Here is a 56,746-nt window from a genome sequence, read left to right as displayed (position 1 = left end):
AGCGAACTCCACGGCACGGACGAACTCGTCCACCGTGAAGCCGATCTCCTGCGGCAGGACCGGAAGGCCGTGGCGGCGCAGCACCTGGGCCATGTAGGCCGACTCCTCGTGCGCTCCGCGCAGGAACATCGCGAAGGTCGCGCCGAGTCCGCACTGCTCGCCGTGGGCGGCCGCCCGCTTGGGGAAGAGCAGGTCGAAGGCGTGGTTGATCTCGTGGCAGGCGCCGGAGGACGGGCGGGAGTCGCCCGACACCGACATCGCGACGCCGCTGAGCACCAGCGCCTCGGCCAGTACCTGGAGGAAGCCGGTGTCCCCGATGCCGCCCGGGTGGCGCAGCACCGCCTCGCCCGCCTGGCGGGCGATCGCGGCGGCCAGGCCGTCGATCTTCTCGCCCTTGATCCGGTTGGCGAGCTCCCAGTCCGCGATGGCGGAGATGTTGGAGACGGCGTCACCGATGCCGGCCCGCACATAGCGGACCGGGGCCTCGCGGATGACGTCCAGGTCGATCACGACGGCGATCGGGTTCGGCACACCGTAGGAGCCGCGCCCCGCGTCGTTGTCGAGGGTGGCGACCGGCGAGCACAGACCGTCGTGCGCGAGGTTCGTCGGCACGGCGACCAGCGGGAGGCCCACGCGGGCGGCGGCGAACTTGGCACAGTCGATGATCTTGCCGCCGCCCAGGCCGACGACCGCGTCGAAGTGGCCGGCCTTTATGTCGGTGGCCAGCTGGACGGCGTCGTCGAGGGTTCCGCCGCCGACCTCGTACCAGGTGGCGCCGGGCAGGGCGGGGGTGAGGCGCTCGCGCAGCCGGGCGCCCGAGCCGCCGCTGACGGCGATCGCGAGCTTGCCCGAGTGCGAGATGCGCTCGTCGGCGAGAACCCCGACCAGGTCGTCGAGGGCACCCGGGCGGATGTCCACGACGACCGGTGAGGGGATCAGCCGGGTCAGTACTGGCACGCGATCTCCCGTCCACGGGCGAGATCGTCGTGGTTGTCGATCTCGACCCACGCGACATCGCCGATCGGGGCCACGTCGATGCGGAAGCCGCCGTCGACGAGCTCCTGGTAGCCGTGCTCGTAGAACTGCTGCGGGTCGCTCTCCCACACGGTCTTGAGCGCCTCGGCCAGGGCGGGGGCCGCGTCGCCCTCGATGAGGGTGACGCCGATGTACTCGCCGGTGGCGTCGGCCGGGTCCATCAGCTTGGTGATCCGCTGAACGCCCAGGTCGGGGTCGACGACGACCTTCATCTCCTCGTCGGCGAGGGACTTCACCGTGTCGAGCGCGAGGATGATCTGCCTGCCCTCGCCGCGGGCGGCGAGCAGCGTGTGCTCGACGGACACCGGGTGGACGGTGTCGCCGTTGGCGAGGATGACGCCGTCCTTGAGGGCGTCACGGCCGCACCACAGGGAGTAGGCGTTGTTCCACTCCTCGGCCTTGTCGTTGTCGATGAGGGTGAGCTTGAGGCCGTACTTCGCCTCCAGCGCCGCCTTGCGCTCGTACACGGCCTCCTTGCGGTAGCCGACGATGACCGCGACCTCGGTCAGACCGATCTCGGCGAAGTTGCCGAGCGTCAGGTCCAGGACCGTGGGCTCGCCCTCTATGCCCGCGGGCCCCACCGGCACCAGCGCCTTGGGCAGGCTGTCGGTGTAGGGGCGCAGACGCCGTCCGGCGCCGGCCGCCAGCACGAGGCCGATCATGCGGGTTCTCCTTCATCGTGTACGGACGGGGCGCCTGCCCGGTGGGCGGCGACCCAGAAGCGGATGCTCTCGAGGAGCACCACGAGGGCGACGACCACGGCGAGGGCCGTGAGCGCGACCGTGAACTGCGAGGCCGTGAGCAGCACGGCCAGCACGACGACGAGCAGCGTGCGCCCGTCCTGCCCCCCGATGGCGCGCACCAGCCAGGCCGGCGGCGCTCCGGCGTTGCCGCGGATGCGGTACACCGTGTCGTAGTGATGGTAGGCGACGGCGGCGACCAGCCCGAAAGCCGCGGGAAGCGCTCCGTCCACGTCGGCCTTGGCCGCGAGGACGAGGACGGTGCAGTACTCCCCGGCCCGGAAGAGCGGCGGGACCAGCCAGTCGAGGGCGCCCTTGAGGGGGCGCACGAGGGCGTCGGCGGAGAGCAGGACGTACAGGACGGCGGCCAGGAGGACCGAGAAGCCCGGCCCGTCGAGCGAGGCGGCGAGGACCAGCAGGAGGACGCCGGCGGCCGCGCTGAGCGGGGCCGGGATGCGGATGCCCACGGGGAGCGTGCGGGTCAGCAGTCCGGTGAGCGGGCCGCTGTCGGCGAGGTCCGCCAGTGCCTGCGCCGCCCGGTCGGTCCGCCGGGCCTTGCGGGTCAGCGAGCGCAGGACCCGGCCCGCCGTGGTGTAGGTGGCCGCGAACGCGCAGCCGACGAGCAGCGCGTAGAAGGTGATGCGGGGGGTGGTGGCAGCGGTGAGAACGGCGATCATGGCCCATCGTTCACCGATGGGCAGGACTATCATCCGCCGCACCCAGACCGTCCAGCCGACGCTGTCGAGCTTGTCGGAGAGGGCGGCGGTGGGGCTGGTGTTCGCGGTGGCGTCGTGGTTGGCCTCGTTGAAGGAGAAGTCCACGACGTGCCGGCAGGTCTGCAGGACCATCGCGCCCAGCGCCAGGGCCCACACGTCGTCGCCGCCGCGGGCCGCGCCGAGCGCGAGACCCGCGTAGTAGGCGTACTCCTTGGCGCGGTCGAAGGTGGCGTCGAGCCAGGCGCCGAGCGTGGAGTACTGCAGGGAGTAGCGGGCGAGCTGGCCGTCGGTGCAGTCCAGCACGAAGGACGCGATCAGCAGCACGCCGGCCGCGACGAACCCGCCCCGGGTGCCGGTGGCCGCGCAGGCCGCCGCGATCAGCGCGGTGATCAGCGAGGCGGTGGTGACCTGGTTGGGGGTGAGGCCGCGGCGGGCGCACCAGCGGGCGACATAGCGCGAGTACGGGCTGATGCAGTAGGTGGTGAAGAAGCCGTCGCGCGCCTTGACGGCCGACTTCAGGCGGATCGCCTCGTCGTCGACGGCGGCGACGGCCTGCCGGGCCTCGTTGCGGGCCTGCGGGTCGGCCGGGACCTCCGCGACCAGGCTGCCCAGTTCGGGGCGGTGCACGTCGACGCCGTCGGCGTCGAGGGCGGCGACGACCCGGTCGGCGAGGCTGTCGACGCTGTCGACGTGTCCCACGCTCGACTTCGGCAGCGCGGGAGCACCCCCGGGGGCGGTGCCGGCGTTCGCCGAGTTCTCCCTGGCCATCGCGCGGGTCAGGGCCTGCCGGCCGGCCGGCTGCGCGGTCACCGCCCCCGGGATCGCGCCGAGCGGGAAACGGGGGTCGGTGAGGCCGAGACGCAGCGCGTGCTCGTGACCCACGAAGCGGGCGTCCACGACGGCGACGCGCTGGTCGCCGGGGACGGCGGCGAGGAGGGCCTCGGCGTCACCGGCGTCGGAGGCGGTCCGGACGTCGAAGCCGAGGGACCGCAGATCGCCCTCGATCGACGATCCGGGGACCGGCGAGCCGGTGAGGATGGCGGTCGACAACCGAACTCACTCCCTGGGTCCGGCGCGTTGACGCCGGTCATGTACACGATGGAGGCGCCCCTGGGCCGCACCGGCGGCTTCACCGGTGGCCGCACCAGGCGGGCGGCATGTCGGCAGAGGCTATCGGATGCCGGGAACGCCGTGTTCACCGCCCGTTCAGGCACGATCGCCGTGGTCCGGCGGCACGGCTTGAACTCGGCTTGAACCGGCCTTTGCCGAGATCATCATCGGTGATCGGCGGCCCGGGCGACAAACCGTGCCCCCGAGAGCCGACATCCAGGACATTGTCCACCGGCCCGGTGTGCCCGTACCGGTCGGGACGGGAACTTCCGGCATGACATGCCTCATCACCGCCGGAACGGATATCCCGGTGACTTCCGGGCACCAGGGGTACGGAACGCGTCCCCCACGGGTGCCGCGACCGGGGTCGCGACAAGGCCGCGGAGCGCTTCGCGGCCCCGGGCGGCCTCCCGCCGTGCCGGGGCCGACGGCCGCATCCACGGCGAGCAGCAGGCGGGGACGCGCTGACCTGCGATTCGTTTTCGCAGGTCAGGGCACATGACAACGGTGTTCAGTGCCGCGTTGCCGGATACCCCCCACCCGTAGTTCACTGTGATCGCGGGGCAGAACGCGACGGCCCACGACGGACCACAGAAGGGCTGCTTCCATGGGGGCTGGGCACGACCACGGCCATACGCACACCCACGTGCCGGCCACCGCGACGGCCGCGGCGGCGTACCGGGGCAGACTGCGCGTCGCCCTGTCGATCACGCTCGCCGTCATGGTCGTCGAGATCGTCGGCGGGGTGCTCGCGGACTCCCTCGCGCTGATCGCGGACGCCGCGCACATGGCGACGGACGCGCTGGGGCTGGGCATGGCGCTGCTGGCCATCCAGTTCGCCAACCGGCCGCCGAGCGCCAACCGCACCTTCGGACTGGCCCGCGCCGAGATCCTGGCCGCCCTCGCCAACTGTCTGCTGCTGCTCGGGGTGGGCGGCTACGTCCTGTTCGAGGCCGTCCAGCGGTTCTTCACCCCCGCCACCACCGAGGGCGGGCTGATGATCTGGTTCGGCGCGTTCGGTCTGGTCGCGAACGTGATCTCGATGTCGCTGCTGATGCGCGGCCAGGCCGAGAGCCTGAACGTGCGCGGGGCGTTCCTGGAGGTGGCGGCGGACGCCCTGGGGTCGGTGGCGGTGCTGATCTCGGCGGTGGTGATCCTGACCACCGGCTGGCAGACCGCCGACCCGATCGCCTCGCTCGTCATCGGCCTGATGATCGTGCCGCGCACCGTGAAGCTGCTGCGCGAGACGCTCGACGTGCTGCTGGAGTCGGCCCCCAAGGACGTCGACATGGCGGAGGTGCGCTCCCACATACTCGCCCTGGACGGGGTGGAGGACGTCCACGATCTGCACGCGTGGACCATCACCTCCGGGATGCCGGTGCTGTCGGCGCACGTGGTGGTGCGCTCGGACGCGCTGAACGCGATCGGCCACGAGAAGATGCTGCACGAGCTCCAGGGCTGCCTGGGCCACCACTTCGACGTGGAGCACTGCACCTTCCAGCTGGAGCCGAGCGGGCACGCGGAACACGAGGCCCGGCTCTGCCACTGAGCGCGCGCCGACGCCCGCGCCGCATGATCCGCACACACGTTCCGGACGGTTCTCCGATCCCGGCGCCGGGCAAGATCACCTACCGGGCCCCTTGCCGTGCGGGACATGCGCGCTTTCGCGCGAAGTGCCGGGAGTGCCGGACGCGTACGGCAGACTGGGGACGCGAGGACCGATGCTAAGGATGGGTATGCCGATCACACCTGCCACCGCGACACAGACGTCGCCGAACGGCACCGCGGACGCGATCTTGCTGGAGCTGGTCGACGAGAACGGCGTCACGATCGGCACCGCGGAGAAGCTGGCCGCCCATCAGCCGCCGGGGCAGCTGCACCGCGCCTTCTCCGTGTTCCTCTTCGACGAGCGGGGCCGGCTGCTGCTCCAGCAGCGGGCGCTCGGCAAGTACCACTCCCCCGGGGTGTGGTCCAACACCTGCTGCGGTCACCCCTACCCCGGTGAGGCACCGTTCGCGGCGGCCGCGCGGCGCACCTTCGAGGAGCTCGGGGTCTCCCCGTCGCTGCTCGCCGAGGCGGGCACGGTCCGCTACAACCACCCGGACCCGGAGTCGGGTCTGGTCGAGCAGGAGTACAACCACCTGTTCGTGGGGCTGGTGCAGTCCCCGCTGCGGCCGGACGCGGAGGAGGTCGGCGACACGGCCTTCGTGACGCCCGCCGAGCTGGCGGAGCGGCATGCCGCGGACGTGTTCTCGTCCTGGTTCATGACCGTCCTGGACGCCGCCCGCCCGGCGGTCAGAGAGCTGACGGGGCCGTCGGCCGGCTGGTGACCCTCAGGGCACCCGCACGGGCTTCAGCGGCAGGGCGGCCCAGATCACCTTGCCGCCGCCCGACGTGTGCTCGACGTCGCAGACCCCGCCCGCCTCCAGGGTGATCTCCCGCACCAGCAGCAGTCCCCGGCCGCCCGTGCGACCGTGGTCGGCCTCCAGGGCGGTCGGACGGTAGGGATGGTTGTCCTCCACCGACACCCGCACCCACTCGGCCCCGACCGCCACTTCCACGGCGAGCACCGGCGACAGCACCGCCGCGTGCCGGACGGCGTTGGTCACCAGCTCGGAGACGATCAGCAGGAGCCCCTGGGCCAGATCCTCGGAGACCGGCACCCCCTGGCGGTACAGCAGGTCCCGCACGGCGTGTCGCGCCTGCGGGACCGAGGCGTCCACGGCCGGCGCGGTGAACCGCCAGACGCCTTCGTAGGGCAGCGGCCGGGGCCCGGCCTCCGTGGAGGAAGCGGAGGGTTCGGAGGGTTCGCCCGGGGCGCCCTCTGGGCGTGGGTCGGGCCCGCGCCCTTGATCGTCCATCGTCCGGTCGCCACCCTCGCGCTCGATTGTCACCACACGTGCAGTGTTGGTACCGAGGCGCTCCCCTCCGGATGACTGAACAGAAGTCAGCAGTTATCGAACGTTTCCGACCGGCCCCGGATGACGGAGTCGACCGCGGGACCGTTTTCTGTCCTCTCCGCGCCGACTTCGCGCACTCTTCGGGTTGTACGGGTTCGGCGGCGCCGCTCCTCCCCTTTGGCCGTCATTGGTTCCCTTTGATCGGCTCTGGTTCCCTTTGCCGCCGGTGTCGCGCCTCTCACATCGGCCGCACCGATCATGCGGAGGAGCCGGTGGCTAGCATCCGGAGCATGGAGCCCGATCTGCTGCACGGCGTCACCGACGCGGTCGCCACCGTCGTCCTGCACCACCCGGCGAAGCGCAACGCCATGACAGCCGCGATGTGGGCGGCGCTGCCCCCGTTGCTCGACACGCTGGCCGCCGACCCCGCGGTGCGGGCGCTGGTGCTGACCGGCGCGGGCGGCACCTTCTGCGCGGGGGCCGACATCTCCACGCTCCGGGAGTCGCCGGAGGAGGCGCAGGAGCTGGCGGTGCGGGCCGAGGAGGCCCTGGCGGCGTTCCCGAAGCCGACCCTGGCGGCGGTCCGGGGGCACTGCGTCGGCGGCGGCGCCCAGCTCGCCGCGGCCTGCGACCTGCGGTTCGCCGAGGAGGGCGCCCGGTTCGGGGTGACACCGGCGAAGCTCGGCATCGTCTACCCGTCCACCGCCACCCGGCGCCTGGTGTCCCTGGTCGGCCCGGCCACCGCCAAGTACCTGCTGTTCTCCGGTGAGTTGATAGACACCGAGCGGGCGTTGCGCACCGGTCTGGTCGACGAGGTGCTGCCCGTCGACGGACTCGAGGAGCGGGTCGCGGAGTTCACCCGGGTACTGGTGTCCCGCTCGCAGCTGACGCAGGCCGCCGCCAAGGAGTTCGCGAACGGCCGCGGGGACCGGGACGGCCACTGGAGCGCGCAGGCGCGCGGCAGCGGCGACACCGCGGAGGGCGTCGCCGCGTTCCTGGAGCGCAGGGAGCCGCGCTTCACCTGGACTACGTCAGGATGAAGCGGCTGCGGGCGCGCAGCTGCTCGACGAGGTGGGCGGGCGCCTTGTGCGGGGCGCCCGCGTCGTAGGGCGGCTGCGGGTCGTACTCCGTGGCCAGTTGCACGGCCCGGGCGTGGTCGTCGCCCGCGATCCGGCCGAGCAGGGCGAGTCCCATGTCGATGCCGGACGAGACGCCGGCCGCGGTGACGTACTTGCCGTCGAAGACGACGCGCTCGCCGGTCGGCTCGGCGCCGAAGGCCTCCAGCTGCTCCAGGGCCAGCCAGTGGGAGGCGGCCCGGCGGCCTTCGAGGAGCCCCGCGGCGGCGAGCAGCAGGGAGCCGGAGCACACGGACGTCGTCCAGGTGCTGGTGGCGTCGGCGGCGCGGAGCCAGTCGAGCAGGGGCTCGTGGTCCATCAGCGCGCTCTGGCCGGGCCCCCCGGAGACGATCACGATGTCGGGGGCGGAGACCTCGGACAGCGCCCGGTCGGCGGTGACGGCCAGGAAGCCGGTCTCCGTGCGGACGGGCCCTCTCTCCTCGGCCATGAAGACGATCTCCGCGCCCGGGGCGCGGGAGAGCATCTCGTACGGGCCCACGGCGTCGAGAGCGGTGAAGCGGTCGTAGACGACGACGGCGATCTGCATGGGTTCCTCTCGGACGGGCTCTTGGGGCTTCAGTGGACGGGTGCGGGGCGGAACCGGCGGCGGTACTCCGCCGGGGGCGTCCCGAGCGCCTTGACGAAGGCGCGCCGCATGGCCTCGGGTGTCCCGTAGCCGCTGGCGCGGGAGATCTCCTCGACGCCGTCGGCCGTGTCCTCCAGCAGGCGGCGGGCGTGCTCCAGGCGGACCCGGTCGACATAGCGGCCGGGCGTCATGCCGGTCTCGTCGCGGAAGGCGCGGGCGAAGTGGCGCGGGGAGAGCAGGGCGCGGGCGGCGAGCGACTCGACGCTCAGGTCGGCGGCGGGATGCTCGGTGATCCAGTGCTGGACCTCCCGCAGGGGTGCGCGCTCGGCCGTCTGGGCGGCCAGCTGCGCGCTGAACTGCGCCTGGTTACCGGGTCGGCGGAGAAAGACGACCAGGTGGCGGGCGATCGTCAGCGCCGCGTCGCGGCCGAGGTCCTCCTCGACCAGGGCGAGGGCCAGGTCGATGCCGGAGGTGACCCCGGCCGAGGTGTGGACGTGCCCGTCCCGGACGTAGATCGGGTCCGGGTCGACCCGCACGGCCGGGTGGTCGCGGGCGAGCCGGTCGCAGTACGCCCAGTGGGTCGTCGCCCGCCGGCCGTCCAGCAGGCCCGCGGCGGCGAGCAGCGTCGCGCCGGTGCAGACGGAGACGAGGCGCTCCGCGCGCGGGGCGTGCACCCGCAGCCAGTCCGTCAGCGGCGTGATCTGCGGGCGGCGGGTGCCCCGGCCGCCGGGGACGAGCAGCGTGTGCGGGTCGCCCGCGCCCGTGAGTGCCTCGTCCGGTACGAGGGTCAGCCCGCTGGAGGTGCGCACGGGAGTGCCGTCCAGGGAGGCCGTACGGATCCGGTAGGTGCCCGGGGTGTGCCGCTCGGCGCCCGCGAAGACCTCCAGGGGCCCCGTCACGTCGAGGCTCTGGACTCCGTCGAAGAGCACGATGAGAACGGTGGGAACGGTTCGCTGCGGCATGGGGACGATTCTTCTCGGGCGGGGCGAACGGCGGCAATGACGGGTTCCCCACCTTTCCTGCCATGACCGGCCGGCATGGCCCGGCGATCTCGAGGTACCCGGTCCTTGCCGGCCGGAGCGGCCGGCGACCGAGAACGTGGAAGAACGCAAAGGGGAAGCTCGTGTTCCGTGCGATCGCAGACGTCCTGCGCCAGATCGGTGGCGCCGTCGCCACCGTGGTGACGCTGCCTTTCCGGGCGCTTGCCCGGCTCTTCGGCGGGGCCTCGGGCTCCACCAGGAGCCGCAGGGCCTGATGACCGCGCCCTGATCCCCGAGTGTCGGTGTCACCTGCCACAATTGCCGCGCAACCTCAGTGGAGAAGGCGGTACGGGATCGTGACGACACCCGGGTCCATCGAAGTAGGGTCCATCGAAGGCAGGATCGCCGAGGAACTCGGCGTACGGCAGCGGCAGGTGAAGGCCGCCGTGGAGCTGCTCGACGGCGGCTCGACGGTGCCCTTCATCGCCCGCTACCGCAAGGAAGCGACCGAGATGCTCGACGACGCGCAGCTGCGCACGATCGAGGAGCGGCTGCGCTACCTGCGGGAGCTGGAGGAGCGGCGGACGGCGATCCTGGAGTCGGTGGGCGAGCAGGGCAAGCTCACCGACGCGCTCCGGGCGCAGATCCTCGGCGCCGAGACCAAGGCGCGGCTGGAGGACATCTACCTGCCGTTCAAGCCCAAGCGGCGCACCAAGGCGCAGATCGCGCGCGAGGCGGGCCTCGAACCGCTCGCCGAGGGGCTGCTCGGCGACCCGTCGGTCGATCCGCTCGCGGCGGCCGCCGCGTTCGTCGACGCCGACAAGGGCGTCGCCGATCCGCAGGCCGCGCTGGACGGCGCGCGGGCGATCCTCACCGAGCGGTTCTCGGAGGACGCCGACCTGATCGGCGAGCTGCGCGAGCGCATGTGGAAGCGCGGGCGGCTGGCCGCCAAGGTGCGCGACGGCAAGGAGGAGGCGGGCGCGAAGTTCGCCGACTACTTCGACTTCGCCGAGCCGTTCACCGCGCTGCCCTCGCATCGCGTCCTGGCGATGCTGCGCGGCGAGAAGGAGGAGGTCCTCGACCTCGTCCTGGAGCCGGAGGAGCCCTCCGAGCAGCCCGGTCCCTCCTCGTACGAGGGGATCGTGGCGAGCCGCTTCGGCATCGCCGACCGCGGCCGGCCGGGCGACAAGTGGCTGACGGACACCGTCCGCTGGGCGTGGCGCACCCGCCTCCTCGTCCATCTCGGCATCGACCTGCGGCTGCGGCTGCGGACGGCCGCCGAGGACGAGGCCGTCGACGTCTTCGCCGCCAACCTCCGCGACCTGCTGCTCGCCGCGCCGGCCGGCACGCGCGCGACGCTGGGCCTGGACCCGGGCTTCCGTACGGGCGTGAAGGTCGCCGTGGTGGACGCGACCGGCAAGGTCGTCGCCACGGACGTGATCTACCCGCACGTCCCGGCGAACAAGTGGGACGAGGCGATCGCCAAGCTCGCGCGGCTGGCGAAGGAGCACACGGTCGACCTGATCGCCATCGGCAACGGCACGGCGTCCCGGGAGACCGACAAGCTCGCCGGTGAACTCATCACCAGGCACCCGGAGCTGGATCTCACCAAGGTGATGGTGTCCGAGGCGGGCGCCTCCGTGTACTCGGCCTCCGCCTTCGCCTCCCAGGAACTGCCCGACATGGACGTGTCGCTGCGCGGCGCCGTGTCGATCGCGCGCCGGCTCCAGGATCCGCTCGCCGAGCTGGTGAAGATCGACCCCAAGTCGATCGGTGTCGGCCAGTACCAGCACGACCTGTCCGAGGTGAAGCTGTCGCGTTCGCTGGACGCGGTGGTGGAGGACTGTGTGAACGGCGTGGGCGTGGACGTCAACACGGCCTCGGCGCGGCTCCTCTCCCGGGTGTCCGGCATCTCCACCGGACTCGCCGAGAACATCGTGGCGCACCGGGACGCCAACGGGCCCTTCACCTCCCGTTCCGAGCTGAAGAAGGTGGCCCGGCTCGGCCCGAAGGCGTACGAGCAGTGCGCGGGCTTCCTGCGCATCCGCGGCGGCAGCGACCCGCTGGACTCCTCCAGCGTGCACCCGGAGGCGTACCCGGTGGTGCGGCGCATGGTGAAGACCTCCGGCCAGCAGGTGGCGTCCCTCATCGGCAACACGGGTGTGCTGCGCTCGCTGCGGCCTACGGACTTCGTGGACGAGACGTTCGGTCTGCCGACCGTCACGGACATCCTCAAGGAGCTGGAGAAGCCCGGGCGCGACCCGCGGCCCGCCTTCAAGACGGCCACCTTCAAGGAGGGCGTGGAGAAGATCTCCGACCTGTCGTCCGGGATGGTCCTGGAGGGGGTCGTGACGAACGTGGCGGCCTTCGGGGCGTTCATCGACGTCGGTGTCCACCAGGATGGCCTGGCGCACGTGTCCGCGCTGTCGAAGACGTTCGTCAAGGACCCCAGGGACGTCGTCAAGCCCGGTGACATCGTCAAGGTGAAGGTTCTCGACGTCGACATCCCGCGCAAGCGGATCTCGCTGACGCTGCGGCTGGACGACGAGGCGGCCCCGCAGGGCGGCGGCCAGGGCCAGCCCTCAGGCGGAGGCCGGCCGCAGCGGGGCGGCGGACGTCCGCCGCAGCAGCGGCAGCAGCAGGGCGGCCAGCGCGGCGGAGGCGGTGGCGGTGGCGGTTCGCGCCAGGCTCCCCCGCCGGGCAACAGCGCGATGGCCGACGCACTGCGCCGGGCGGGCCTCGTCGACCCCAAGAAGGGCAGGCGCTGACAGCGCGGCAGCACACCGGGGCCCGGCCCGCCGGGCCCCGGCAGTCCCGGCCAGTCCTCGTGGAAACGGGAACTGCCCGGGGTGCCCGCGGACACGGCCTAGCGCTCGGTCACCTTGCCGTCGGCGACCTCCAGGCGGCGCGTGACGTGGACCGCGTCCAGCATGCGCCGGTCGTGGGTGACCAGGAGCAGCGTGCCCTCGTAGGCGTCGAGGGCCGACTCCAGCTGCTCGATGGCAGGGAGGTCGAGGTGGTTCGTCGGCTCGTCCAGGACCAGGAGGTTGACGCCCCGGCCCTGGAGCAGCGCGAGGGCCGCGCGGGTGCGTTCGCCGGGTGACAGGGTGGCCGCCGCGCGCGTCACATGGTCCGACTTCAGGCCGAACTTGGCCAGCAGGGTGCGCACCTCGGCCGGTTCGGTGCCGGGCACGGCCGCGCGGAACGCGTCCAGCAGGGACTCGGGCCCGTGGAACAGCTGCCGCGCCTGGTCGACCTCGCCCACCAGGACGCCCGAGCCCAGGCTGGCCTGTCCGGCGTCCAGCGGGACCCGGCCGAGGAGCGCGCCGAGGAGGGTCGACTTGCCGGCGCCGTTGGCTCCGGTGACCGCGACCCGGTCGGCCCAGTCGATCTGCAGGGACACCGGCCCGAAGGTGAAGTCACCGCGCCGCACCTCGGCCTCGCGCAGGGTGGCGACCACCGCGCCGGAGCGTGGCGCGGACGCGATCTCCATGCGCAGTTCCCACTCCTTGCGCGGTTCCTCGACGGTCTCCAGGCGCTCGATCATGCGCTGGGTCTGCCGGGCCTTCGCGGCCTGCTTCTCGCTGGCCTCGCTGCGGAACTTGCGGCCGATCTTGTCGTTGTCGTTGCCCGCCTTGCGGCGCGCGTTCTTCACGCCCTTGTCCATCCAGGAGCGCTGGGTCTGCGCGCGGTCCTGGAGGGCCGACCTCTTGTCGGCGTACTCCTCGAAGTCCTCACGGGCGTGCCGGCGGGCCACGTCCCGCTCCTCCAGGTAGGCGTCGTAGCCGCCGCCGTAGAGGTTGATCTGCTGCTGGGCGAGGTCCAGCTCGAGGACCTTGGTGACCGTGCGGGTGAGGAACTCGCGGTCGTGGCTGACGACGACGGTCCCGGCGCGCAGCCCCTTCACGAAGCGTTCCAGGCGCTCCAGGCCGTCGAGGTCGAGGTCGTTGGTCGGCTCGTCGAGGAGGAAGACGTCGTAGCGGGAGAGCAGGAGGGAGGCGAGGCCCGCGCGGGCGGCCTGACCGCCGGACAGCGAAGTCATCGGCTGGTCGAGGCCGACTCCGAGGCCGAGCGAGTCGGTGACCTCCGCGGCGCGCTCGTCGAGGTCGGCGCCGCCGAGGTCGAGCCAGCGCTCGAGGCTCGTCGCATAGGCGTCGTCGGCGCCGGGCGCTCCGTCGACCAGGGCCTGGGTGGCCTCGTCCATGGTGCGCTGTGCCTCGGCGACGCCGGTGCGGCGGGCGAGGAAGTCCCGCACGCTCTCGCCCGGGCGGCGCTCCGGTTCCTGGGGCAGATGGCCGACGCTCGCGGTCGGCGGGGAGAGCCTGAGCTCGCCCTGCTCGGGCGAGGTGAGCCCGGCGAGCAGCTTCAGCAGGGTGGACTTGCCCGCGCCGTTGGCACCGACCAGCCCGATCACGTCCCCGGGGGCGACGACGAGGTCGAGCCCGGAGAAGAGGGAGCGGTCGCCGTGGCCGGCGGCGAGGTTCTTGGCGACGAGGGTGGCAGTCATCAGGTCGTAGATCCTAGTGGCCGTGCGGGGGTGCGGTCGCGCCGGATTCCGGCGCGATCTCGCTGTGCGGCGGTGCGGTCGGTTAACGTCCGGGCGTGGACACTCGGTTGAGCGGCGATGTGATCGTGGTCGGTGGCGGGGTCATCGGGCTGGCGACGGCCGTCGTGCTCGCCGAGCGCGGCCTGCGGGTCCGGGTCTGGACGCGCGATCCGGTCGAGCGGACGACCTCGGCCGTGGCCGGCGCGCTGTGGTGGCCGTACCACATCGAGCCGATGGCGCGGGCGCGCACGTGGGCGCTGCGCTCGCTGGAGATCTACGAGGAGCTCGCCGAGCGGCCCGGTGAGACCGGTGTGCGCCTGGTCGACGGGATTCTGGGCGAGACGGAGCTGGACGAGGTCCAGGGCTGGGCGGCGGGCCGGCTGGCCGGGCTGCGCCGGACGACGGCGCGTGAGTACGGCGCGGGGCCCGGCGTCCGGGCCCGGCTGCCGCTGATCGACATGTCGGCCTATCTGCCCTGGCTCCGGCAGCGGCTGCTGCGGGCCGGCGGCACGGTCGAGGAGCGCACGGTGACCGACCTGGCGGAGGCCCGGGCGCCGGTGGTGGTGAACTGCACGGGGCTGGACGCCGGACGGCTGGCGGCGGACCCGTCGGTGCGGCCCGTACGGGGGCAGCTCGTCGTCGTGGAGAACCCCGGCGTCGACACCTGGCTCGTCTCCACCGGCCCGGACGGCGAGACGGCCTATCTGTTCCCGCACCCGGGGCGGTTGCTGCTGGGCGGTACGGCACAGGACGACGTGTGGTCGCTCGAGCCGGATCCGAAGGTGGCCGAGGCGATCGTGCGGCGCTGCGCGGCCCTGCGGCCGGAGGTCGCCGGGGCGCGGATCCTGGAGCACCGGGTCGGGCTGCGGCCGGTCCGGGGCACGGTGCGGCTGGAGCGGGCCGTGCTGCCGGACGGGCGGCCGGTGGTGCACCACTACGGACACGGCGGGGCGGGCGTGACGGTGGCGTGGGGCTGTGCGGAGGAGGCGGCCGCCCTGGTGCTCCCGGCCGCCTCCTGACCGCGCTCGCGGCGCTACGGGATCCGGTGCGTGCGGTGCGGTGTCCGTAGGCCGTCCGGGGACCGGTCGCCGGGCGCGGCCGCCGCCGCTGCGGACGTGGCGCGGGCGAAGGCGTCGGCGCCTCCGACGAACGGGACGCGGGCCGAGGTGCGGGACAGGTCCAGGGTGAGGGTGGGGGTGTCGGCGGGTGGGTCGATGAGGTCCCGGTCGGTGCCCGCGACGATCAGGGCGAGCCGGTGACCGGCCGGGACGACATGGTCGGTGGCCGCCAGGTCGAGGGTGAGGGTGTACGCCCTGCCCGGGGTGAGCGGAACGCCCTTGCCGGGGTCGGCGTAGGTGCCGAGGTCGGCCCAGCCGCGGCTGACGACCGTCCGGCCGACGTCGGCGGTCCTGGCGGCGGTCTCGCGGAAGCAGGCGCTGTCGCCCGTGCTGCTCGCGCCCCAGCAGGTGCGGTCGGTGAGCGTGCTGATGCCCTCGCCGCTCGCCGCGTAGTCGCGGACGGTGTCGGGGCCGAGGTCGACGAGGACGGCGCTGAGGTGGGCCGTCGCAGTGGTGGGCGTGGCGGTGACGGTGACCTGGGAGGAACCGGACAGGCGCAGGTCACGGGTGAGGGGCCCGGTGACGAATCCGGCCTTGCCGGGGGTCGGGGTGTCGATCTGCGCGGCCCACTCGGTCTCGTCGAGCCGCGGGTCGTCGGTGAAGACGGCGGTGCCCGTGCCCTTGCGCAGGCCGAGGGTGCCGACGCCGGGCGCGACGCCGGTGGAGGGGCGCAGGGTGGCGGTCCGGGTGCCGTGCGGCGGCCAGACGGCGGAGGTGACCCATCGGTCGGGGTGGCGTTCGATGTCGGCCATGGGTGCGCGGTCGATGCCGTTGTCGTAGCCGAGGAGTTCGTGGTCGAACCAGCGGTGCAGGGTGTCCACCCAGGCGGCTCGGCGGAAGTCGAAGGGGTCGACGTGGCCGGTCTGGGAGAGCCAGATCTTGCGCTCCACCCCGTTCTTCGCGAGGGCGTCCCACCACTGACCGAGGTGCTTGGTGCGGACGTTGAGGTCCTGCAGGCCGTGGACGAGGAAGACGCTCGCCTTCACCTTGCGCGCGTCCTCGACGTAGTCGCGCTCGGTCCACAGCGGCGTCAGGTCGCCGGTGCGCGGGGCCTCGTCGACGAGTCTTCGCTGGACGGCGGCGCACCTGGCGCGGGCTTCGGGGCTGTCGACGTAGTCGGAGAGCCAGTCGGGTCCGGAGTCGTAGAGGGGGGCGCCCTGGGCGAAGTAGTAGTCGTACCAGGAGGAGATGGCGGCGATCGGGACGATGGTCCTCAGGCCCTTCACGCCGGTGGCCGCCACGCCGTTGGCTATGGTGCCGTCCCAGCTCTTGCCGATCATGCCGGTTCTGCCGTTGGTCCAGCCGGCCTCGGCGGTCGTGGCGCCGGTGCGGGTGGTGTACGCCCTGGCACGGCCGTTCAGCCAGTCGACGACGGCCTTGGCGGACTGGATGTCGGAGCGTCCCCCGACGTCGACACAGCCGTCGGAGCGGTTGGTGCCGGCCAGGTCGACGCCGACGAAGGCGTATCCGCGCGGCACGAAGTAGTTGTCGTAGAAGAGCGGCATCTGCACGACGTTTCCGGCGGCGTCGTACGTCTTGCGCTGGCTGTCGTTGCCGCGTCCGCAGCAGGAGTAGTAGGGGCTGGCGTCCATGATGACGGGCACCTTGCGGCCCTGTGCGGCGGGTTCGCGGGGGCGGACGATGTCGACGGCGACGCGGTCCGTCTTCCCGTCGCTGTCGCCGTCGAGTCCGGTGTCGACCCAGACGGCCTCGCGGACGGCGTTCTCGTACGAATACACGGGCCGGCTTTCGCGCGGGGCGCCGTGGGCCGCGGCCGGGGTGAGGAAGGCGGCCACCAGGAGGGTGATGGCGGCGGTCGCGAGCGGTCTCCAGGTCGTGAAGCGCATGCGTGTCGACATGCGCGGGACGGTACCCGGGTCAACTCCCGCGCAGAAGAGGGCAGCTGTGGGTCCGCTGTGGCCGGAACACGCCCCTGCGGAGGGACTGGCGATGACGGCCGAATGGCGATCGTGTGACAGGGGTGGCGGTGGGCAGGCCCTGGGACACAGGGAGTCAATAGGCTCCGAACAGACCGCGTGAATCTACGACTTGGAGCTTTCGTGCACCGCAGAATCATCGCGCCGGGCGCACTCGCTGCCGCGTCCGTCCTGCTGGCGATCCCGGCATCGGCCGCGAGCGCCTCCCCCGGCGCCCCGGGCATCGGCGACCCCTACTACCCGGCGTACGGCAACGGCGGATACGACGTCTCCCACTACGACCTGCGGCTGAAGTACCAGCCGTCCACGGACGAGTTGGAGGGGACGGCGACGATCCTGGCGAAGACCACGCAGGACCTGTCCCGGTTCGATCTGGACTTCCTGCTCGACGTGAGCGAGGTACGGGTCAACGGCGCCGTGGCGGCGTTCACGACCTCGGGCGAGCACGAGCTGGAGATCACGCCGAAGACGCCGCTGGCGAAGGGCGCGACGGTCACGGTCGTGGTGCGGTACAGCGGGATCCCGTCGTCGAAGCAGGCGTACGGCTTCACCAGTTGGCACCGCACCGCGGACGGCGGCGTCGGCGCGAACGAGCCGGAGGCGGCCTGGTGGTGGTTCCCCAGCAACGACCACCCGCTCGACAAGGCCACCTACGACGTCTCGGTGCTGGTGCCCGACGGCTCGCAGGCGATCTCCAACGGAACGCTCCAGTCCACGAGTTCACGGCTGGGCTGGACCCGCTACAACTGGCGGTCCAACAAGCCCCAGGCCACCTATCTGGCCACCCTCGCCGTCGGGAAGTTCGACATCACGACCGGGACGACCGAGAGCGGCATCCCGGTCGTGAACGCCTACAGCAAGGACCTCGGCGACAACGCCGGCGCGGTGCGGGCGAGCGTCGAGCGGACCGGGGAGATCGCCGACTGGCTGAGCGGGTACTTCGGGCCGTACCCCTTCAACGCGCTCGGCGGGTACGTGCCGAACACCAACACCGGATACGCGCTGGAGACGCAGACCCGGCCCTTCTACAGCCCCCGGCAGTTCGCGAACGGCTCCAACGTCTCGGTGGTAGTGCACGAGTTGGCGCACCAGTGGTACGGCGACCTCGTGTCCGTGGCGGGGTGGAAGGACATCTGGCTGAACGAGGGCTTCGCCCGGTACGCGCAGTGGCTGTGGTCCGAGCACGAGGGCGAGGGCACGGCGCAGGAACTCGCGGACTACGTGTACGCCTCGCACCCGGCAGACGACGCGTTCTGGACGGTGAAGCCCGGCGACCCGGGCGCGGCGAACCAGTTCGACATCGCCGTCTACGACCGGGGCGCGCTGGCGGTCCAGGCGCTGCGCGACGAGATCGGTGACGACGCCTTCTTCGCCGTCCTGAAGGGCTGGCCGACGAAGCACGCGTACGGCAACGCGAGCGTCGCCGACTTCCAGACGTACGCGGAGCAGATCTCCGGGAAGGAACTGGGCTCCCTCTTCGACACCTGGCTGTTCCAGCCGGCGAAGCCGGCCGCGCCCGCGGCACGGACGGCGTCGGTCGCGAAGGTGCCGGCCGCGAAGGTGCCGGCCGCTCCCGCGCAGCCGAGGTCCTGGAAGAAGATCGCGGCGACGAACGACGTGCACGAGCACTGACCTCGTCGCCGCCCGCGGGCGCCCGCCATTCCGAACTCCCGTCTGATATCCGATGACTTGGGGTAGCAAGGGGGGACGGAATCGCGGCGGAAGCGGGGAGAGCGTCATGACGGGCACACAGAGCGGCAACGAGGGCGTGTGGAGGGTCCTGACCGGCGTCGGGGCACTGGGCGTCGGCATCGGCCTGATCGCGGGGATACCGCTACTGAGCCTGGTGGGCGCGCCCCTCGCCATCGTCGGCGTGATCGGACTCACCGCCGTGAGACGCGGGCGGAACTGACGCCGAGGCCCGCCCTGCTCCTGGCCCGGACACGCGCTACCGCCCGGTGGCCGCCGCCCGGGCCAGGAGCGCGTCGCGCGTCAGGGCGGCGCTCTCCGTGGCCGGCACCGTGCAGGCGTACGCGCCGGCCAGCGCGCCGTACTCGGCGCACCGGTACGGCGGCTCGCCGCGCAGCCGGCCGAAGAGGAAAGCGGACGCGAAGGCGTCCCCCGCGCCGTTGGAGTCGACCACCGGGCCGGGCGGGACGGCGGCCGGGACGTGGGTCAGCTCGCCGTCGGTGAGCAGGTAGGCGCCTTTGGCACCGGCCGTGGCGACGACCACCTCGGCGCGGCCCCGTTCGGCGATGCGGCGCATGGTCGTCTCCGGGTCGGTCAGGGCGGTCACGGAGACGAAGACGACGTCCGCCTCGTAGGCGAAGGCCTCGTGGTAGGGGTTCTCCCCGTCCCAGTTGTGCAGGTCCGTGGAGATGCTGCCCACGCCCGCCTCGCGCAGGGCGGGCAGGGCCTCGGCACCGGGGTGGGTGATGGACACGTGCGCGTGGCGGCTCGCGGCGGCCAGCGTCCGCAGGGTGTCCTCGGGGAAGCGGTCGTCCGGGCGCCCGCGGCTGTTGTCGTACAGCGACAGCCGCCGCCCGTCCGGGCCGACCAGGTTGACCGCCCGCTTGGTCCCGGCGGGCTGCGGGATCGCGGTGAGGGCGATGTCCTTGTCCCGGTGCAGGGCGCGGACCAGGTCCCCCTCGGGGTCGTCGCCCAGGAAGTCGAGGTGGTGGGTGCGCAGGCCGAGGGCGGCGAGGCCCAGCGCGACGAAGTCGCCGGTCTGCCCGGCGCGGGCGCGGATCCCGGCGTCGATCATGTAGCTGTCGGCGTACGGAAGCGGCAGCTCCGGCACGTACACGATCGTGTCCACGCCCGCCCCGCCCAGGACCAGGACGTCGATGTCCTCGGCGTGCTCGGTGGCCGCGCTCCCGGTGCGCGTGCTCCCGGTGCTCGTGCTCCGGGTGATTCCGTCGTCGGCGCCCATGTGCGCTACCCCTCCCCGTGGTCGTACACCGTCACCGCGACGCCCCGCCCGACCAGCCGCTCGGTGACGAGCGGCTCGACGCGGGACCACTTGCCTCCGGCCAGACCGCAGCCTATCCGGGGCATGTGCACCGACGCGCCGAGTTCGATCGCGTGGTCGGCGAGGCGGGCCAGGGCGGTGTCGATCGCCGGATAACGGACCGGAACGCCCTTGCTCCCCGTCCGGGTACCGCGCTGGCCGATCATGTTGGCGACCCAGACGTCGGGCTTCACCCGGACCAGCTGGAGCGCGCCCAGGCCGAAGTCGTTCGAGGCGCGCTCGCGGTGCCAGGCACGGTAGGCGGCCTCCGGCTCCGGCCAGCGGCGGGACAGCGCCAGGACGAAGCCCTTGCCCCATCCCCCGAGGTCGTTGCAGACATGGGCGATCACCTTGACACCCTTCACCGACGGAGCGGTGGCGTCCCCCCGGACGTAAGTGATCTCCGACATGACGCCACCGTAGGCGATGCCACTGACAACGGCCCCGGCCTGCCGCTTCGTCCGCGTCCCGCGTCCCGCGTGCCGCCCCGCCGGCTACCGCGTGGGCCGGGACAGCTCCGTCAGTTCGGCGTCCGCGGCCCGGGACACCCTGCCGCGGACCGCGTACCAGCCGCCGACCAGTGCGGCTGCGATCACCGGGATCAGCAGGAGCGTCTTGCGGCCGACCTCGGGGTCGTTCCCCATCAGGCCGAGGACGGCGACCAGGAAGGCGATCGTGACGATCTCCGTGACCGGCCTGCCGGGGAGCCGGAAGCCGGGACGGGTGACGAGGCCTGGCGCGCCGCGGAGACCGCCGGAGGCACCGGCGGGCATGCGGTGGGCCATGTCACAGCGCGTCGCTTCGCACACGGTGCCCACCAGGAGCCGACCGGTTTCACAGCACCGGTGTGACAGCGATACTGCTGCACATGACGATCGAGACCGAGGATCCGGCCCTCACGGTCGACGAGCTGGCCGCCCGGGCGGGGGTCACGGTGCGGACCGTGCGGTTCTACGGCACCAGGGGGCTGCTGCCGCCGCCGGTCATCGGTCCGCGCCGGGTGGGGCACTACGGTGCCGGTCATCTCGCGCGCCTGGCGCTGATCGAGGAGCTGCGCCGGCAGGGCCTGACGCTGGCGGCGATCGAACGCTATCTGGACCGGCTGCCGCCCGGTCTCGACGCCCACGACCTCGCCGTGCACCGGGCCGTGGTGGCCTCGTGGGCGCCGGACGCCGTGGAGACGGTGCCGCGCGCGGAGCTGCAGCGGCGGGCCGGGCGGGCGCTCAGCGAGGAGGACGTGGACCGGCTCGCCGCGATGGGCGTGCTGGGGGCCGACGAACCGGACGGCGAACCGGACGGCGAGGACGCGTACCGCGTCGACGCGGGGCTGCTGAGGCTGGGTGTGCGGCTCCTCGACGTGCCGCTGTCGCCGGAGGCGATCCTCGCGGCCCGGACCGTCCTGCTCGACCACGCGCGCTCCGCGGCCCACGAGTTGTCGCGGCTGCTGCGCGAGGAGGTGCCGCAGCGCGACGCGCAGGCGGTGAGGTCGCTGTCGGCGCACATGCAGCCCCTGGTCGTCCAGGCGCTGCTGACGGCCTTCCAGCGGTCGCTGACCCAGGAGCTGCGGGAGTGGCTCGGGGAGCCGCCGGCGGACGGCTCCCCGTGACGGACGGTTGGCTCAGCGCCCGTCCGTGAAGGTCTCCCCCCGCTCCGCCTTCTCCACCAGCAGCGCGGGCGGGGTGAAGCGGTCGCCGTAGCGCTCGGCGAGCCGGCGCGCGCGGGCCACGAATCCGGGGAGTCCGTTGCCCACCTCGGCGTCGCCCTGGTAGCCGTTGATGTACTGCAGGACGCCGCCGGTCCAGCCGGGGAAGCCGATGCCGAAGAGGGAGCCGATGTTGGCGTCCGCGACGGACGTCAGGACTCCCTCCTCGAGGAGCTTGACGGTGTCGAGGGCCTCGGCGAAGAGCATGCGTTCCTGCATGTCCCGGAAGGGGATCGAGGCGTCCGCGCGCGTGAAGTGCTCGCGCAGGCCCGGCCACAGCCCGGCCCGCCTGCCGTCCTCGCCGTACTCGTAGAAGCCGGCTCCGCCACTGCGGCCGGTGCGTCCGAACTCGTCGACCATGCGGTCGATGACGGCCTCGGCGGGGTGGCCGGGCCAGACACCGCCCGCTTCCTCCACGGCCCTCCGGGACTCGTTGCGGATCTTGCGCGGGAGGGTGAGGGTGAGTTCGTCCATGAGGGACAGGACCTTGGCCGGGTAGCCCGCCTGGGCCGCCGCCTGCTCCACGGACGCGGGCTCGATGCCCTCGCCGACCATGGCGACGCCCTCGTTGATGAAGTGGCCGATCACCCGTGAGGTGAAGAAGCCGCGCGAGTCGTTGACGACGATCGGCGTCTTCTTGATCTGCCGGACCAGGTCGAAGGCGCGCGCGAGCGCTTCGTCGCCGGTGCGCTCGCCCTTGATGATCTCGACGAGCGGCATCTTGTCCACGGGCGAGAAGAAGTGCAGCCCGATGAAGTCGTCCTGGCGCTCGACGCCTTCGGCGAGGGCGGTGATCGGCAGCGTGGAGGTGTTGGAGCACAGCAGCGCGTCGGGGGCGACGATCTGTTCGATCTCCTGGAACACCTTGTGCTTGAGGGAGGTGTCCTCGAAGACGGCCTCGATCACGGCGTCGCAGCCGGCCAGGGCCTGGGGGTCGGCGGTGGGCGTGATGCGGGCGAGCAGGGCGTCCGCCTTCTCCTGGGTCGTACGGCCCCGGGAGACGGCCTTCGCGCACAGCTTCTCGGAGTAGGCCCTGCCCTTGAGGGCGGCTTCCAGGGAGACGTCCTTCAGGACGACGTCGATGCCCGCGCGGGCGCACGAGTAGGCGATGCCGGCGCCCATCATCCCGGCGCCCAGGACGGCCACCTTGCGGACCTGGCGGGGTGCGACGCCCTGGGGGCGGCTGACGCCGGAGTTGACGGCCTGGAGGTCGAAGAAGAACGCCTGGATCATGTTCTTCGACGTCTGTCCGGCGGCCAGTTCGACGAAGTAGCGGGCCTCGATGACCTGCGCGGTCTCGAAGTCGACCTGGGCGCCCTCGACGGCCGCGGCGAGGATGTTCCGCGGAGCCGGGTAGGGGGCGCCGTTGGTCTCCTTGCGCAGGCTGGCCGGGAACGCGGGCAGGTTGGCGGCGAACCGGGGGTTCGACGGGGTGCCGCCCGGGATGCGGTAGCCCGGCCGGTCCCAAGGCTGCTGCGACTCGGGGTTCGCGTCGATGAAGGCACGGGCCTTGGCGAGCAGGTCGTCGGGCGAGTCGGCGACCTCGTCCACCAGGCCGTTCTCCAGGGCCGCCTTCGGGCTGTACTGGGTGCCCTTGAGGAGGACCTTCAGGAGGGCGTCGGTGATGCCCAGCAGCCGGACCGTGCGCACGACACCGCCGCCGCCGGGCAGCAGGCCGAGGGTGACCTCGGGGCAGCCGATCTTCGAGCCGGGCGCGTCCAGGGCGACGCGGTGGTGGCAGGCGAGGGCGAGCTCGTATCCGCCGCCGAGGGCCGCGCCGTTCAGGGCGGCGACGACCGGCTTGCCGAGGGTCTCGATGCGGCGGAGGTTGCGCTTGATCTCCAGACCGCCGTCCAGCAGCTCCTGGGCCGTCTCGGGAGTGACGCGGATGAGGTCGCGCAGGTCGCCGCCGGCGAAGAACGTCTTCTTCGCGGAGGTGAGGATGACACCCCGGATGGAGTCCTTCTCGGCCTCCAGACGGTCGGTGACGGCGGCGAGGGAGGCGCGGAAGGCCGCGTTCATGGTGTTCGCGGACTGGTCGGGGTCGTCGAGGACGAGGGTGACGAGGCCGGTGCGGTCCTGTTCCCAGCGGATGGTGGTGCTCTGTGTCATGACAGGGTCTCCGTAGAAGTCTGTGGGTTCCGCCGGGGTGGTCAGACGCGCTCGACGATGGTGGCGATGCCCATGCCGCCGCCGACGCAGAGGGTGGCGAGGCCGTAGCGCTTGTCCTGGCGCTCCAGTTCGTCGACGAGCGAGCCGAGGATCATCGCGCCGGTGGCGCCGAGCGGGTGACCGAGGGCGATGGCGCCGCCGTTGACGTTGACCTTGTCCAGGGACAGGCCCATGTCCTTGACGAAGCGCAGGACGACCGCCGCGAACGCTTCGTTGATCTCGACGAGGTCGATGTCGTCGATGGTCAGGCCGGCCTTGGCGAGGGCCTTGCGGGTGGCGGGCGCGGGGCCGGTGAGCATGATCGTCGGCTCGGAGCCGGAGACCGCCGCGGAGACGATCCGCGCGCGGGGGGTGAGCCCGTGGCGCTCGCCGACCTCCCTGGAGCCGATCGCGACCAGGGAGGCGCCGTCGACGATGCCGGAGGAGTTGCCCGCGTGGTGGACGTGATCGATCTTCTCCACCCAGTGGTACTTCTGGAGCGCCACCGCGTCGAAGCCGCCCAGCTCGCCGATGTCGGCGAAGGACGGCTTCAGCTTGCCGAGCGAGTCGGCGGTGGTGCCGGGGCGCGGGTGCTCGTCGTGGTCGAGGACGACGAGGCCGCTGCGGTCCTTCACCGGCACCACGGAACGGTCGAAACGGCCTTCCTTCCAGGCCGTCGCCGCCCGCTCCTGCGACAGGGCCGCGTACTCGTCGACATCGCGGCGGGTGAAGCCCTCGATGGTGGCGATGAGGTCGGCGCCGATGCCCTGCGGCACGAAGTTGACCGACAGGTTGGTCATCGGGTCGTTGAACCAGGCGCCGCCGTCCGAGGCCATCGGCACCCGTGACATCGACTCCACCCCGCCCGCCAGGACGAGGTCCTCCCAGCCCGAACGGACCTTCATGGCGGCCAGGTTGACGGCCTCCAGGCCCGAGGCACAGAAGCGGTTCTCCTGCACGCCCGCGACGGTGTCCGGCAGTCCTGCCGCGATCGCGGCGATGCGCGCGATGTCGGAGCCCTGGTCGCCCACGGGGCCGACGACGCCCAGCACGATGTCGTCGATGGCGGCCGGGTCGAGGCCGGGGAAACGGCTTCGCAGCTCGTGGATGAGGCCGACGACGAGATCGATGGGCTTCGTGCCGTGCAGGGCGCCGTTCGCCTTGCCGCGGCCGCGCGGGGTGCGGATCGCGTCGTACACGTACGCTTCGGTGCTCACTGGTAAGCCTTTCGGGAGGGTGGGCCGTACGGGGCGGGGTCAGTCGCCCCGGTGCGGGAAGTCCTTCACAGGGGTCGTCGCAGAGGTCGTCACAGGGGTCGTCACAGAGGGCGTAACGGAGGCCGTCGCGGCGGTCGGCGCAGGGGTCGTCTCGATGGTCGTCGCGTGCGCCTCCGCGGGAGTCCCCGCCGCGGTCTCGGCGGGCGTCTTCACACGGTCCGTCACGAGCTCCGGTATGTCCCAGTCACGGGCCACCTCGGGGGTGTCGGCGCCCGGCCGCGCGGGCCCTGTGCGCACGGCCGTGGGCGTCGCGGAGAACCGGGGCGCGGGGGCCGGCTGGGTGATGCCGCCGTGGTCGGTGAAGGTGCCGCGGGCCGCGAGATGCGGGTGGTGCGGGGCCTCGCGCAGCGACAGCACGGGCGCCACACACGCGTCGGATCCCTCGAAACGGGCCGTCCACTCGTCGCGGGTGCGGGACCGGAAGCGGGCGGCGACGGCCTCGCGCAGTTCGCCCCAGCGCGTCCAGTCCGTGCGGGCCTCGCGGAGGTCCTCGAGGCCGAGAAGGTCCACGAACGCGTCGTAGAACTGCGGCTCCAGGGCGCCGACCGCCATGTACCCGCCGTCGGCGGTCTCGTAGGTGCCGTAGTACGGACAGCCGCCGTCGAGCAGGTTGGCGGCGCGCCGGTCCTGCCAGCCGCCGGCCGAGAGCATGCCGTGGATCATCGCGGAGAGGTGCGCGGTGCCGTCGACGATGGCCGCGTCGACGACCTGACCGGTACCGTTCACGCGCGCGTGGTGCAGGGCGGCGAGAACACCGACGACGAGGTAGAGCGAGCCTCCCGCGTAGTCCCCCAGCAGGTTGGCGGGGACGGGCGGCGGCCGGTCCGGGGTGCCGATCATGCCGAGCGCGCCGGTGACGGCGATGTAGGAGACGTCGTGACCGGCGCGGTGGGCGAGCGGGCCGTCCTGGCCCCAGCCGGTCATCCGGCCGTAGACCAGACGGGGGTTGCGGGCATGGCAGTCCCCGGGGCCGACGCCGAGGCGCTCGGCGACACCCGGCCGGTTGCCCTCGATGAGCACGTCGGCGCGGGCGGCGAGGTCGAGCACGCGCGCGGGGCCGTCCGGCGCCTTGAGGTCGACGATCACCGAACGCTTGTTGCGGTTGGTGACGTCGTGGGCGGGATCGATGGCCAGGGCCGAACCGCCGGGGCGGTCCACGCGGACGACGTCGGCGCCGAGGTCGGCCAGCAGCATGCCCGCGAAGGGGCCGGGGCCGATCCCGGCGAGCTCCACCACGCGCACGCCCGCCAGCGGGCCGTGCCCCGCCGTCCGTCCCGTCGTCATCCAGCCCCCTTGCTGTGACACAACCGATGTAACACCAGTGATGTTAAGAACGTGTTCCAGTGGGCACAAGAGGTGAGCGAGCAAGCGCTTAGACACTTTAGGGGCACCTGCCGTCGGCCTCCGCACTGCTCACGCTAGCCTCAGCCACCGACAGCGGCGCGGGCTGTGCAACGACGAAGGGGTGTCATGAGCAGGCTGAAAAGGTCGGACCGTCCGTACGACATCGTGCTCTTCGGGGCCACCGGCTTCGTGGGAACGCTGACCGCGGAGTACCTCTCCGCCCACGCGCCCGCCGATCTGCGCTGGGCGATCGCCGGCCGGGGCGAGCAGAAGCTGGAACGTCTGCGCGAGCGGCTCGGCGGGGACGTCGGGGTGCTGCGGGCCGACGTCTCGGACCCGGCGTCCCTGCGCGCGCTCGCGGAGCAGGCGCGCGTGGTGGCCACGACGGTTGGTCCGTACGTGTCGTACGGCGAGGAGCTCGTGGCGGCCTGCGCGGACACCGGCGCCGACTACCTCGACCTCACCGGCGAGCCGGAGTTCGTGGACCTGATGTACGTCCGGCACGACGCACGCGCGCGGGAGACGGGTGCGCGGCTGCTCCACGCGTGCGGCTTCGACTCCGTGCCGCACGACCTGGGCGTGTACTTCACCGTCCGGCAGCTGCCCGAGGACGTGCCGCTGACCGTGGACGGCTTCGTGAGCGTCGACGCCACCGTCTCGGGCGGCACCTTCGCCTCCGCGCTGGGCCAGTTCGCGCGCGGCAGGCAGATGCTGGCCGCCGCCCGGGAGCGCGGCCGGCACGAACCGCGGCTGATGGGCCGTCGGGCCGCCGCACCGGTGGGCCCGCCCCGGTTCGCCCCGGAGGTCGGCGCCTGGGCGCTGCCGCTGCCGACCATCGACCCGCAGATCGTGCTGCGTTCGGCGCGGGCACTGCCCCGCTACGGGCCCGACTTCCGCTACCGGCACTACGCGGCCGTACGGCGGCTGCCCGTCGCCGTGGGCGGGGTCGCGGCGGTCGGCACGCTCGCCGCGGCGGCCCAGCTGCCACCCGCCCGGCGCTGGTTGTCGGACCGGCTCAAGCCCGGGGAGGGGCCCAGCGCGCACAAGCGGGCGCGGAGTTGGTTCTCGGTGCGGTTCGTCGGCGAGGGCGGCGGGCGGCGGGTGTACACCGAGGTGGCGGGCGGTGATCCCGGCTACGACGAGACGGCGAAGATGTTCGCCGAGGCGGCGCTGGCCCTGGCCTGCGACGATCTCCCGCCGACCGCGGGGCAGGTGACGACGGCCGCGGCGATGGGCGACGCGCTGACCGGGCGGCTGACCCGGGCGGGTGTCCGCTTCCGGGTGGCGGCCCGCCGCTGACCGTCCCCGCGCCGTGTCCCCGGCCTCAGAGAGGCCACTGCGCCAGCGTGTAGATCATGCCGGCGATCCAGCCGACACCCGCCAGGACGGCGAGGATCAGTGCGGCGTTCACGGCACGCTCGACGGGCCGGTTCGGGTCGGCGAGAGGCTTCGGGGCACGGTGCGTGGTCATGCCCCCAGCCTGCCGAGCGGAGCACGGGCCGCACATCCGTACGGGTACTCAGACCACGTACTCAGACCGTGCGGGGACGACGTACTGGGACACCTACGGGTAGGACGTACAGGTAGGACGTACGCGCGCGGCGCGCTCCGGCGAGCCGCCCGGACGTCCGCGTGTGCCCAACAGCGCACCCCTCCGCCCGTACCCCGATCGGAGACTCCCCGCGGCGCTCCCCCTGTACCGCGGGGCGCATCGGCCGCAAACTGCCGACAGGTACTTCAGGTTGTCGCCTCCTGAAGGGCCCGCCGGCACAGCGCGTCGGCCCTCCGGGTCGTCTCCGGGAGGCGGAACCGCGGGGTGAGGGCGAGGGTGTGGGCGCAGGCGTCGTCCAGGGTGACCCGGTGGCCGACGGACACGAAGACCGGCTTCACGCCCGCCCGGGTGCGCAGCGCACGCCCCACCTCGTCGTCGCCCGCCAGCAGCGGGGACGCCGATCCGCGCGGGACGTCGGGATCGTCGTACGTGAAGGTGAAGGGGTTCTTGGCCACGCCGATGGTGGGCAGGCCGGTGAGGACGCCCAGGTGACTGGCGAGACCGAAGCGGCGCGGATGGGCCAGGCCGTACCCGTCGCAGACGACCAGGCCGGGCTGCCGGGGCAGGGCCTCCAGGGCGGCGAGCACGGTGGGGATCTCGCGGAAGGCGAGCAGCCCGGGCACGTACGGGAAGGAGATCCGCCCGACGGCGGTGGCCTCGGCGACGACGTCGAGGCTCGCCGCGTCCAGCACGACCGCCGCCGCCGCGACGACGTCCCGCTCGTCGTCGTAGGCGACGTCGACGCCCGTCACGTACCCCGTGCCGGGCGGCGGCCCCGGTTCGTCGAGCACCACCCGGGCCCGCAGCTCGTCCTGGACGGCGCGGGCCGCTTCCTCGGTCGCGGGCCAGCCCGCCGGAATGTCTACGGTCGTCATCGTGGGGACGAGCGTACGGCTCCCGGGGGCGGGCCCGCGATCGTGTTCCGCCGCGGACGCGTCAGCCCTTGTCGCCGAGCGCGCGCTGCAGCTGACTCTTGTTCATGTCCGAACGGCCCTTGACGCCCCGTCGCCTGGCCTCCTCGTAGAGCTGGTCGTACGTGGGCCCCTGGGAGCCCTTGCCGGACCGCTGACCACCCCGCTTGCCGGAGGACATGTCCTGGGTGGAGGTGCGGCTCGCGGTCTTGGACTCGCCGGACCGGGCGCGTTCCTTGTTGACCGTCCGGGCGGCGATCTCCTTCGCCCGTCCGGCGCTCTCGCCCCGGTCCTGCGCGCTCTCCTTGATGTGCTCGTACTGGCGCTCCCGCTTGGGGCTGGAACCGCGTGGCATGGGCACTCACTCCTTTCGCGTTCGCCCCCACCGGGTACCCCGGAAGCCGCTCGGTTCTCCTGGGTTCGGTTCTCCAGGACTCAGTGCTCCAGGGCCCAGTGCTCCAGGACTCAGTGCTCCAGGCGCGCCACGCGCCCCTTTTCGCCGGCGGCCCAGCAGCCGAGGTCGGCGGTGCAGTCCACGGTGTCGTACGAGCCCGTGTCGAGGGTGCGCCAGGTGCGGCCGGCGTCGGTGGTGAGGTCGGTGCCGGTGGGTCCCACGGCGAGGGCGGCGGAGCGGCTGTGCGGGAGCCAGGCGACGCCGGAGCGGTAGGCGGGCGGGGGTGTGCCGGCCGGCCGCCAGGTGCGGCCCGCGTCGCCGGTGGCGGCGGCCGCCCGCGGGGAGGGCTGGTCGGCGCGGTAGTCGCCGCCGACGGCAAGGCCGTGGGTGCGGTCGCGGAAGGCGACGGCGAAGACCCCGCGCGCGGGGTCCCCGGCGGGGATCGGGGTGTCGGCGGCCGTCCACGTCAGTCCGCGGTCGGAGGAGTGCAGCACACGCGCGCGTGCGGCCCCGCCGGTGGCCAGCCAGACGTCCTTCGGCCCGGAGGAGACCAGGCACTGGCCACCGGCCGCGAAGCCCGCCTCGCCGTCCAGGGCGGCCGGCATGCCGTCGTTCGGCAGCACCTTCCAGGAACGGCCGCCGTCGCCGGTGGACAGGATGCGGAACTTTCCGTCCACCGGGTCGCTCATGGCGAGGCCGTGACGGCGGTCGAAGAAGGTCAGGCAGTCGTAGAAGGCGTGGGCGTCGGTGTTGCGGAAGGACTCCGTCCAGGTCGTGCCGCCGTCCTCGGTGCGGTACACCCGCGACGCCTCGCCCTCGCCGATGGCGAGCACCACCGCGCGGCGCGCGTCGAACGCCTCGATGTCGCGGAACTGGAGGTCGGCGGCGCCCGGCGGCGAGACGTCTCGCCAGCTCTCGCCGCCGTCGGTGGTGCGCAGGACGGTGCCCTCGGTGCCAGACACCCAGGCGGTGTGCCGGTCGACCGCCGCGAGGCCCCGGAACCGTACGGAGGCCGTGCCGGTGTCCTTGAGGTCCCAGTGCGGTGCCGCGGGCCCCGGTGTGTGTGCCCGGGCGGGCACGGCGGCCAGGAGGGCCAGTGCCGCCCCGCAGGCCGCCGCCACCACCCGGCCGCTCCCCCGTGCCGTACGAACCGTGCGTCGCGTCTTCCCCAAGCGCCTCATGGCGGGCGAAGCTAGCCCACGGCTTTCGGCGGCGTCCAGATGCCCGCGATCGCCTCAACCACCGCACCGGACACGGGAGGAGAGGTGAGTCACTCGTGTGCATGAAAGACGGTGACCGAGGTCACTCGGAAATGGTGTGCACGGATCGGCCGGTTCCGGCGTCTCTTCCAGTGTCCGGACGCACCGCCCGGAAGATCGTCCCGCCGTCACGAGGGAGCAAGGCGTTGTCCACCGTCATCGAGCAGTCCGTAGAGGCCCGTCTGGTGGCCGCCGCGCCCCGGATGCAGACCATCCCCGCCACCCTGTCCTACGACCGGCAGGACCCCTTCGCCGTCCGCATGACCTTCCCGGCTCCGGCCACCCTGGAGGGCGTCGAGGTCTGCTGGACCTTCGCCCGTGACCTGCTCGCCGCGGGCCTGCACGACGCCGAGGGCCACGGCGACGTCCGGGTGCGGCCCTACGGGTACGGCCGCACCGTGCTGGAGTTCCACGCGCCCGAGGGCACCGCCGTCGTGCACGTCCACACCACGGAGATCCGTGACTTCCTGCAGGCCACGAGTGAGCTGGTGCCCGCCGGCACGGAGTACCGGCAGCTCGACCTCGACCACGACCTGGCGGAGCTGATGCGCGACGCCTGTTAATCCGTTGACAGCCCTTCCGGGCCCTCCTACCGTTTAGAACGGTTCTGTTGCCGTCGATCGGAGAAGGACGTTGCTCGTCTGAGGTCTTGAGACACCGCGCCACACCTCTGCAGTGTGTGCGCCGCGTGCGACCTCGGCCTTCGAGCCGTCCTTGCGGAGCAGGACCTTCTGCATGTCTCCGCGTTCCCCCGCTGTCGCGGGTGGTCGCCGCTTTCCGGTGTCTCGACACGTGTCGCCCCTGACCGCACACGCCACCACGAGGCCCGCTTTGACTCACTCCGTCACCTGTACCTCCCTCACCTTCTCCTGGCCGGACGGCACCCCCGTCTTCGACGGCCTCGACATCGCCTTCGGCCCCGGCCGGACCGGACTCGTCGGCGTCAACGGCTCCGGCAAGTCGACCCTGCTGAAGCTCGTCTCCGGGGAACTCGCCCCCTCCGACGGCACGGTGCGCCGCGCCGGCGAGGTCGGACACCTCCCGCAGAACGTCACCCTCGACACCACGATGAAGGTCGACGCGGCGCTCGGCATCGCCCCGCAGCGGGCCGCGCTGCACGCCATCGAAGCCGGTGACTCCTCCGAGCGGCACTTCGACACCCTCGGCGACGACTGGGACGTCGAGGAGCGCGCGCTGGCCACCCTCGGCGAACTCGGGCTCGGCCACATCGACCTCGACCGCACCATCGGTGAGGTGTCGGGCGGCGAGTCGGTGCTGCTGCGACTGGCCGCGCTGCTGCTGCGCCGGCCGGACGTCCTGCTGCTGGACGAGCCGACCAACAACCTCGACCTGTACGCCCGGCGGCGGCTGTACGCGGCGGTCGCCTCCTGGCCGGGGGTACTGGTCGTGGTCAGCCACGACCGCGAGCTGCTCGACCTCGTCGACCAGATCGCCGACCTGCGCGCCGGCGGCGTCACCTGGTACGGCGGCAACTTCTCCGCGTACGAGGAGGCCCTGGCCACCGAGCAGGAGGCCGCCGAGCGCATGGTGCGCGTCGCCGAGGCCGACCTGAAGAAACAGAAGCGCGAACTGGTCGACGCCCAGGTCACGCTGGCCCGCCGCAGGCGGTACGGGCAGAAGATGTCCGACCAGAAGCGCGAGCCGAAGATCGTGATGGGGGCACGCAAGCGCGCGGCGCAGGAGTCGGCCGGCAAGTACCGGATCATGCACGAGGAGAAGCTCGCCAAGGCCAGGGAGCGGCTCGACGACGCGGTGGAGGCCGTACGGGACGACGACGAGATCCGCGTCGAACTGCCGTACACGGCCGTGCCGCCGGGGCGCGAGGTCCTGCTGCTGCAGGACCTCCGGCTCGCGTACGGCGCGCGCGTGGACGGCGGTCTCGACCTGCGCGGTCCCGAGCGGGTCGCGCTGGTCGGACGCAACGGCGCGGGCAAGACGACGCTGCTGCGCACCATCGCCGGGGAGCTGGCGCCGGAGGCCGGCGAGGCGCACGCGCACGTGCCGCTGCGTTTCCTGCCCCAGCGTCTCGACATCCTCGACGGCGAGCTCACGGTCGCCGAGAACGTGGCCCGGTTCGCGCCGGGCGCCACCAACAACCGGGTCCGGGCCCGGCTGGCCCGCTTCCTGTTCCGGGGCGCCCGCGCCGACCAGAAGGCGGCCACGCTGTCCGGCGGGGAACGCTTCCGGGCGAGCCTGGCCGCGCTGATGCTGGCCGAGCCGGCGCCTCAGCTGCTCATGCTGGACGAGCCGACCAACAACCTCGACATGGCGAGCGTGCGCCAGCTCACCACGGCCCTGGAGTCCTACGAGGGCGCGCTGATCGTGGCCAGCCACGACCTGCCGTTCCTGGAGTCCATCGGCATCACCCGCTGGCTGCTGCTGGACGGGGAACTGCGGGAGACGACGGCGGCGGAGATGGCGGATCCGGCCTAGGCCACCGGTCCTCGCATGGTCTCAGGAGGGGCACATTGTTACTGCGGGGTTTTGTCCTGGTGGCCCCGCCCTGCATGATGGCTGACCGGCGCCGCGTCCGAGGCGCCGGTTTGCGCCACCCGATTCGGAGACCAGGACGTGCCCAGCAAGAAGGCCCTCATCCGCCGCCCCAGCCCGCGCCTCGCCGAGGGCCTGGTGACGCACGTCGAGCGGGAGAAGGTCGACGTGGAGCGCGCGCTGGAGCAGTGGGAGGCGTACGCCGAGGCCCTGCGGGGGCACGGCTGGGAGACCGTCGAGGTCGATCCGGCCGACGACTGCCCGGACTCCGTGTTCGTCGAGGACACGGTGGTGATGTACAAGAACGTCGCCCTGATCGCGCGCTCCGGCGCCGAGTCCCGGCGCGACGAGACCCTCGGGGTCGAGGAGGCCGTGGCCCGCCTGGGCTGCTCGGTGAACTGGATCTGGGAGCCGGGCACGCTGGACGGCGGTGACGTGCTCAAGGTCGGCGACACGATCTACGTCGGCCGGGGCGGCCGTACCAACGCGGCCGGCGTCCAGCAGGTGCGCGCCGCCTTCGAACCGCTCGGCGCGCGGGTCGTGGCCGTACCGGTGAGCAAGGTGCTGCACCTGAAGTCGGCGGTCACGGCGCTGCCCGACGGCACGGTGATCGGCCACATCCCCAAGGTGGACCGGCCGTCGCTGTTCCCGCGCTTCCTGTCGGTGCCCGAGGAGGCCGGCTCGCACGTGGTGCTGCTCGGCGGCCCGCACGTGCTCATCTCGGCGGCCGCGCCGAAGACGGCGGACCTGCTCGCCGATCTCGGTCACGAGCCCGTCGTCGTCGACATCGGCGAGTTCGAGAAGCTCGAGGGATGTGTGACATGCCTCTCGGTACGACTGCGTGAGCTGTACGCCTGAGCAAGTGAACCCGTCACTCATTCAGCCCTGGGACCTGCGGTTCCCGGGGCTGTTTGGCATGCCCGGAATTACTTGACGCGGCACGTCTGATCAGCGATGTTTACGCTGTTCTTAACCTACGGTTTCGTAACCTACGGATACGTAGCCTACGATTCCGCAAGTTCCGGCCTCGCTCGCCGGAGTGTTCCACTCCGCTTCACGTCCCCCTGGAGTTCTCGTGACGATCACCTCCCCTCACCTCGGTAGCCCCGCCGTCTGGACCGACGCCAAGCTGCTGTACGCGCTGGAGGAAGTGGTCGAGCAGGAACTCAACCGGCACCTGAAGGTCACCAAGGACTGGATGCCCCACGAGTACGTCCCGTGGAGCGACGGCCGTAACTTCCCCGGCTTCTTCGAGGACGGCGAGGCCTGGGAGAAGGGGCAGTCCAAGGTCACCGAGATCGGCCGGATCGCGCTCGTCGTGAACCTGCTCACCGAGGACAACCTGCCCAGCTACCACCACGAGATCGCCTCGCTCTTCGGCCGCGACGGCGCCTGGGGCACCTGGGTGCACCGCTGGACGGCCGAGGAGGGCCGGCACGGCATCGTGATGCGCGACTACCTGCTCGCCTCGCGCGCGGTGGACCCGGACAAGCTGGAGCAGTTCCGCATGTCCCACATGAGCGAGGGCTTCGAGTCCGACAACCGGCACTCGATGCTGCACTCGGTCGCCTACGTCGCCTTCCAGGAGCTGGCGACCCGCGTCTCCCACCGCAACACCGGCCACCAGTCCGGGGACCCGGTCTGCGACCGCATGCTGGCGCGCATCGCGACCGACGAGAACCTGCACATGGTCTTCTACCGCAACCTGCTGAAGGCCGCCTTCGAGCTGGCCCCCGACCTGACCATGCAGGCCGTGCGCGATGTCCTCGTCAACTTCCGCATGCCCGGTCACGGCATGCCCGGCTTCGAGCGGTTCGCCGCGCAGATGGCGATCGGCGAGGTGTACAACCTGCGCATCCACCACGACGACGTCATCCAGCCCGTGCTGCGCTTCCTGAAGGTCATGGAGGTCGACGGTCTCGGCCCCGAGGGCCAGAAGGCGCAGGAGGAGATCGGCCTGTACATGGGCGGCCTCGACTCGGAGGCGTCCAAGTTCGACGAGAAGCTGGCGGCCCGCAAGGCCCGGATGGCGGCCCGCGCGGCCGGCTGACCGCCCCCGCCGATCGCTTCGACGGCTCGCACAGGTGACAGTGACACGGTCCGGCAGGCGGTCGGCTTCCTGCTCGGGCTGACCGACGACGACACCGCCGGCCGGATCCGGGCACGGATCGGTCTGCCCCCGGCCACCGCCGATGACGCCGCCACGATCCGGCGCAGGCTGAACCGCGCGTGGACCTGGCCCACCGCGCCCGCCTCGGTGGTGCTCTGGGTCCTGGAGCAGGACGACCCCGCGCTGAACGCCGTCGTGTGGCGCTTCGTCGGCAACGACCTCGGTCTGCGCCGGGCCCTCGCGCGCGGGGTGCCGTTCGGCCCCGGGCGCACGAAGCCCCTGCCGGTGCGCTCGATCCACGAGCGGCAGGAACCCGAGATCCCCGAGAGCTACGTCCGGCACGGCCTCGTCGGCGCCCTGCGCAGGGCGGACTTGATGCCCTCCGCCCGCGCGGCCGCCTCCATGGTGCTCACCCGGGGCGACTGGGAGACCGTCGGCGCGGCGAACGACGAGCTGGCGCTGCCCGGCTACCCGCGCTGGGCGCTGTCGGTGCGCCCGGACTGCCCGCCCGCGCTGCGCGCCCGGTTCGGGTCGCACCCCAAGTTCACGCACCGGCTGCGGCAGGCGGGCGTCCTGGACGGCCCCGCCGCGTACGCGACCGCCCACGGTCCGGCCTCCCGGGTCCTGGAGGTGCTGTCTCTCGGCCATGTCATGTTCCCGGCCCGGGTCCGCGACGCCGAGGACGCCCTGCGCCCGCTGGTGCGGGACCACCTGGGCGGGCGCGAGGAAGCCTGGGCGGTGCTGGCGCAGATCGTCGGCACGTTCCACGGGACGGCGCCGGAACTCGTCGTGACGGCGGGCGCCATCGCCTGACGCAGCGGGCGTCGAGGGGGGGCGGGGCGGCTGGATTCGAACCAGCGTGATCCAGTTTTGGAGACCGGTGCGGCTGCCTCTGCGCTACGACCCCGCCCTTGCCCCAGAGCGTAATGCCTTGCCCCGTTGTCGGTGGGGCCTGGTACCGGCCAACGCCCGAGAGGGATTCCCGCTGCGCTGGGACCTGCCGCTGATCGACGGCGAGCGGCTCCGGCCGGCCGAGCCGGGTCCCGACGGCCGACCCGGCCAGAACCGTACGGCCGAGATCCTCGACCGGCTCGCGCAGGCGACGAGGAGGGCCGCGCCTGGATCACCAAGCGCACCCTGGAGCGGCTGGTCAAACCGCACCGGCGCGGGCTGCCGCTGGAGATGGCCACGGTCTGCCTCGGCGACGGCGAGTACGCGCCGGTGCCGCTGACCGCGCTGGTCGACCGCCTGAAGGGCCGCCCCGTGACGGGCCTGCGCGCGTTGGCCCGGGACGCGGACGCGTGGGAGGCCCGGCTGCGCCGCGCCGCCGCCCGCTCCGACGAGGGCGGCGACGACAGCGACGTCGTCCACCAGATCCTCGCCAACGCGGAGTTGTCCCAACTGCGCAGGCATCACACCGTGGTGACCCGCCTGGTCACGCATCTGCCGGCCAGGCTGCGGGCGACGTACCTGGTAGGGCGTCCGAGCAGCAACAGAAGTTCTGGAGCGCGGTGTTCACGGCGATGCGGCGCTGAACGGGCGGGGCAAGCGGGGTGGCACCGGGCCCGGCGGACCGACGGCGGACGGGCCTCAGTCCGCCGGGGGTGCCTCCGGCGCCGCCGTGCGGTGCACGCTGCGTACGGCCGCCACGTCGGGCGGGACGGCCGGGGGCGGGACATGGGCGCCGAGGGCCGCCAGACGGCGTTTGACGGTGGCGGCGACGCCCTGGCCGAGGACGAAGCGGGTGGCGGTGGCCGCGCGGGGCGCGTGGTCGAGGATGCGGTGGGCCTCGCGGCTGCGCAGGCCCGTGTGGCGCAGGACGAGGTGGGACAGGCGGTGCTCGTGGGCCGCCAGCGTCCGCCCGACGCTCTCGGCGGCCGCCAGGTCCAGCCGGTTGTCCGCGGCGCCGAGCACGGCCGCCGCCCGGACCCGGCCGAGGTCCAGCAGGGTGACACCGGAGGCGGTGGCCGCGCCGACCAGCCGGGCGGAGGCCGCGGGCCCGATGCCGTTGCTGGCCACCGACAGCCGGGCGAGCCTTCCGTACGGCGCCCGGTCGAGGGCCTCGGCGAGCCGGAGCGCGCCCGCGTCGCCCAACCGGGCGGCGGACACGTACAGTTCGTCGATCGCCCCGGCGGCGACCACCGCCGCGAGCGCCTCCGCGCCCGCCTCCCCCAGCGGGTTGCCGCCGACGAACAGCCGCTCGACCCGCCGTCCGTTGCCCGCGGCGGCCAGCAGCGCGTCGGCGAGTACGGTGACGCCCGCCGCGTCGAGTCCGGTCTGCACGAGGTCGAGGGTGCGCAACGTCCCTGCGGACTCGACGAGTTCGGCCGCCGCACGGCCACCACCACGGCCCAGCGGGTTGCGTTTGAGCCACACCCCCGTGACCACCTGCGGCGAGGCGCGCAGCTGGTCGGCGATACGGCAGGCACCGCCCGCGGTGATGCCGTTGCAGCCGAGGTAGAGCGTCTCGACCGGCGCGCTCGTACCGGCCACGGTGGCGGCACCCTCGTCCCCGAGGGCGTCGGTGCCGAGGAGCAGATGCCGTACGGGCGAGGGCCCGTGGGCCAGGGCCTCGGCGACCAGAGCGGCGCCCTCGGCCCCCAGACCCTGCTTGCACAGGTCGAGCCGTCCGTCGGGCAGCGCGGTGCCCGCGGCGAAGTCCAGCCGCTCGCCCGCCGGACGTCCGGCGCGCAGCCAGTCGAGCAGCGGGCCGAGATCGGCGAGGGGGCGGGGCACCACGTGGGGCACTCCGGCGAAGCGGGCCGAACCCGGCTCCGGCCCACGCTCCGGCCCCGGCTCCGGCTCCGGCTCCGGCTCCGGCACACGCTCCGGTCCACGCTCCGGCTCCGGCACCGGCTCAGGCCCCGGCTCGGCATGCGGCCCCGCCGCCTTCTCCTCGCTCACCACTGCGCCTCCCGGTAGTCCTTGAGGAACACGCCCGACACCGGGTGGCCGGCCTCGCCGCGCACGATCGGGTCGTACACGCGGGCCGCGCCGTCCACGATGTCCAGCGGGGTGCGGAAGCCCGCGCCCGCCATCCGGGCCTTCTTCGGCGCCGGGTTCTCGTCGGTGATCCAGCCGGTGTCGACGGCGCACATGTGCACACCCTGCTCGGCGAGCGCGTCCGCGCTGGTGCGGGTGAGCATGTTGAGGGCGGCCTTGGCCATGTTGGTGTGCGGATGCCCGGGCATCTTGTTGCGCACCGCGAACCGGCCCTCGACGGCCGTCACGTTGACCACGTACCGACGCGGATGCGGCGACGCCAGCAGCAGCGGCAGCAACCGGTCGCAGAGCAGCGCGGGCGCGAGGGCGTTGACGAGCTGGGTCTCCAGCACCTCGGCCGGGTCGAGCGCGCCGAGCCGGGCCGACCAGGAGTTCTCCGGGGAGGGATCGGGCAGCAGTCCGGCCTCGTCGGCCTCCCGCAGGGCGGCCGGAAGCGCGGAGAGCGAGCCGCCGAGGCCCTCCAGCATCCGCATCGGGGTGAACCCGGGCGCCCGGCGCGTCCCCTCGGGCAGCGCGTCGCGCTCTCCGGCGGCCAGCAGGGCGTAGGACTCCGGCGGGCGACGCACGGTCTGCGCCGCGTTGTTGACGAGGATGTCGAGCGGTTCGCCCTCCTGGCGCAGTTCCTCGCACAGGCCCAGCACCTGGCGCGGGTCGCGCAGATCGACGGCGACGACGGTGAGCCGGTCCAGCCACTGCGCGCTGCCGGGCTCGGCGCGGAAACGGCGGACGGTGTCGTGCGGGAAACGGGAGGTGACGACCGTCCGCGCGCCGTCCCGCAACATCATCAGCGCCAGCTGGAAGCCGATCTTCACCCGGCCGCCGGTGAGCAGGACACGGCGCCCGCTCAGGTCGGTGCTCAGCGAACGGCGGGCCAGGTTGTCCGCGGCGCAGGCGGGGCAGAGCCGGTGGTAGAAGGTGTCGACGTCTCGATAGGCCGACTTGCAGACATAGCAGGTGCGCGGCCGCTGGAAACGTCCTCCGGATCCGGCGGCCGACACGGGCGCGTCCTCGCGCCGGTCCAGGGCCCCGGTCGCCGTCGCCGCCATCGCCGCCGCGTCGGCTGCCGCCACCTCGGCGCCCCGTTCCTTGCGCCGCCGCAGCCGTCCGTCACGCGCGAAGGACGCGGCGACCTGCTCGGCCCGCAGCCGTACGGGATCGTCCACGGGCAGCGCGCGCAGCCTGCCCACGACGTCGTGGAAGGCGGCCAGCTCCGCCTCGGTGACCCCCGGGCCGAACGCCGCCCCTGCGCTGTCCTCGCCCATCCGTCGCCGTCCCGCCCCGTCCCCGCCTCTTGCCCACCACTGTGGTCCCGACCGGATTCGAACCGGCGTATCCACCCTGAGAAGGTGGCGAGTCTGCCTCTGCTCTACGGGACCGCGCACGCATCCGGACGACCGGACGCGAACCGGCGTGACGCGCCTGCGCGTTGTGCCCGCGCCGCTGCGCCACGTCCGGACACGCCCCCGGATCCTAACCGCACCCCCGCGACGCGGTCACTCGGATTCGGGGTCGCCGCGACGCGCGGTTCAGCGTGCCGTGCGCCTCAGGCTCAGGCGCTCCTTCTCGGACATGCCGCCCCAGACGCCGAAACGCTCGTCGTTGTCCAGGGCGTACTCGAGGCAGGCGGAACGCATCTCGCACATGCCGCAGATGCGCTTCGCCTCCCGCACCGAGCTGCCGGGCTCGGGGAAGAAGAACTCCGCCCCGGTCTGTGCGCACAGCGCCTCGCGCTGCCAGCCGAGGTCGGGTGTCGGAATCGTGTCGGTGTACATGGCCAGGATCGTGCCCCGCGGCGAAAAACGTTCGATCAACGACGGATATACGCGGCGCCCGAGGCCCCCGGCCGCCCGATGATGCTCCTGCCTCCCACCCGGGCGCACGGCGGCGCGCGGTACACCCGGAACACTCTCGGACGCCGGACGAAAGCACGACGTCCCCCTGTGACCCCTCGCAACCGGCCATCACCTTCGGTGACCGGGCGGGGAGGCCGCGTCGGCGGTCGTGTTCCGGCAGCGATTGTCAGTGGGCGGTGCGAGACTCGGCAGTGCAGAGAACGGGACCCCTTCGAGGAGGGCAACGATGCTCACCACCCGTTTCGTCAACGGCGCTCCGAACTGGATCGATGTCGGCACGTCCGACATCGACGGCGCCACCTCCTTCTACGGCGCTCTCTTCGACTGGCGGTTCCGGTCGGCGGGACCCGACGCCGGTGGTTACGGCTTCTTCCAACTGGACGGGAAGACCGTGGCGGGCGGCATGCAGACCGCCCCCGGGCAGGGCCCGCCCTCGTGGACGGTCTACTTCCGGACACCGGACGCGCAGGCCACGGCGCAGGCCGCCGAGCGGAAACACGGCACGGTCCTCTTCGCGCCGATGGACGTGATGGGCCAGGGCACGATGGCGGTCCTGGCCGACCAGGCGGGCGTGCCGTTCGGACTCTGGCAGCCGGGACAGACCGTGGGCGTGGACGTGGCGAACGAACCCGGCGCGCTGTGCTGGGTCGAGCTGTACACGCCGGACGTCGCCGCGGCGGCCGCCTTCTACAACGCCACGCTGGGCCTGGAGACCTCGGCCGCCCCCTTCCCGGGCGGCACGTACACCTGCGTCAATCCGGCCGGCGCCGGGGAGGAGGCGATGTTCGGCGGGATCGTGCCGCTGGCCGACGACCCCACGGAGGCCGAGACCGGCGCGTACTGGCTGCCGTACTTCGAGGTCGCCGACGCGGACACGGTCGTGGCCAGGGCGGAGGAACTCGGCGGCAGGGTGCGGATGCCCGCCACGGACATCGAGGGCGTCGGCCGCATCGCCAAGCTCGCCGACCCCTACGGGGCACGCTTCGCCGTAATCAAGAGCGTGCCACAGGAGATGTGAGGCGGCGCGGAAGAGCACGGGGACGGAAGAGCAGGGACAGGGCCGGGCGGGGGGCGGGGGCCGGGCGCGGGGGCCGGGCGGGCGCGGGGGGGGCGCCGGGCACGGGAGGCCGGGGCGGGCGCCGGGCACGGGGGGCGCAGGGCAAGGGGGCCGGGCGCGGGTGGGCCGGACACGGGTGGGCAAGGCAAGGCAAGGCAAGGCAAGGATCGAACGGGCCGGATACGAGCGGGGCGGCTATCCCGGTCAGGCCGAGGCTCGGCGGACCAGTGTGGTCGGCAGGACCACACCGCCCGGCGCCTCCTCGGCGACGCTCCGGTCGAGACGGCGCAGCAGCAGACGGGCCATGATCCGGCCCATCTCCTCGATGTCCTGACGGACCGTCGTCAGCGGCGGGTCGCTCTGCTCGGCGACCGGCAACATGTCGTCGAAACCGACCACGGCGACGTCCTCGGGCACCCGCAGCCCGCGTTCGCGCAGGACGCGCAGGGCGCCCGAGGCGGCGAGGTCGTTGGCGGCGAACACGGCGTCCAGGTCGGGGCACCGGTCGAGGAGTTCCCGCATGGCCCGCTCGGCGCCGCCGGGGGTGAAGTCGCTCTCGACGACGAGCCGCGGGTCGCTCTCGCCCATCACCTCGCGGTATCCGTCGAGCCGGTCCGCCGCGGAGGTCTGGTCGAGGGGGCCGGTGATGTGCGCGATCCGGGTGCGGCCGAGCCCGGCCAGCAGGCGCACGGCCTCGCGGGCCCCGCCGCGGTTGTCGCTGTCGACGTAGACCACGTCCCGTGTGCCGTCGCTCCAGCCGGGACGGCCGCCGAACACGGTCGGCACGCCGGCGCCCTGGATCAGCCCGGGGAGCGGGTCGTCGAGGTGCAGCGAGAAGACCAGGGCCCCGTCGACATGGCCGCCGGCGAGATAGCGGGCGACCCGGGCGTGGTCGTCGCGGCCCTCCGTGAGCAGCAGCACCAACTGGTTGTCGTGGGCCGTCAGTTCCTTGCTGATGCCACGAAGCTGGAGCGCGAAGAAGGGGTCGGCGAAGACCCGGGTCTCCGGTTCGGCGATGACCACGGCGATCGCGTCGTGGCGCTTCGTCACCAGACTGCGCGCCGCCTGGTTCGGGACGTACCCGAGTTCCTCCACGGCCCGCCGGACCCGCTCGACGAGCGGCTCGCGGACCCCGTCCCCGCCGTTGACGACGCGCGACACGGTCGCCCGGGAGACCCCGGCCCGTGCGGCCACGGCCTCCAGCGTGGGACGCGACGCTGTCTCGGTCACTTCGGGGCTCCTCCTGGCCGGCTGCGGCTCAGGATAACGCCGGGGGACGGCCGAGGTGAGAGCGCTCTCCGGCCTCCGCCCCTCAGTGCTCGTGCGCGTCGCCGCCCCCGTCCGGCCCAGGCGACTCGTGCGCCTCGTGCGGCCCATGCGGTTCATAGCCCGGGATCGTGCCGTCGGGCTTCTTCACCAGGAACAGTCCGACCATCCCCATGTCGGAGTGGCTCTGCACATGGCAGTGGTACATCCACGCGCCGGCGCCGACCCCCTCCCCCGCGACGACCTGGAAGCCGAAGGAGTCGGCCGGGCCCACGATCTTGTTGTCGACGACCTGGCTGGGGTCGTCGGGGCCGGTGAGCAGGCCGGTGCGGTTGTCGGCCCAGCGATGACCGTGCATGTGGAAGGTGTGGTAGTACTCGCCGTGCGTGATCATCACGAACTCGACCCGGTCGCCCACCGTCGCCTCGAAGTCGGGGCCCTGGTGGCCCGCGTGGGCGGGTCTGTTGTTGATCGTCATGTCGTTGAAGACGATCGTGTGGGTGGCGTCGGGCAGGATGTCGCCCTTGCGCCGGACGATCACCGGTCCGTACAGGCCCTTGCGGATGCCGCCCGTGCCGTGTTCCGTTCCCACGACATGGTCGTGGTAGTGCCAGTAGCCCGCGCTGCCCGCCCGCCAGGTGCCGTCGGCGCGGCGACCGGGGGCATGGGTGCGCCAGGTGTAGGTGCGCGTGCCGCCGGGCTCGATGTCACTTCTGTTCAACTTCGTTCCGTCGCTGGAGATCTCGTAGTCGAGGCCGTGGACGTGCAGGCTCGCGGCCACGTCCAGGGTGTTCTCCACCTCGATGTGCACGGTGTCGCCCTCGTTGAGTTCGATCAGCGGCCCGGGGATGGTCGCCTTCCCCTTCTCGAAGCCGTAGCCGAGTTGTCCGTCGGCGAGCTTCTCCATGTACAGCTTGAGGTGTCTGACCGCTCCCCCCGCCGGGGCGGCCTTCGCAGGTCCGTCGGCGCTCACCGCCCTCGACCCCAAGGACAACGATGTCACGGTGGCGGCACCGCCCAGCAGCACCCGGCGGTTGAACCCGCGTCTGTCCATGCCGAACTCCCCACCCTGGTACGGAATTTGCGACGATGAAGAAGACGAGCCTGTGATGAACCTGTGAGACGGTACCGGTCGTTCCGCCGTTTCTCCACACCCAGGACAAAGTTCATGCCATTGCGGTCATAGGTATTGGCGAGTCATGCACATGGGGTCTACCTTCCGTGGCGCTGTCGCTGTGACCGAGGAGGTGCCCATGCACTTACGAGGGTTGAGTACGAGAGGACGAATCCGGGTGACCGCCGTGGCGTGCGCAACGCTCGTCGCCGGCCTGCTCTCCGCGCCGGCCGCGGACGCGCGCCCGGCCCCCGAGCCACCCCTGACAACGATGTCCATCAAGTCGCCGCCGGGCGGCCCGAACGTACGGGTGCTGATCTTCCACGGGTCGGCCGCGGCCGGGGACGAGTCACCGGTCGTCAACGCCGGTATCGAGGCCATCGAGCGGATCGGCCTGTCCGGGCCGACGGACCAGCGCTTCGAGGTCGAGGCCACGGACGACGCCTCGGTCTTCACCAGCGAGACACGGCTGGGCGGTTACAACGCGGTCGTGTTCCTGACCGGGGGCGGGGACGTCCTGGACCCGGAGCAGGAGGCGGGCCTGGAGGCCTATATGGAGGCCGGCGGCGGATTCGTCGGCGTCCACGACGCGGCCCGAGCGGAGCCCTACTCGGACTGGTTCACCGGCCTGATCGGTGCCCGTCCCGCCGCGTCGAGTCCGACGGCCGTACAGCGGGCCACCGTCGAGGTCGGCGACCGGCGGCATCCGGCCACCGGAGGGCTGCCGCTGGAGTGGAAGCGCCCTGACCTGTGGCCGAACTGGGTGAAGAACCCCTCCGGCGAGGTGCACACCGTCGCCCGGGTGCGCGAGTCGACCTACCGGCCGGGCGCGAGCGCCAACGGCGCCGACCATCCGGTGAGTTGGTGCCGCGACTACGACGGCGGCCGCTCCTTCTACACCGGCATGGGCGGCACGGTCTCGTCGTACGACGAGACGGACTTCCGTACGCATCTGCGCGGCGCCCTGCTCTGGACGTCCCGGCTGGTGCAGGCCGACTGCAAGGCCACCATCACCGGGAACTACCGGGCCGAGCGCCTGACCCCGGCCAACCAGCCCGGCCAGAACGATCAGATCGGTGAGCCGCACGGCCTGGTCACCGCGCCCGACGGCCGGGTTCTCTACATCGGGCGGGGCGGCGCCGACTCCTCCCGGCCGGTGATCACCGACTGGAACAACCCCGACGTGGGCAAGGGCAAGGGACAGATCCACGTCTACGACCCGGCGACCAAGAAGGTCACCCTGGCCGGGGAACTGACGGTCTTCGGCAACAAGGGCGGCGGCGACGAGCTCGTCAAGGTCGAGGAAGGCCTCCTCGGTATCGAGCTCGACCCGCGCTTCGAGCAGAACGGCTGGGTGTACCTGCACTACACGCCCCACTCGGGCCTCAACCGTGACACCCGGACGGCCGAGCGGCGCGTCTCCCGCTTCACCCTCGACCGCGCCACGAACCGGCTGGATCTCGGCAGCGAGAAAGTGCTGCTCACATGGCCTGTGCAGGTGCACAGTTGCTGCCACGCCGGGGGCGGACTGGCCTGGGACTCGAAGGGCAACCTGTACATCGCCACCGGCGACAACAACTCCAGCGGATTCAGCGGGGGTTACTCCGGAAACAACCCGCAGCCCAACTTCAAGGGCGTCTCCTTCGCCGACGCGCGCCGCACGGCCGGGAACACGCACAACCTCAACGGCAAGATCCTGCGCATCCATCCGGAGCCCGACGGCACGTACACGCTTCCGTCGGGGAACCTGTTCACCGGCCGCGAGACCGACGAGGGCGGCGGCAAGACCCGCGGCGAGATCTATGTGATGGGTGTCCGCAACCCCGCCCGCATCTTCGTCGACCGCACCACCGACATCCTCTACGCGGGCTGGGTCGGCCCGGACGCGGGCGAGCCGTCGCCGGTCTGGGGACCGGCGAAGTACGACACGTTCGCCGTCATCACCCAGGCGGGCAACCGGGGTTGGCCGTACTGCATGGGCAACAAGCAGCCCTACCGTGACCGCAACCTGCCGGATCCGTCGCAGCCGTTGGGCTGGTACGACTGCGATCATCCGAAGAACGAGTCGCCGAACAACGACGGCCTGGTCAACCTGCCGCCGGTCACCGGCAACAACATCTGGTACTCACCCCAGGGCGGCGCACCGGACTACCCGCGCGACGCGAACGGCGTGCCCTCCTACCGGCAGGACCAGGCGACGTACCGGTTGCCGTGGCTCAAGGGCGGCGGGCAGGCGGCGATGAACGGTCCGGTCTACCGGTACGACGCCGCCGGCGCGGGCGTGGGCAGGTGGCCCGCGTACTGGGACGGAAAGTGGTTCGTCGGCGACTTCTACGACGCCGATCAGCCGCGCAACGCGGTGGTCATGGACCCGAGGACGCAAGGGTCGGGCGGCCTGCCGGTCCACTCGGAGTCGCTGAAGAAGATCGTGCCGGTCGGCAACGACGGCATCAAGAACCTCATGGACTGGAAGTTCGGCCCGGACGGCGCCCTGTACGTCCTCGACTACGGCCGGGGCTTCTTCACCTCGGACGCCAAATCGGCGCTGTGGAGGGTCACTTACCGAGGTGGCGGCCCGACACCGGCCGCCGACCGGCTGGCGAGGGGGGCGCAGTGACACGGCGGACATGGCGGGCAAGCCGGCCACGACAGACCCGGGATACCCGACAGACCCGGCAGACAGGTCAGACACGGCGGACACGTGGACGGAGAATCCTGACCGCTCTGTTGGCCGCTGTGTTGATGACGCTCGGGCTTCAGGCGGGGCCCACCGCGGCACAGTCCGAGCCGGCGGCCGCCGCCCAGGTGCTCACCTGGACCGCCGGGGACGACATCACCAAGTACGGTTCCGCGCCGACGACGGCCGTGGCGGGTCAGGCGACGATCGTTTTCGAGAACAGTGTGGCGACCGGCAACACCATGGGCATGCCGCACACGTTGACGTTCGCGACCGGCGACCCCGAGTTCAACGACGACGTCACGCTGAACATCCTGGCCAACCCGAACGACGACACGGGCGGGCGGCACACCGCCGAGGTCACCCTGACCCCGGGGCGCTACTTCTACCACTGCACGATCCCCGGCCACGGTCAGATGCAGGGCATCCTCGTGGTGAGCGAGGGCGGCGGCGAGGACACGACACCGCCGCAGACCGCGGCGCAGGTCACCGGCGCGCAGAATGCGCAGGGCCAGTACGTCGGCTCGGCGAGTGTCGCGATCGCGGCGACCGACGACGGCGGGTCGGGGGTCGACGGTATCCAGTATGCGGTCGGCACTACGGGTGACTGGATCCCGTACACCGCACCGGTCGTCGTCGACCAGACCGGCAGCCACCAGATCCGCTACCGGGCGTTCGACAAGGCCGGCAACGTCTCCGCGGAGAAGACCGTCGCGTTCACGGTCGTCGCCCCGCCCTCCGACGACACGACACCCCCGGACACCTCGGGGACGGTCAGCGGTGAGCAGAACCCCGACGGCACCTACGTCGACATGGCGACCGTCACCGTGTCGGCCTCCGACACCGGATCCGGCGTCAACACGATCGAGTACGCCATCGGGTCCGGGGCCTGGCAGCCGTACACCGCGCCCGTGATGGTGCACCAGGCCGGTACCCACACCGTGCGGTACCGGGCCACCGACAAGGCGGGCAACGCGGCCGCCGAGAAGAGCGTCCGGTTCACCGTGGTCGCGGCGACCCCGCAGGACACCACACCACCGGTGACCGGGGTGACCGTCGAGGGCACGAGGAACTCCGGCGGCGCGTATGTCGGCAACGCCAGGGTGACCGTGAGCGCGACGGACGAACACGGGTCGGGTGTCGACCGGATCGAGTATTCACTCGACGGTGGACCGTACATCGCCTACACCATCCCGGTGGTGGTCGACCGTGCGGGCCCGCACACCCTCGCCTACCGCGCCACGGACAAGGCGGGCAACACCTCCACCGCGCGCACGGTGACCTTCACGGTGGTGTCGAGCCCGGTCCCGGCCCCCAGCTGCCCGGAATACGACGAGCGGTTGACGGTGATCGTGGGCACGGTCGACTCGGGGGTGCCGAACCGGCTGACCGGCAAGCGGTGCCGGATCAACGAGTTGATCGAGGACGAGAGGGAGTGGACGTCCCACGCGCTGTTCCTCAAGCACGTGAAGACGGTCCTCGACGGGCTGTTCACCGAGGGGGTCGTGGACCAGCGCGAGTACGACGCCGTCCAGGAGGCCGCCGACCGCTCCGGGATCGGCAGACCCGGCCAGACCGAGGGCTACCGCACGATCCTCGACGGCAGCGCGGACTCGTTCGCGAAGTGGCAGCAGGTGGGCGGCGGATCGTTCGCGCGGAACGCCGACGGATCGATCACCAGCGGGACCACCCGTGAGGGCCTGGGCATGCTGTGGTTCCCCGAGCGCAAGTACGGCGACTTCTCCCTGAAGCTCCAGTGGCGCGACGACGCTCCGGGCACGGGCAACGCCAACTCCGGTGTGTTCGTGCGCTTCCCGTGGGTCCATGACCACGCCGAGGAGTCGCGGCCGGAGTGGGTCGCCATCAAGTACGGGCACGAGGTGCAGGTACTGGACCGGCCGGACGGGGACATGTACAAGACCGGGTCGGTGTACGGCTTCGACCGGGTGGGACTCGCCGGCGCGGGCGTCACGCAGAAGGGGACCTGGAACGACTACGAGATCAGGGTCGTCGACCAGCACTACTCGGTCTACCGCAACGGTGTGCTGATCAACGAGTTCGACAACACCGGCGGCCAGGAGTTCTCCCCGCCGCGCGCGGACGACCCGGGCACGGACGGACGGCGCTTCGCCTCCGGCTACCTCGGGCTCCAGGTGCACGGCACGACGGACGTCGTCTCGTACCGGGACATCCGCATCAAGGAGTTGTGACGGCAGCCGTCCGGACGTCCGGCGCGATCGGACGTCCGGACGGTGACGGTCGGTCGGTCGGTCGCGCTAGGACGCCCCGGGCCCGCCCGGGGCGTCCTCCTCGTGCCGGGCCCGGCTCGGCTGCACCCGCTTCGGCTCTCCGGGCATCTTCGGGTACTCCGGCGGATACGGCAGATCGCCCAGGCCGTGGTCGTGCTCGTCGCGGCGGGCGAGTTCGAGCAGTGCCTCCAGGGAGTACGCGTGGTCGTCCATGTCGGCGTGCACATCGCCGAGTTCGGCGTACCGGGCCGGCATGGTCGCGAGGTCGAAGTCGGCGGGGTGGGCGTCGCCCACCTCCTCCCACCGCAGCGGCGCCGAGACGGGCGCGTGCGGACGGGGACGTACGGAGTAGGCGGAGGCGATGGTGCGGTCGCGGGCGGTCTGGTTGTAGTCGAGGAAGATGCGCTCGCCCCGCTCCTCCTTCCACCACTTGATCGTCACCCGCTCCGGCAGCCGCCGTTCCATCTCCCGGCCGACGGCGATGGCGGCGCGCCGGACCTGGGTGAAGGTCCAGCGGGGCTCGATCGGAACGAAGACGTGCAGGCCACGGCCGCCGGAGGTCTTGGGCCATCCGCGCAGACCACCGAACTCCTCCAGGACGGCGCGTAGTTCGTGGGCCGCGCGGACCGCGTCGTCGTAGTCGGTGCCGGGCTGCGGGTCGAGGTCGATGCGCAGTTCGTCGGGGCGGTCGACGTCGTCGCGGCGCACGGGCCAGGGGTGGAACGTGAGGGTGCCGTACTGGGCGGCCCACAGGACGGCCGCCTCCTCGGTCGGGCACATCTCGTCGGCGCTGCGTCCGCTGGGGAAGGTGATGTGGGCGGTCGGGATCCAGTCGGGCATGTTCTTCGGCGCCCGCTTCTGGAAGAAGGACTCGCCCCCGACGCCGTCCGGGTACCGCTCCAGGGTGGTGGGGCGGTTGCGCAGCGCGCGCAGGATGCCGGGAGCGACCGCCTGGTAGTAGCGGGCCAGGTCCAGCTTGGTGAAGCCGCGCTCCGGGAAGAAGACCTTGTCGGGGCTGGACAGCCGTACCGTCCGGCCGGCCACTTCCAGTTCCACCGCATCGCCCATGCGAGCCACGGTAGACACACCTCCGGCAGCTCGCATCAGCTCGCGGCGGGCCGTACGCCGGACGGTCCGCACACCGGGCGCTCCCCGTGATCCTCGCGCAGAATCGGAGCATGGATCTGCCGGTGATGCCGCCCGTGAAGCCGATGCTCGCCAAGTCGGTGGCGGCGATTCCGCCGGGCATGCAGTACGAGGCGAAGTGGGACGGCTTCCGGGCGATCGTGTTCCGCGACGGTGACGAGATCGAACTGGGCAGCCGCACCGGCAAACCGCTGACCCGGTATTTTCCGGAACTGGTCGAAGCGTTGCGGGAACGGTTGCCGCAGCGGTGTGTGCTGGACGGGGAGATCGTGATCGCCCGGGAGGGGCGACTCGACTTCGACGCCCTCACGGAGCGCATCCACCCGGCGGATTCCCGGGTGCGCACCCTCGCCGAACGGACCCCGGCGTCGTTCGTCGCCTTCGACCTGCTGGCGCTCGCCGACCGGTCACTCCTGGACGTACCGCTGAGCGACCGGCGTGAGCTGCTGGCCGAGGCGCTCGCCGGGGTGACGGCGCCCGTCCACCTGGCACCGGCGACGACCGACGCCGAGGTGGCACGGCAGTGGTTCGAGGAGTACGAGGGCGCGGGCCTGGACGGGGTGATCGCCAAACCGCTCACCTTGCCGTACCGCCAGGACGAACGCGCCATGTTCAAGGTCAAGCACGAGCGCACCGCGGATGTCGTCGTCGCCGGATACCGCTTCCACAAGAGCGGACCGGTGGTCGGCTCACTGCTGCTGGGCCTGTACGACGACCGGGGCGTCCTCCAGCACGTCGGCGTGTCGGCCGCCTTCCCCATGAAACGCCGGGCGGAGCTGATCGAGGAGCTGGAACCGCTGCGCATGGAGGACGCGGCGGGCCATCCGTGGGCGGCCTGGTCGCAGGAGGCCGCCCACGAGACGGCACGGCTGCCCGGGGCGCCGAGCCGCTGGTCGGGAAAGAAGGACCTGTCCTGGGTTCCGTTGCGGCCCGAACGCGTGGTCGAGGTGGCGTACGACCACATGGAGAACGGGGCGCGCTTCCGGCACACCGCCCGCTTCCGCCGCTGGCGCCCCGATCGCACCCCGGACAGCTGCACCTACGCGCAGCTGGAGGAGCCGGTGCGCTACGACCTGGCGGAGATCCTCGGGACGCCGCCGGCAACGTGATCCACAACCGGTTTCCGGCACAGAGCTCCTCCGCTCCGCAACCGCTCTCACCGTTCACGGTGTCATGAGGACCTTCACCGCGCCGTCCTGCTTCTGCTGGAACATCTCGTACGCGTGCGGGGCGTCCGACAGCGGTACGCGGTGGGTGGCGAAGTCGTCGACGCCGAGCGGGTCCTCGTCGGTGAGGTACGGCAGGATCTCGTCGCACCACCGGCGCACGTTGGCCTGACCCATGCGGATCTGGAGCTGCTTGTCGAACATGGTGAGCATCGGCAGCGGGTCGGCCATGCCACCGTAGACGCCCACGAGGGAGAGGGTGCCACCGCGGCGCACCAGCTCGATCGCGGTGTGCAGGGCGGCGAGCCGGTCCACGCTGAAGCGTTCCGCGAGCGGGCCGCTCAGTTTCCGCGGCAGCATGGCGGCGGCGTTCTGCACCATACGAGCGGCCGCGCTGCCGTGCGCCTCGGTGCCGACGGCGTCGATCACGGCGTCCGGGCCGCGGCCGTCGGTCTCGTCGCGGATCGCGGCGATGAGCTCCTTCTCGGTGTCGAAACTGCGGAGGTCGTACGTCTCCACGCCACGCGCACGGGCCCGGCGCAGCCGGTCGCCGACCAGGTCCACGCCGAACACCCGGCCCGCGCCGCGCACCTGGGCGATACGGCAGGCCATGTCGCCGATGGGGCCGAGGCCGAGTACCGCGACGCTGCCGCCCTCGGGGACGTCCGCGTAGGCGACCGCCTGCCACGCGGTGGGCAGCACGTCGGAGAGGTACACGAAACGGTCGTCGGGCGGCCCCTCGGGCACCTTGATGGGGCCGAACTGGGCCTGTGGCACCCGCAGATACTCCGCCTGGGCGCCGGGCACCGCTCCGTACAGGCGGGTGTAGCCGAACAGGGCGGCGCCCATGCCCTCGCCGGTGACCTGGGTGGTCTCGCACTGGGTGGGCAACGCGTTCAGGCACATCCAGCAGTTGCCGCAGGCGATCTGGAAGGGCACCACGACCCGGTCGCCGGCCTTGAGGTCGGGCACGCCGGCGCCGACCTCCTCGACGATGCCCATGGGCTCGTGGCCGAGGATGTCACCCGGCGTCATGAACGGGGTGAGCACCTCGTACAGGTGCAGGTCGGAGCCGCACAGGCCGGTGGACGTGATGCGGATGACGGCATCCGTCGGCTCCTGGATCGTCGGGTCGGGCACGGTGTCCACCCGTACGTCGCGCTTGCCCTGCCAGGTCACTGCCTTCATCGCGCCGCGCTCCCTCCGCCGACCGGTCCGTCCCGGCTGGTCCGGGGGTACCGGGTCCTGGCTGCGGCCCGGGTACCCGGGCCGCCCGTCTCCGAACCGCGACGCCCGCCGCCCCAGCCCCTGCCGCCACTGCCGCCCCTCCGCCCTGCCGCCCTGCCCGCCCGCCGCCGCCACGCATAGCCACTCTCGAACGGATGAGCGCACAATCAAGACACGAAACGGGGGTGGCCATGACAGGCACAGGTCGTGCGAGACATCCAAGGCGTCAAAGACATCCGGAACACCCGAACCATCCGGAACACCCGAACCGTCCGGGTCATCGGGGTCGCCCGGCGCGCGTGCGCCGCCCGCCACACCAGTCACTACCGCCACACCCATCAGGCCCGCCACGCGCGAGGCGTGCCGGGCCCACCGCGGTGACCGCCACGCTGCTGGCCGCCCTGCTGGCACTCGTTCTCGCGGCCGGCTGCACGACGTCCCGTGAGCCGTCGGGGAACGACGACAGCCGGAGCGCGTCGCGGAAGCCGAGCCCGAGCGCAAGCACCAGTCCCACCGCTGTCGCCGGCTCCGCGCTCGCCGTCAAGATCGACAACGCCCCCGGCGCCCGGCCGCAGACCGGCCTCGACGCCGCGGACATCGTCTACGTCGAGCAGGTCGAGGGCGGGCTGAGCCGGCTGATGGCCGTGTACGCGACCAGGATGCCGAAGGCCGTCGGTCCCGTGCGCAGTGCCCGCGAGTCCGATCTGGAGCTGCTGGGACAGTTCACGCGGCCGGTGCTGGCGTTCTCCGGGGCACAGGGCAAGCTGCTGCCGCTGATCGACCGGGCGCCGCTGGACGCCGTCACGCCCGAGGACGCGGCCGGTGCCGGGGCGTACTACCGGGGCGGGGAGCGGGCCGCGCCGCACAACCTGTACGTGCGTCCGGGTCGCCTGTTGCCCTCCGCGCCCGGTTCCGCCGCGCTGACCACCGGGTTCCGCTACGGCACCGCGCCATCCGGCGGTACGGCGCAGCCCTCGCTCACCGTGCGCTACCCGGCGGCCCGCTTCACCTTCACCTGGTCCGCGAGCCGGGCGCGCTGGCTGGTCTCGACGGACGGCGCGCCGACGGTGACGACCGACGGAGCGCGGGTGGCCCCGGCCACGGTGGTCGTGCAGTACGTGAAGGTGCGCGCATCGGGCTTCCACGACTTCCTCGGCAACAACACTCCGTACACCGAGACGGTGGGCTCGGGAAAGGCGCGGGTGCTGCGCGACGGGCGGGTCCACGACGTGAACTGGAAGCGTGCGACGGCCACGGACGGCACGGACTTCACGACCGCCGACGGCGCCCCGGTGGCCTTCGCCGAGGGCCAGGTGTGGGTGGTGTTCGCGCAGGCCCCCGATACCGCCCGCACACCCTGATGCGGCACAGGGTCCTGATGCCGCACAGGGTCCTGATGCGGCACAGGGTCCTGATCCGGCACAGGCGCCCTGATCCCCGCCTACGCCGAGGCACCGCGGTCGGAAACTGCGGCCGAACACCGCGGCCGGACGCCTGGGTCAGGACGGCGCGACCAGGGGCTCCCCCGCGTTGCGCAGCCCCTCCGCCGCGTCCGAGACACGCTGGATGAGCTCGAGGAACACCGTCTGTTCCGCGGCCGAGAGCGGGGAGAGGAAGACCTGGTTCATCCGGGCCGTGCGGACGGTCAGCCTGCGGTGGGTGCGCAGCCCCTCGTCGGTGAGCCCGAGCAGGTAGCGGCGCCCGTCCTGCGGGTCGCGGACCTTGTCCAGCAGCCCCCGGCGGATGAGCCTGCTGATCACCTCGGCGATCGTGGAGCGGTCGAGCCCCACCCGCTCCCCCACCGTGCGCTGGTCGAGGCCCGGCTCGGCGACGAGCGCGTTGAGGACCGCGAACTGCGGCGAGGTGATCTCCTCGGAGACCATCGTGTTCCACAGCAGGTAGTGCGCCTGCTGGAGCCGCCGGGCCAGGTGCCCGGGGTGGCTGGTGAGATCCACCGCGGCCATGTGCGCTCCTCAGCGTGAGATGTCGTCGCGAATTTCGTCGGTGCACTGAACGATACCGCGTGCGGCCGACCTGGTCTTGTGCCAGTGTGACCCTACTCAGACCGCCGGCCTGGGGTCTTGACTGCTCCACTCTGCGGTGGCAGCGTGTGGGAAACCTCGGTGAAATAATCAGTGCCCTGATTAATTGACGAACCGAGGGCGCGCGGAAGAGATGGGGCTTCACGGATGGACAAGGTGGTCGCCACGGCCCTGGAGGCGGTGGCCGACGTGCCGGACGGCGCGTCTGTGGCAGTGGGTGGATTCGGGCTGAGCGGCGTGCCGAACGTCCTGATCGGAGCTCTGTACGAGCGGGGCGTCTCCGGACTGTCGGTCGTCTCCAACAACTGCGGCGCGATGGAGTCGGGCCTCGCGGTGCTGCTCGCGGCCGGGCGGATCGCCCGGGTGACCGGTTCCTACATCGGCGCGAACAAGGAGTTCGCCCGCCAGTACCTGTCCGGCGAGCTCGAGGTCGAGATGATCCCGCAGGGCACCCTGGCCGAGCGGTTGCGGGCCGGCGGCGCCGGGATCCCCGCCTTCTACACGCCCGCGGGTGTGGGCACCCAGGTCGCCGAGGGCGGCCTGCCGTGGCGTTACGACGGTGAGGGCGGTGTCGCCCTGGCCTCGCCGCCGAAGGAGGTCCGGGAGTTCGACGGCGCGGAGTATGTGCTGGAGCACGGTATCCGTACCGACTTCGCGCTGGTCAGGGCCGCGAAGGGCGACCGGCACGGCAATCTGGTGTTCAACAAGTCCGCCCGCAACTTCAATCCGCTGTCCGCGATGGCCGGACGGATCACGATCGCCGAGGTCGAGGAGCTCGTCGAACCCGGTGAGATCGATCCGGACGCGGTCCACCTGCCGGGCATCTTCGTACAGCGCGTGATCGCGCTGACCCCGGAGCAGGCGGCGGACAAGAGGATCGAGCAGCGGACGGTCTCCGCGCCCGCGGCAGAGGGAACGGTGAGCGAGTGATGGCCTGGACACGTGAGCAGATGGCCGCCCGCGCCGCGCGCGAGCTGCGGGACGGTCAGTACGTCAATCTCGGCATCGGGCTGCCGACCCTGATCCCGAACTACCTCCCGGCGGACGTCGAGGTGGTGCTGGAGAGCGAGAACGGCATCCTGGGCACCGGCCCCTACCCCACCGACGACGCCGTCGACCCGGACCTGATCAACGCCGGCAAGGAGACCGTGACGGTCCTGCCGGGCGCGTCGTTCTTCGACTCGGCGCTCTCCTTCGGCATGATCCGCGGCGGGCACATCGACGTCGCCGTGCTGGGGGCGATGCAGGTCTCCGAGCGTGGCGACCTGGCGAACTGGGCGATCCCCGGCAAGCTGATCACCGGGATCGGCGGGGCGATGGACCTGGTGCACGGGGCCCGTACGGTCATCGTCGTCATGACCCACACCGCCAAGGACGGCAGCCCCAAGATCCTCACGGACTGCGCGCTGCCCCTGACCGGGAAGGGCTGCGTGAACCGGATCATCACCGACCTGGGTGTCCTCGACGTCACCGAGGGGGGTCTGGTGCTGGTGGAGACCGCGCCGGGCGTCACCGCCGAGGAGATCGTGACGAAGACGGCCGCCAAGGTCCGTCTCGCCGAGGAGGTCCCGTCATGAGCAACGCTTCCAAGACCGTTTACATCGTCGACGCCGTCCGCACCCCGATCGGCCGCTACAACGGCGCTCTGGCCTCGGTGCGCCCGGACGACCTCGCGGCGCACGCCATCCGTGAACTCGTCGCCCGTACACCCACGCTGGACCCCTCCCGCATCGAGGACGTGTACTTCGGCAACGCCAACGGGGCCGGCGAGGAGAACCGCAATGTCGGCCGCATGGGCGCGCTGCTCGCGGGCCTGCCCACCTCCGTACCGGGCGTCACCGTCAACCGGCTGTGCGCCTCCGGCCTGGAGGCGGTCATCCAGGCGGCTCGCGCGATCGCGGCCGGCGACGCCTCCGTCGCCGTCGCCGGCGGTGTGGAGTCGATGACCCGCGCGCCGTACGTGCTGCCGAAGTCGGACCGGGCGTTCCCCGCCGGGCACGCCGAGCTGTACTCGACGACGCTGGGCTGGCGGATGGTCAATCCGCGGATGGACCCGCAGTGGACGATCCCGCTGGGCGAGTCGGCCGAGCTGATCGCCGAAAAGCACAAGATCGGCCGCGAGCAGCAGGACGAGTTCGCCCTCGCCAGCCACCGCAAGGCCGCCGCGGCCCAGCAGGCGGGTCTGTTCGACGCCGAGCTCGCGCCCGTGTCGATCCCGCGCCGCAAGGGCGACCCGGTCGTGTTCGGCGCCGACGAGTGCGTACGGGCGGACGCCTCGCTGGAGGCGATGGCCAAGCTCAGGCCGTCGTTCCGGACCGAGGACGGGACCGTGACGGCGGGCAACGCCTCCCCGCTCAACGACGGCGCCGCGGCCCTGCTGCTCGTGGACGAGGAGGGGCTGAGGGCGACCGGACGCGAGCCGCTCGCCCGGGTCAGCGCCACCGGGGTCTCCGCGATCGACCCGCAGTACTTCGGGCTCGCCCCCGTCGAGGCGGTCAACCGCGCACTCGCCAAGGCGGGCAGGGGATTCGCCGACCTGTCGGTGCTCGAACTGAACGAGGCCTTCGCGGCCCAGGTGCTCGGCTGCGTGGCCGAGTGGCCCGAGTTCGACCCGGCGGTCCTCAACCCGCAGGGCGGCGCGATCGCCCTCGGCCATCCGCTCGGCGCCTCCGGTGCCCGGCTCGCCGGCACGGTCGCCCACCAGCTCGCCCGTCGGGGCGGCGGCATCGGGGTCGCCACCCTCTGCATCGGCGTGGGCCAGGGCCTCGCCCTCGTCCTCGAACGCTAAGAAACCCGGGAATTTCCATGACTCTCACGCAAGCCGACATCGACCAGGAGATCGCGGCCGAGCACGCCGCGTACGAGAAGCGGATCGCCGACGGCGCGCCGGTCGAGCACCAGCCGCGCCGCGACTACGCGCCGTACCGCTCCTCCGTCCTGCG

49 protein-coding genes, 3 tRNA genes and 1 pseudogene (2 of these 53 only partly in view) are annotated in these 56,746 nt (G+C 72.3%); 24 read left to right on the top strand and 29 right to left on the bottom strand.

Translation table 11 applies throughout. The annotated features are described in order from the left end of the window. The 3 genes in view from ASD48_RS13550 to ASD48_RS13540 are tightly spaced (each overlapping or abutting the next) and all read right to left on the bottom strand, a layout consistent with a single transcriptional unit that may run on beyond the window. Positions 1-957, bottom strand: the 5' portion of a protein-coding gene (locus ASD48_RS13550) for an iron-containing alcohol dehydrogenase family protein (protein WP_057601814.1). It extends 105 nt beyond the left edge of the window; the window shows 957 of its 1,062 coding nt (coding positions 1-957); its start codon is at positions 955-957; its stop codon lies beyond the left edge, outside the window. Next, positions 945-1,697 carry a phosphocholine cytidylyltransferase family protein gene (locus ASD48_RS13545; RefSeq protein WP_054241363.1) on the bottom strand — a complete coding sequence of 251 codons (753 nt, stop codon included), beginning with the start codon at positions 1,695-1,697 and terminating at the stop codon, positions 945-947. Before ASD48_RS13545 ends, ASD48_RS13550 begins: the two co-directional genes overlap by 13 nt. Next, positions 1,694-3,541, bottom strand: coding sequence for a DUF5941 domain-containing protein (locus tag ASD48_RS13540; RefSeq protein WP_057601813.1), 1,848 nt, complete (start codon positions 3,539-3,541; stop codon positions 1,694-1,696). The genes ASD48_RS13545 and ASD48_RS13540 overlap by 4 nt, the downstream gene beginning before the upstream one ends. Positions 3,542-4,208: 667 nt before the next feature. Here ASD48_RS13540 and ASD48_RS13535 point away from each other — a divergent pair. Both ASD48_RS13535 and idi read left to right on the top strand, forming a co-directional pair. Continuing rightward, positions 4,209-5,150 carry a cation diffusion facilitator family transporter gene (locus ASD48_RS13535; RefSeq protein WP_057601812.1) on the top strand — a complete coding sequence of 314 codons (942 nt, stop codon included), beginning with the start codon at positions 4,209-4,211 and terminating at the stop codon, positions 5,148-5,150. A gap of 187 nt (positions 5,151-5,337) precedes the next feature. Then, positions 5,338-5,931 (top strand): isopentenyl-diphosphate Delta-isomerase, encoded by a 594-nt coding sequence (idi, locus tag ASD48_RS13530; RefSeq protein ID WP_057601811.1) that lies wholly within the window; start codon positions 5,338-5,340, stop codon positions 5,929-5,931. 3 nt (positions 5,932-5,934) lie between these two features. Here the strand turns inward: idi and ASD48_RS13525 are convergent, their stop codons facing one another. Next, complete coding sequence (locus ASD48_RS13525; protein ID WP_057601843.1) at positions 5,935-6,462, bottom strand: ATP-binding protein; 528 nt, start codon at positions 6,460-6,462, stop codon at positions 5,935-5,937. Positions 6,463-6,791: 329 nt separating this feature from the next. On the opposite strand from ASD48_RS13525, the gene ASD48_RS13520 reads away from it, so the two are divergent. Then, positions 6,792-7,541, top strand: coding sequence for an enoyl-CoA hydratase-related protein (locus ASD48_RS13520; RefSeq protein WP_057601810.1), 750 nt, complete (start codon positions 6,792-6,794; stop codon positions 7,539-7,541). Here ASD48_RS13520 and ASD48_RS13515 read toward each other — a convergent pair. Both ASD48_RS13515 and ASD48_RS13510 read right to left on the bottom strand, forming a co-directional pair. Further along, complete coding sequence (locus ASD48_RS13515; RefSeq protein ID WP_057601809.1) at positions 7,528-8,163, bottom strand: DJ-1/PfpI family protein; 636 nt, start codon at positions 8,161-8,163, stop codon at positions 7,528-7,530. The two genes, ASD48_RS13520 and ASD48_RS13515, sit on opposite strands and share 14 nt — an antisense overlap. Before the next feature lie 29 nt (positions 8,164-8,192). After that, positions 8,193-9,164, bottom strand: coding sequence for a GlxA family transcriptional regulator (locus ASD48_RS13510; RefSeq protein ID WP_057601808.1), 972 nt, complete (start codon positions 9,162-9,164; stop codon positions 8,193-8,195). A gap of 161 nt (positions 9,165-9,325) precedes the next feature. Between ASD48_RS13510 and ASD48_RS45960 the strand changes: the two genes are divergently transcribed. Together ASD48_RS45960 and ASD48_RS13505 are read left to right on the top strand one after the other, a co-directional pair. Further along, complete coding sequence (locus tag ASD48_RS45960; protein WP_020129452.1) at positions 9,326-9,457, top strand: LPFR motif small protein; 132 nt, start codon at positions 9,326-9,328, stop codon at positions 9,455-9,457. A gap of 81 nt (positions 9,458-9,538) precedes the next feature. Continuing rightward, complete coding sequence (locus ASD48_RS13505; RefSeq protein ID WP_057601807.1) at positions 9,539-11,950, top strand: Tex family protein; 2,412 nt, start codon at positions 9,539-9,541, stop codon at positions 11,948-11,950. 98 nt (positions 11,951-12,048) lie between these two features. Here the strand turns inward: ASD48_RS13505 and ASD48_RS13500 are convergent, their stop codons facing one another. After that, on the bottom strand, positions 12,049-13,689 hold the full coding sequence (locus ASD48_RS13500) for an ABC-F family ATP-binding cassette domain-containing protein (RefSeq protein WP_057601806.1): 1,641 nt from the start codon (positions 13,687-13,689) through the stop codon (positions 12,049-12,051). A 95-nt stretch (positions 13,690-13,784) separates the two neighbouring features. Between ASD48_RS13500 and ASD48_RS13495 the strand changes: the two genes are divergently transcribed. After that, positions 13,785-14,747, top strand: coding sequence for an FAD-dependent oxidoreductase (locus ASD48_RS13495; protein ID WP_057601805.1), 963 nt, complete (start codon positions 13,785-13,787; stop codon positions 14,745-14,747). 14 nt (positions 14,748-14,761) lie between these two features. On the opposite strand, the gene ASD48_RS13490 is transcribed toward ASD48_RS13495, so the two are convergent. Further along, the gene (locus tag ASD48_RS13490) at positions 14,762-16,705 is read right to left on the bottom strand and encodes a Xaa-Pro dipeptidyl-peptidase (protein ID WP_057601804.1); all 1,944 of its coding nucleotides are present in this window, start codon (positions 16,703-16,705) and stop codon (positions 14,762-14,764) included. Positions 16,706-16,906: 201 nt separating this feature from the next. Between ASD48_RS13490 and ASD48_RS13485 the strand changes: the two genes are divergently transcribed. Together ASD48_RS13485 and ASD48_RS44180 are read left to right on the top strand one after the other, a co-directional pair. Further along, positions 16,907-18,415: a M1 family metallopeptidase gene (locus ASD48_RS13485; protein ID WP_199875780.1), complete on the top strand. Its 1,509-nt coding sequence runs from the start codon at positions 16,907-16,909 to the stop codon at positions 18,413-18,415. Positions 18,416-18,521: 106 nt separating this feature from the next. Beyond that, entirely contained in the window at positions 18,522-18,695 is a 174-nt protein-coding gene (locus ASD48_RS44180; protein ID WP_157880625.1) for a hypothetical protein, read from the top strand. 36 nt (positions 18,696-18,731) lie between these two features. Here the strand turns inward: ASD48_RS44180 and ASD48_RS13480 are convergent, their stop codons facing one another. The 3 genes and pseudogenes from ASD48_RS13480 to ASD48_RS13470 all read right to left on the bottom strand — a co-directional run. Next, positions 18,732-19,715, bottom strand: a complete 984-nt coding sequence (locus tag ASD48_RS13480; protein ID WP_242432584.1) for an adenosine kinase — start codon at positions 19,713-19,715, stop codon at positions 18,732-18,734. Between the two features lie 5 nt (positions 19,716-19,720). Then, positions 19,721-20,203, bottom strand: a complete 483-nt coding sequence (locus tag ASD48_RS13475) for a macro domain-containing protein (protein WP_057601802.1) — start codon at positions 20,201-20,203, stop codon at positions 19,721-19,723. A gap of 84 nt (positions 20,204-20,287) precedes the next feature. Further along, positions 20,288-20,527 (bottom strand): annotated as a pseudogene (locus tag ASD48_RS13470) (L-asparagine permease); the annotation flags it as partial. Positions 20,528-20,661: 134 nt separating this feature from the next. Here ASD48_RS13470 and ASD48_RS13465 point away from each other — a divergent pair. Next, positions 20,662-21,399, top strand: coding sequence for a MerR family transcriptional regulator (locus tag ASD48_RS13465; protein WP_057601841.1), 738 nt, complete (start codon positions 20,662-20,664; stop codon positions 21,397-21,399). Between the two features lie 12 nt (positions 21,400-21,411). Here the strand turns inward: ASD48_RS13465 and ASD48_RS13460 are convergent, their stop codons facing one another. From ASD48_RS13460 to ASD48_RS13450, 3 genes are read right to left on the bottom strand one after another with little or no spacing between them, the layout of a single operon-like run. Continuing rightward, a complete protein-coding gene (locus ASD48_RS13460) occupies positions 21,412-23,607 on the bottom strand; it encodes a 3-hydroxyacyl-CoA dehydrogenase NAD-binding domain-containing protein (RefSeq protein ID WP_057601800.1) in 2,196 nt (731 codons plus the stop codon). Between the two features lie 41 nt (positions 23,608-23,648). Beyond that, complete coding sequence (locus ASD48_RS13455; protein WP_057601799.1) at positions 23,649-24,863, bottom strand: acetyl-CoA C-acetyltransferase; 1,215 nt, start codon at positions 24,861-24,863, stop codon at positions 23,649-23,651. Positions 24,864-24,902: 39 nt separating this feature from the next. After that, positions 24,903-26,207 (bottom strand): CaiB/BaiF CoA-transferase family protein, encoded by a 1,305-nt coding sequence (locus ASD48_RS13450; RefSeq protein WP_057601798.1) that lies wholly within the window; start codon positions 26,205-26,207, stop codon positions 24,903-24,905. A gap of 186 nt (positions 26,208-26,393) precedes the next feature. Here ASD48_RS13450 and ASD48_RS13445 point away from each other — a divergent pair, with 186 nt between their 5' ends. Then, positions 26,394-27,566, top strand: a complete 1,173-nt coding sequence (locus tag ASD48_RS13445; protein WP_057601797.1) for a saccharopine dehydrogenase NADP-binding domain-containing protein — start codon at positions 26,394-26,396, stop codon at positions 27,564-27,566. A 25-nt stretch (positions 27,567-27,591) separates the two neighbouring features. Here the strand turns inward: ASD48_RS13445 and ASD48_RS44725 are convergent, their stop codons facing one another. The 4 genes from ASD48_RS44725 to ASD48_RS13430 all read right to left on the bottom strand — a co-directional run bounded on the left by ASD48_RS44725 (position 27,592) and on the right by ASD48_RS13430 (position 30,305). Beyond that, complete coding sequence (locus ASD48_RS44725) at positions 27,592-27,738, bottom strand: hypothetical protein (RefSeq protein ID WP_199875778.1); 147 nt, start codon at positions 27,736-27,738, stop codon at positions 27,592-27,594. 266 nt (positions 27,739-28,004) lie between these two features. Next, positions 28,005-28,694 carry an endonuclease V gene (locus ASD48_RS13440; protein WP_057601796.1) on the bottom strand — a complete coding sequence of 230 codons (690 nt, stop codon included), beginning with the start codon at positions 28,692-28,694 and terminating at the stop codon, positions 28,005-28,007. Positions 28,695-28,755: 61 nt separating this feature from the next. After that, the gene (locus ASD48_RS13435) at positions 28,756-29,085 is read right to left on the bottom strand and encodes a hypothetical protein (RefSeq protein ID WP_057601795.1); all 330 of its coding nucleotides are present in this window, start codon (positions 29,083-29,085) and stop codon (positions 28,756-28,758) included. A gap of 110 nt (positions 29,086-29,195) precedes the next feature. Further along, positions 29,196-30,305: an oxidoreductase gene (locus ASD48_RS13430; protein WP_242432583.1), complete on the bottom strand. Its 1,110-nt coding sequence runs from the start codon at positions 30,303-30,305 to the stop codon at positions 29,196-29,198. A 224-nt stretch (positions 30,306-30,529) separates the two neighbouring features. Here ASD48_RS13430 and ASD48_RS13425 point away from each other — a divergent pair, with 224 nt between their 5' ends. The 5 genes from ASD48_RS13425 (at position 30,530) to ASD48_RS13405 (ending at position 35,817) form a co-directional block, all read left to right on the top strand. Beyond that, positions 30,530-30,946, top strand: a complete 417-nt coding sequence (locus tag ASD48_RS13425; protein ID WP_057601793.1) for an SsgA family sporulation/cell division regulator — start codon at positions 30,530-30,532, stop codon at positions 30,944-30,946. 268 nt (positions 30,947-31,214) lie between these two features. Next, positions 31,215-32,837, top strand: coding sequence for an ABC-F family ATP-binding cassette domain-containing protein (locus ASD48_RS13420; protein WP_057601792.1), 1,623 nt, complete (start codon positions 31,215-31,217; stop codon positions 32,835-32,837). A gap of 138 nt (positions 32,838-32,975) precedes the next feature. Beyond that, entirely contained in the window at positions 32,976-33,752 is a 777-nt protein-coding gene (gene ddaH, locus ASD48_RS13415; RefSeq protein ID WP_057601791.1) for a dimethylargininase, read from the top strand. A 217-nt stretch (positions 33,753-33,969) separates the two neighbouring features. Further along, positions 33,970-34,944, top strand: coding sequence for an acyl-ACP desaturase (locus ASD48_RS13410; protein ID WP_057601790.1), 975 nt, complete (start codon positions 33,970-33,972; stop codon positions 34,942-34,944). 207 nt (positions 34,945-35,151) lie between these two features. Continuing rightward, positions 35,152-35,817: a hypothetical protein gene (locus ASD48_RS13405; protein ID WP_242432582.1), complete on the top strand. Its 666-nt coding sequence runs from the start codon at positions 35,152-35,154 to the stop codon at positions 35,815-35,817. 20 nt (positions 35,818-35,837) lie between these two features. Here the strand turns inward: ASD48_RS13405 and ASD48_RS13400 are convergent. The 6 genes from ASD48_RS13400 to ASD48_RS13380 form a co-directional block, all read right to left on the bottom strand. Continuing rightward, positions 35,838-35,913: transfer RNA gene (locus tag ASD48_RS13400), tRNA-Trp, on the bottom strand. 681 nt (positions 35,914-36,594) lie between these two features. Beyond that, positions 36,595-37,743: a hypothetical protein gene (locus tag ASD48_RS13395; protein ID WP_057601840.1), complete on the bottom strand. Its 1,149-nt coding sequence runs from the start codon at positions 37,741-37,743 to the stop codon at positions 36,595-36,597. 161 nt (positions 37,744-37,904) lie between these two features. Then, complete coding sequence (locus tag ASD48_RS13390; protein ID WP_057601788.1) at positions 37,905-39,269, bottom strand: SDR family oxidoreductase; 1,365 nt, start codon at positions 39,267-39,269, stop codon at positions 37,905-37,907. 42 nt (positions 39,270-39,311) lie between these two features. Beyond that, positions 39,312-39,383: transfer RNA gene (locus ASD48_RS13385), tRNA-Glu, on the bottom strand. Between the two features lie 9 nt (positions 39,384-39,392). Further along, positions 39,393-39,462, bottom strand: a tRNA-OTHER gene (locus ASD48_RS44175). A gap of 71 nt (positions 39,463-39,533) precedes the next feature. Next, entirely contained in the window at positions 39,534-39,779 is a 246-nt protein-coding gene (locus ASD48_RS13380; protein WP_199875776.1) for a WhiB family transcriptional regulator, read from the bottom strand. Positions 39,780-40,086: 307 nt separating this feature from the next. On the opposite strand from ASD48_RS13380, the gene ASD48_RS13375 reads away from it, so the two are divergent. Then, positions 40,087-40,878 carry a VOC family protein gene (locus ASD48_RS13375; RefSeq protein ID WP_057601786.1) on the top strand — a complete coding sequence of 264 codons (792 nt, stop codon included), beginning with the start codon at positions 40,087-40,089 and terminating at the stop codon, positions 40,876-40,878. Positions 40,879-41,121: 243 nt separating this feature from the next. On the opposite strand, the gene ASD48_RS13370 is transcribed toward ASD48_RS13375, so the two are convergent. Further along, on the bottom strand, positions 41,122-42,147 hold the full coding sequence (locus ASD48_RS13370; RefSeq protein WP_057601785.1) for a LacI family DNA-binding transcriptional regulator: 1,026 nt from the start codon (positions 42,145-42,147) through the stop codon (positions 41,122-41,124). A gap of 82 nt (positions 42,148-42,229) precedes the next feature. Next, positions 42,230-43,237, bottom strand: a complete 1,008-nt coding sequence (locus ASD48_RS13365; protein WP_057601784.1) for a multicopper oxidase domain-containing protein — start codon at positions 43,235-43,237, stop codon at positions 42,230-42,232. A gap of 199 nt (positions 43,238-43,436) precedes the next feature. On the opposite strand from ASD48_RS13365, the gene ASD48_RS13360 reads away from it, so the two are divergent. Both ASD48_RS13360 and ASD48_RS13355 read left to right on the top strand, forming a co-directional pair. Further along, positions 43,437-45,914, top strand: a complete 2,478-nt coding sequence (locus ASD48_RS13360; protein ID WP_199875774.1) for a ThuA domain-containing protein — start codon at positions 43,437-43,439, stop codon at positions 45,912-45,914. Positions 45,915-46,039: 125 nt separating this feature from the next. Beyond that, positions 46,040-48,184 carry a family 16 glycoside hydrolase gene (locus ASD48_RS13355; protein ID WP_057601783.1) on the top strand — a complete coding sequence of 715 codons (2,145 nt, stop codon included), beginning with the start codon at positions 46,040-46,042 and terminating at the stop codon, positions 48,182-48,184. Between the two features lie 66 nt (positions 48,185-48,250). Here the strand turns inward: ASD48_RS13355 and ligD are convergent, their stop codons facing one another. Continuing rightward, positions 48,251-49,291, bottom strand: a complete 1,041-nt coding sequence (gene ligD, locus ASD48_RS13350) for a non-homologous end-joining DNA ligase (protein ID WP_057601782.1) — start codon at positions 49,289-49,291, stop codon at positions 48,251-48,253. Between the two features lie 110 nt (positions 49,292-49,401). Between ligD and ASD48_RS13345 the strand changes: the two genes are divergently transcribed. Continuing rightward, positions 49,402-50,478 carry an ATP-dependent DNA ligase gene (locus ASD48_RS13345; RefSeq protein WP_057601781.1) on the top strand — a complete coding sequence of 359 codons (1,077 nt, stop codon included), beginning with the start codon at positions 49,402-49,404 and terminating at the stop codon, positions 50,476-50,478. A 54-nt stretch (positions 50,479-50,532) separates the two neighbouring features. On the opposite strand, the gene ASD48_RS13340 is transcribed toward ASD48_RS13345, so the two are convergent. After that, the gene (locus ASD48_RS13340) at positions 50,533-51,723 is read right to left on the bottom strand and encodes a zinc-dependent alcohol dehydrogenase (RefSeq protein ID WP_057601780.1); all 1,191 of its coding nucleotides are present in this window, start codon (positions 51,721-51,723) and stop codon (positions 50,533-50,535) included. Between the two features lie 416 nt (positions 51,724-52,139). Between ASD48_RS13340 and ASD48_RS13335 the strand changes: the two genes are divergently transcribed. Beyond that, a complete protein-coding gene (locus ASD48_RS13335) occupies positions 52,140-53,123 on the top strand; it encodes a DUF3048 domain-containing protein (RefSeq protein WP_057601779.1) in 984 nt (327 codons plus the stop codon). Positions 53,124-53,261: 138 nt separating this feature from the next. On the opposite strand, the gene ASD48_RS13330 is transcribed toward ASD48_RS13335, so the two are convergent. Then, entirely contained in the window at positions 53,262-53,726 is a 465-nt protein-coding gene (locus ASD48_RS13330; RefSeq protein ID WP_057601778.1) for a MarR family transcriptional regulator, read from the bottom strand. 225 nt (positions 53,727-53,951) lie between these two features. Between ASD48_RS13330 and ASD48_RS13325 the strand changes: the two genes are divergently transcribed. The 4 genes in view from ASD48_RS13325 to pcaH are tightly spaced (at most 17 nt apart) and all read left to right on the top strand, a layout consistent with a single transcriptional unit that may run on beyond the window. Then, on the top strand, positions 53,952-54,734 hold the full coding sequence (locus ASD48_RS13325; RefSeq protein WP_057601777.1) for a CoA transferase subunit A: 783 nt from the start codon (positions 53,952-53,954) through the stop codon (positions 54,732-54,734). Beyond that, positions 54,734-55,381 carry a CoA transferase subunit B gene (locus ASD48_RS13320; protein WP_057601776.1) on the top strand — a complete coding sequence of 216 codons (648 nt, stop codon included), beginning with the start codon at positions 54,734-54,736 and terminating at the stop codon, positions 55,379-55,381. The genes ASD48_RS13325 and ASD48_RS13320 overlap by 1 nt, the downstream gene beginning before the upstream one ends. Continuing rightward, entirely contained in the window at positions 55,378-56,592 is a 1,215-nt protein-coding gene (locus tag ASD48_RS13315) for a thiolase family protein (RefSeq protein WP_057601775.1), read from the top strand. The genes ASD48_RS13320 and ASD48_RS13315 overlap by 4 nt, the downstream gene beginning before the upstream one ends. Positions 56,593-56,609: 17 nt before the next feature. Further along, on the top strand, positions 56,610-56,746 hold the 5' end (the start) of the coding sequence (pcaH, locus tag ASD48_RS13310) for a protocatechuate 3,4-dioxygenase subunit beta (protein ID WP_057601774.1). 637 nt of this gene lie beyond the right edge of the window; the window shows 137 of its 774 coding nt (coding positions 1-137); the start codon lies at positions 56,610-56,612; its stop codon lies beyond the right edge, outside the window.

It is taken from the genome of Streptomyces sp. Root1310 (assembly GCF_001426425.1).
GTDB lineage: Bacteria > Actinomycetota > Actinomycetes > Streptomycetales > Streptomycetaceae > Streptomyces.
The sequence above is the reverse complement of the archived record's forward strand: the minus strand, read 5'-3'. Positions and strand labels throughout refer to the sequence as shown.

Coding starts and splice junctions, on each gene's coding strand:
- ASD48_RS13545 (WP_054241363.1), bottom strand. CDS start 1,697: ATGATCGGCCTCGTGCTGGCGGCCGGCGCCGGACGGCGTCTGCGCCCC.
- ASD48_RS13535 (WP_057601812.1), top strand. CDS start 4,209: ATGGGGGCTGGGCACGACCACGGCCATACGCACACCCACGTGCCGGCC.
- idi (WP_057601811.1), top strand. CDS start 5,338: ATGCCGATCACACCTGCCACCGCGACACAGACGTCGCCGAACGGCACC.
- ASD48_RS13525 (WP_057601843.1), bottom strand. CDS start 6,462: ATGGACGATCAAGGGCGCGGGCCCGACCCACGCCCAGAGGGCGCCCCG.
- ASD48_RS13520 (WP_057601810.1), top strand. CDS start 6,792: ATGGAGCCCGATCTGCTGCACGGCGTCACCGACGCGGTCGCCACCGTC.
- ASD48_RS13515 (WP_057601809.1), bottom strand. CDS start 8,163: ATGCAGATCGCCGTCGTCGTCTACGACCGCTTCACCGCTCTCGACGCC.
- ASD48_RS13510 (WP_057601808.1), bottom strand. CDS start 9,164: ATGCCGCAGCGAACCGTTCCCACCGTTCTCATCGTGCTCTTCGACGGA.
- ASD48_RS13500 (WP_057601806.1), bottom strand. CDS start 13,689: ATGACTGCCACCCTCGTCGCCAAGAACCTCGCCGCCGGCCACGGCGAC.
- ASD48_RS13490 (WP_057601804.1), bottom strand. CDS start 16,705: ATGTCGACACGCATGCGCTTCACGACCTGGAGACCGCTCGCGACCGCC.
- ASD48_RS44180 (WP_157880625.1), top strand. CDS start 18,522: ATGACGGGCACACAGAGCGGCAACGAGGGCGTGTGGAGGGTCCTGACC.
- ASD48_RS13480 (WP_242432584.1), bottom strand. CDS start 19,715: ATGGGCGCCGACGACGGAATCACCCGGAGCACGAGCACCGGGAGCACG.
- ASD48_RS13475 (WP_057601802.1), bottom strand. CDS start 20,203: ATGTCGGAGATCACTTACGTCCGGGGGGACGCCACCGCTCCGTCGGTG.
- ASD48_RS13465 (WP_057601841.1), top strand. CDS start 20,662: ATGACGATCGAGACCGAGGATCCGGCCCTCACGGTCGACGAGCTGGCC.
- ASD48_RS13460 (WP_057601800.1), bottom strand. CDS start 23,607: ATGACACAGAGCACCACCATCCGCTGGGAACAGGACCGCACCGGCCTC.
- ASD48_RS13450 (WP_057601798.1), bottom strand. CDS start 26,207: ATGACGACGGGACGGACGGCGGGGCACGGCCCGCTGGCGGGCGTGCGC.
- ASD48_RS13445 (WP_057601797.1), top strand. CDS start 26,394: ATGAGCAGGCTGAAAAGGTCGGACCGTCCGTACGACATCGTGCTCTTC.
- ASD48_RS44725 (WP_199875778.1), bottom strand. CDS start 27,738: ATGACCACGCACCGTGCCCCGAAGCCTCTCGCCGACCCGAACCGGCCC.
- ASD48_RS13440 (WP_057601796.1), bottom strand. CDS start 28,694: ATGACGACCGTAGACATTCCGGCGGGCTGGCCCGCGACCGAGGAAGCG.
- ASD48_RS13435 (WP_057601795.1), bottom strand. CDS start 29,085: ATGCCACGCGGTTCCAGCCCCAAGCGGGAGCGCCAGTACGAGCACATC.
- ASD48_RS13430 (WP_242432583.1), bottom strand. CDS start 30,305: ATGAGGCGCTTGGGGAAGACGCGACGCACGGTTCGTACGGCACGGGGG.
- ASD48_RS13390 (WP_057601788.1), bottom strand. CDS start 39,269: ATGGGCGAGGACAGCGCAGGGGCGGCGTTCGGCCCGGGGGTCACCGAG.
- ASD48_RS13380 (WP_199875776.1), bottom strand. CDS start 39,779: ATGTACACCGACACGATTCCGACACCCGACCTCGGCTGGCAGCGCGAG.
- ASD48_RS13375 (WP_057601786.1), top strand. CDS start 40,087: ATGCTCACCACCCGTTTCGTCAACGGCGCTCCGAACTGGATCGATGTC.
- ASD48_RS13365 (WP_057601784.1), bottom strand. CDS start 43,237: ATGGACAGACGCGGGTTCAACCGCCGGGTGCTGCTGGGCGGTGCCGCC.
- ASD48_RS13360 (WP_199875774.1), top strand. CDS start 43,437: ATGCACTTACGAGGGTTGAGTACGAGAGGACGAATCCGGGTGACCGCC.
- ASD48_RS13355 (WP_057601783.1), top strand. CDS start 46,040: ATGACGCTCGGGCTTCAGGCGGGGCCCACCGCGGCACAGTCCGAGCCG.
- ligD (WP_057601782.1), bottom strand. CDS start 49,291: ATGGGCGATGCGGTGGAACTGGAAGTGGCCGGCCGGACGGTACGGCTG.
- ASD48_RS13345 (WP_057601781.1), top strand. CDS start 49,402: ATGGATCTGCCGGTGATGCCGCCCGTGAAGCCGATGCTCGCCAAGTCG.
- ASD48_RS13340 (WP_057601780.1), bottom strand. CDS start 51,723: ATGAAGGCAGTGACCTGGCAGGGCAAGCGCGACGTACGGGTGGACACC.
- ASD48_RS13330 (WP_057601778.1), bottom strand. CDS start 53,726: ATGGCCGCGGTGGATCTCACCAGCCACCCCGGGCACCTGGCCCGGCGG.
- ASD48_RS13325 (WP_057601777.1), top strand. CDS start 53,952: ATGGACAAGGTGGTCGCCACGGCCCTGGAGGCGGTGGCCGACGTGCCG.
- ASD48_RS13320 (WP_057601776.1), top strand. CDS start 54,734: ATGGCCTGGACACGTGAGCAGATGGCCGCCCGCGCCGCGCGCGAGCTG.
- ASD48_RS13315 (WP_057601775.1), top strand. CDS start 55,378: ATGAGCAACGCTTCCAAGACCGTTTACATCGTCGACGCCGTCCGCACC.